54 protein-coding genes, 1 other RNA gene and 1 pseudogene (2 of these 56 only partly in view) are annotated in these 55,003 nt (G+C 62.9%); 32 read left to right on the top strand and 24 right to left on the bottom strand.

What is annotated here, in order from left to right; translation table 11 throughout:
• The 3 genes from BBX50_RS10570 to BBX50_RS10580 all read right to left on the bottom strand — a co-directional run.
• Positions 1-1,284 carry the 5' portion of a UvrD-helicase domain-containing protein gene (locus tag BBX50_RS10570; RefSeq protein WP_065775252.1) on the bottom strand. It extends 1,182 nt beyond the left edge of the window, so 1,284 of the gene's 2,466 nt are visible here — the first part of the coding sequence; the start codon lies at positions 1,282-1,284; the stop codon falls past the left edge of the window.
• 227 nt (positions 1,285-1,511) lie between these two features.
• Complete coding sequence (locus BBX50_RS10575) at positions 1,512-1,919, bottom strand: carboxymuconolactone decarboxylase family protein (RefSeq protein ID WP_065775253.1); 408 nt, start codon at positions 1,917-1,919, stop codon at positions 1,512-1,514.
• Positions 1,920-1,992: 73 nt separating this feature from the next.
• Entirely contained in the window at positions 1,993-2,814 is an 822-nt protein-coding gene (locus BBX50_RS10580) for a cyclase family protein (RefSeq protein WP_065775254.1), read from the bottom strand.
• Between the two features lie 270 nt (positions 2,815-3,084).
• Between BBX50_RS10580 and BBX50_RS10585 the strand changes: the two genes are divergently transcribed.
• From BBX50_RS10585 to BBX50_RS10595, 3 genes are all read left to right on the top strand, one after another.
• Positions 3,085-3,471: a hypothetical protein gene (locus BBX50_RS10585; protein ID WP_065775255.1), complete on the top strand. Its 387-nt coding sequence runs from the start codon at positions 3,085-3,087 to the stop codon at positions 3,469-3,471.
• A 245-nt stretch (positions 3,472-3,716) separates the two neighbouring features.
• The gene (locus BBX50_RS10590; protein ID WP_065775256.1) at positions 3,717-4,901 is read left to right on the top strand and encodes an efflux RND transporter periplasmic adaptor subunit; all 1,185 of its coding nucleotides are present in this window, start codon (positions 3,717-3,719) and stop codon (positions 4,899-4,901) included.
• A gap of 35 nt (positions 4,902-4,936) precedes the next feature.
• Positions 4,937-8,047: an efflux RND transporter permease subunit gene (locus BBX50_RS10595; protein ID WP_065775257.1), complete on the top strand. Its 3,111-nt coding sequence runs from the start codon at positions 4,937-4,939 to the stop codon at positions 8,045-8,047.
• 120 nt (positions 8,048-8,167) lie between these two features.
• On the opposite strand, the gene BBX50_RS10600 is transcribed toward BBX50_RS10595, so the two are convergent.
• Positions 8,168-8,602, bottom strand: a complete 435-nt coding sequence (locus BBX50_RS10600) for a DUF1772 domain-containing protein (RefSeq protein ID WP_065775258.1) — start codon at positions 8,600-8,602, stop codon at positions 8,168-8,170.
• Positions 8,603-9,299: 697 nt separating this feature from the next.
• Between BBX50_RS10600 and BBX50_RS10605 the strand changes: the two genes are divergently transcribed.
• The 3 genes from BBX50_RS10605 to BBX50_RS10615 all read left to right on the top strand — a co-directional run bounded on the left by BBX50_RS10605 (position 9,300) and on the right by BBX50_RS10615 (position 16,396).
• A complete protein-coding gene (locus BBX50_RS10605; protein ID WP_065775259.1) occupies positions 9,300-10,706 on the top strand; it encodes an FAD-linked oxidase C-terminal domain-containing protein in 1,407 nt (468 codons plus the stop codon).
• A 227-nt stretch (positions 10,707-10,933) separates the two neighbouring features.
• Positions 10,934-14,695, top strand: coding sequence for an AsmA-like C-terminal region-containing protein (locus tag BBX50_RS10610; RefSeq protein ID WP_065775260.1), 3,762 nt, complete (start codon positions 10,934-10,936; stop codon positions 14,693-14,695).
• A 366-nt stretch (positions 14,696-15,061) separates the two neighbouring features.
• Positions 15,062-16,396, top strand: a complete 1,335-nt coding sequence (locus BBX50_RS10615) for a pilus assembly protein TadG-related protein (protein WP_065775261.1) — start codon at positions 15,062-15,064, stop codon at positions 16,394-16,396.
• A 176-nt stretch (positions 16,397-16,572) separates the two neighbouring features.
• On the opposite strand, the gene BBX50_RS10620 is transcribed toward BBX50_RS10615, so the two are convergent.
• From BBX50_RS10620 to ssrA, 5 genes are all read right to left on the bottom strand, one after another.
• Positions 16,573-17,274, bottom strand: a complete 702-nt coding sequence (locus tag BBX50_RS10620; RefSeq protein ID WP_244513139.1) for a hypothetical protein — start codon at positions 17,272-17,274, stop codon at positions 16,573-16,575.
• A gap of 454 nt (positions 17,275-17,728) precedes the next feature.
• Positions 17,729-17,965 (bottom strand): ribbon-helix-helix domain-containing protein, encoded by a 237-nt coding sequence (locus BBX50_RS10625; protein WP_065775263.1) that lies wholly within the window; start codon positions 17,963-17,965, stop codon positions 17,729-17,731.
• Positions 17,966-18,142: 177 nt separating this feature from the next.
• Complete coding sequence (locus tag BBX50_RS10630; RefSeq protein WP_065775264.1) at positions 18,143-18,355, bottom strand: DUF4169 family protein; 213 nt, start codon at positions 18,353-18,355, stop codon at positions 18,143-18,145.
• Positions 18,356-18,379: 24 nt separating this feature from the next.
• Positions 18,380-18,892 carry an SspB family protein gene (locus tag BBX50_RS10635; protein ID WP_065775265.1) on the bottom strand — a complete coding sequence of 171 codons (513 nt, stop codon included), beginning with the start codon at positions 18,890-18,892 and terminating at the stop codon, positions 18,380-18,382.
• 139 nt (positions 18,893-19,031) lie between these two features.
• Positions 19,032-19,390: a transfer-messenger RNA gene (gene ssrA / locus BBX50_RS10640) on the bottom strand.
• A 146-nt stretch (positions 19,391-19,536) separates the two neighbouring features.
• On the opposite strand from ssrA, the gene BBX50_RS10645 reads away from it, so the two are divergent.
• The 9 genes from BBX50_RS10645 (at position 19,537) to BBX50_RS10685 (ending at position 25,457) form a co-directional block, all read left to right on the top strand.
• The gene (locus BBX50_RS10645) at positions 19,537-19,845 is read left to right on the top strand and encodes a DUF2853 family protein (RefSeq protein WP_065775266.1); all 309 of its coding nucleotides are present in this window, start codon (positions 19,537-19,539) and stop codon (positions 19,843-19,845) included.
• A gap of 159 nt (positions 19,846-20,004) precedes the next feature.
• Complete coding sequence (locus tag BBX50_RS10650) at positions 20,005-20,799, top strand: thymidylate synthase (protein ID WP_065775267.1); 795 nt, start codon at positions 20,005-20,007, stop codon at positions 20,797-20,799.
• 173 nt (positions 20,800-20,972) lie between these two features.
• Positions 20,973-21,578 (top strand): glutathione S-transferase, encoded by a 606-nt coding sequence (locus BBX50_RS10655; protein ID WP_065775268.1) that lies wholly within the window; start codon positions 20,973-20,975, stop codon positions 21,576-21,578.
• Positions 21,571-22,107: a dihydrofolate reductase gene (locus BBX50_RS10660; protein ID WP_065775269.1), complete on the top strand. Its 537-nt coding sequence runs from the start codon at positions 21,571-21,573 to the stop codon at positions 22,105-22,107. The genes BBX50_RS10655 and BBX50_RS10660 overlap by 8 nt, the downstream gene beginning before the upstream one ends.
• Before the next feature lie 41 nt (positions 22,108-22,148).
• On the top strand, positions 22,149-22,685 hold the full coding sequence (locus BBX50_RS10665; protein WP_065775270.1) for a dihydrofolate reductase: 537 nt from the start codon (positions 22,149-22,151) through the stop codon (positions 22,683-22,685).
• Between the two features lie 156 nt (positions 22,686-22,841).
• A complete protein-coding gene (gene hflK / locus BBX50_RS10670) occupies positions 22,842-23,954 on the top strand; it encodes an FtsH protease activity modulator HflK (protein WP_065775271.1) in 1,113 nt (370 codons plus the stop codon).
• Positions 23,951-24,871: a protease modulator HflC gene (locus tag BBX50_RS10675; RefSeq protein ID WP_065775272.1), complete on the top strand. Its 921-nt coding sequence runs from the start codon at positions 23,951-23,953 to the stop codon at positions 24,869-24,871. Before hflK ends, BBX50_RS10675 begins: the two co-directional genes overlap by 4 nt.
• 7 nt (positions 24,872-24,878) lie before the next feature.
• Positions 24,879-25,064 (top strand): DUF2065 domain-containing protein, encoded by a 186-nt coding sequence (locus tag BBX50_RS10680; RefSeq protein WP_034792618.1) that lies wholly within the window; start codon positions 24,879-24,881, stop codon positions 25,062-25,064.
• Between the two features lie 6 nt (positions 25,065-25,070).
• On the top strand, positions 25,071-25,457 hold the full coding sequence (locus BBX50_RS10685; protein WP_065775273.1) for an ACT domain-containing protein: 387 nt from the start codon (positions 25,071-25,073) through the stop codon (positions 25,455-25,457).
• Positions 25,458-25,523: 66 nt separating this feature from the next.
• On the opposite strand, the gene BBX50_RS10690 is transcribed toward BBX50_RS10685, so the two are convergent.
• Complete coding sequence (locus BBX50_RS10690; protein WP_065775274.1) at positions 25,524-26,798, bottom strand: MgtC/SapB family protein; 1,275 nt, start codon at positions 26,796-26,798, stop codon at positions 25,524-25,526.
• A 306-nt stretch (positions 26,799-27,104) separates the two neighbouring features.
• Here BBX50_RS10690 and BBX50_RS10695 point away from each other — a divergent pair, with 306 nt between their 5' ends.
• Both BBX50_RS10695 and BBX50_RS10700 read left to right on the top strand, forming a co-directional pair.
• Positions 27,105-28,679, top strand: coding sequence for a DegQ family serine endoprotease (locus BBX50_RS10695; protein ID WP_083213620.1), 1,575 nt, complete (start codon positions 27,105-27,107; stop codon positions 28,677-28,679).
• Positions 28,680-29,107: 428 nt separating this feature from the next.
• A complete protein-coding gene (locus BBX50_RS10700) occupies positions 29,108-29,887 on the top strand; it encodes an RDD family protein (RefSeq protein WP_065775276.1) in 780 nt (259 codons plus the stop codon).
• Positions 29,888-29,984: 97 nt separating this feature from the next.
• Here BBX50_RS10700 and BBX50_RS30930 read toward each other — a convergent pair whose 3' ends face one another.
• Positions 29,985-30,110, bottom strand: a complete 126-nt coding sequence (locus BBX50_RS30930) for a hypothetical protein (RefSeq protein ID WP_274533995.1) — start codon at positions 30,108-30,110, stop codon at positions 29,985-29,987.
• 92 nt (positions 30,111-30,202) lie between these two features.
• On the opposite strand from BBX50_RS30930, the gene BBX50_RS10705 reads away from it, so the two are divergent.
• A complete protein-coding gene (locus BBX50_RS10705) occupies positions 30,203-31,105 on the top strand; it encodes a LysR substrate-binding domain-containing protein (protein WP_065775277.1) in 903 nt (300 codons plus the stop codon).
• Between the two features lie 271 nt (positions 31,106-31,376).
• On the opposite strand, the gene BBX50_RS10710 is transcribed toward BBX50_RS10705, so the two are convergent.
• Together BBX50_RS10710 and serB are read right to left on the bottom strand one after the other, a co-directional pair.
• Positions 31,377-31,952, bottom strand: a complete 576-nt coding sequence (locus BBX50_RS10710; RefSeq protein ID WP_065775278.1) for a GNAT family N-acetyltransferase — start codon at positions 31,950-31,952, stop codon at positions 31,377-31,379.
• Positions 31,949-32,836: a phosphoserine phosphatase SerB gene (gene serB / locus BBX50_RS10715; RefSeq protein WP_065775279.1), complete on the bottom strand. Its 888-nt coding sequence runs from the start codon at positions 32,834-32,836 to the stop codon at positions 31,949-31,951. Before serB ends, BBX50_RS10710 begins: the two co-directional genes overlap by 4 nt.
• Here serB and miaA point away from each other — a divergent pair.
• Entirely contained in the window at positions 32,835-33,746 is a 912-nt protein-coding gene (gene miaA, locus BBX50_RS10720; protein WP_065775280.1) for a tRNA (adenosine(37)-N6)-dimethylallyltransferase MiaA, read from the top strand. The genes serB and miaA overlap by 2 nt on opposite strands.
• A gap of 92 nt (positions 33,747-33,838) precedes the next feature.
• Here the strand turns inward: miaA and BBX50_RS10725 are convergent, their stop codons facing one another.
• Entirely contained in the window at positions 33,839-34,240 is a 402-nt protein-coding gene (locus tag BBX50_RS10725; protein WP_065775281.1) for a VOC family protein, read from the bottom strand.
• Positions 34,241-34,405: 165 nt separating this feature from the next.
• Between BBX50_RS10725 and BBX50_RS10730 the strand changes: the two genes are divergently transcribed.
• Positions 34,406-34,804, top strand: coding sequence for a hypothetical protein (locus BBX50_RS10730; RefSeq protein WP_244513128.1), 399 nt, complete (start codon positions 34,406-34,408; stop codon positions 34,802-34,804).
• Between the two features lie 45 nt (positions 34,805-34,849).
• Here BBX50_RS10730 and BBX50_RS10735 read toward each other — a convergent pair whose 3' ends face one another.
• Positions 34,850-35,242 carry an MAPEG family protein gene (locus BBX50_RS10735; RefSeq protein WP_065775282.1) on the bottom strand — a complete coding sequence of 131 codons (393 nt, stop codon included), beginning with the start codon at positions 35,240-35,242 and terminating at the stop codon, positions 34,850-34,852.
• A gap of 158 nt (positions 35,243-35,400) precedes the next feature.
• Here BBX50_RS10735 and BBX50_RS10740 point away from each other — a divergent pair, with 158 nt between their 5' ends.
• Positions 35,401-35,814 carry a helix-turn-helix domain-containing protein gene (locus tag BBX50_RS10740; protein WP_244513129.1) on the top strand — a complete coding sequence of 138 codons (414 nt, stop codon included), beginning with the start codon at positions 35,401-35,403 and terminating at the stop codon, positions 35,812-35,814.
• Positions 35,815-35,878: 64 nt separating this feature from the next.
• Here the strand turns inward: BBX50_RS10740 and BBX50_RS31030 are convergent.
• From BBX50_RS31030 to BBX50_RS10755, 4 genes and pseudogenes are all read right to left on the bottom strand, one after another.
• Positions 35,879-35,962: pseudogene (locus BBX50_RS31030) on the bottom strand (SAM-dependent methyltransferase); the annotation flags it as partial.
• Between the two features lie 14 nt (positions 35,963-35,976).
• Complete coding sequence (locus BBX50_RS10745) at positions 35,977-38,016, bottom strand: ATP-binding protein (protein WP_065775283.1); 2,040 nt, start codon at positions 38,014-38,016, stop codon at positions 35,977-35,979.
• A 138-nt stretch (positions 38,017-38,154) separates the two neighbouring features.
• Positions 38,155-38,676, bottom strand: coding sequence for an ABZJ_00895 family protein (locus BBX50_RS10750; RefSeq protein WP_065775284.1), 522 nt, complete (start codon positions 38,674-38,676; stop codon positions 38,155-38,157).
• An 88-nt stretch (positions 38,677-38,764) separates the two neighbouring features.
• Positions 38,765-39,322: an alpha/beta fold hydrolase gene (locus BBX50_RS10755; RefSeq protein WP_065775285.1), complete on the bottom strand. Its 558-nt coding sequence runs from the start codon at positions 39,320-39,322 to the stop codon at positions 38,765-38,767.
• 108 nt (positions 39,323-39,430) lie between these two features.
• On the opposite strand from BBX50_RS10755, the gene BBX50_RS10760 reads away from it, so the two are divergent.
• From BBX50_RS10760 to BBX50_RS10770, 3 genes are all read left to right on the top strand, one after another.
• Positions 39,431-39,907: an Lrp/AsnC family transcriptional regulator gene (locus BBX50_RS10760; protein ID WP_065775286.1), complete on the top strand. Its 477-nt coding sequence runs from the start codon at positions 39,431-39,433 to the stop codon at positions 39,905-39,907.
• A gap of 163 nt (positions 39,908-40,070) precedes the next feature.
• Positions 40,071-41,171 carry a calcium/proton exchanger gene (gene cax / locus BBX50_RS10765; protein WP_065775287.1) on the top strand — a complete coding sequence of 367 codons (1,101 nt, stop codon included), beginning with the start codon at positions 40,071-40,073 and terminating at the stop codon, positions 41,169-41,171.
• A 476-nt stretch (positions 41,172-41,647) separates the two neighbouring features.
• Positions 41,648-42,016 (top strand): hypothetical protein, encoded by a 369-nt coding sequence (locus BBX50_RS10770; protein WP_065775288.1) that lies wholly within the window; start codon positions 41,648-41,650, stop codon positions 42,014-42,016.
• Between the two features lie 157 nt (positions 42,017-42,173).
• Here BBX50_RS10770 and BBX50_RS10775 read toward each other — a convergent pair whose 3' ends face one another.
• Positions 42,174-43,049 carry a LysR family transcriptional regulator gene (locus BBX50_RS10775; protein WP_139108443.1) on the bottom strand — a complete coding sequence of 292 codons (876 nt, stop codon included), beginning with the start codon at positions 43,047-43,049 and terminating at the stop codon, positions 42,174-42,176.
• 107 nt (positions 43,050-43,156) lie between these two features.
• Between BBX50_RS10775 and BBX50_RS10780 the strand changes: the two genes are divergently transcribed.
• On the top strand, positions 43,157-44,224 hold the full coding sequence (locus BBX50_RS10780) for an alkene reductase (RefSeq protein WP_065775290.1): 1,068 nt from the start codon (positions 43,157-43,159) through the stop codon (positions 44,222-44,224).
• A 9-nt stretch (positions 44,225-44,233) separates the two neighbouring features.
• On the opposite strand, the gene BBX50_RS10785 is transcribed toward BBX50_RS10780, so the two are convergent.
• Complete coding sequence (locus BBX50_RS10785) at positions 44,234-45,433, bottom strand: NAD-dependent formate dehydrogenase (RefSeq protein WP_065775291.1); 1,200 nt, start codon at positions 45,431-45,433, stop codon at positions 44,234-44,236.
• 547 nt (positions 45,434-45,980) lie between these two features.
• On the opposite strand from BBX50_RS10785, the gene BBX50_RS10790 reads away from it, so the two are divergent.
• The 6 genes from BBX50_RS10790 (at position 45,981) to BBX50_RS10815 (ending at position 51,687) form a co-directional block, all read left to right on the top strand.
• A complete protein-coding gene (locus BBX50_RS10790) occupies positions 45,981-47,759 on the top strand; it encodes an acetolactate synthase 3 large subunit (RefSeq protein ID WP_065775292.1) in 1,779 nt (592 codons plus the stop codon).
• A 22-nt stretch (positions 47,760-47,781) separates the two neighbouring features.
• Positions 47,782-48,354, top strand: a complete 573-nt coding sequence (ilvN, locus tag BBX50_RS10795) for an acetolactate synthase small subunit (RefSeq protein WP_065775293.1) — start codon at positions 47,782-47,784, stop codon at positions 48,352-48,354.
• 384 nt (positions 48,355-48,738) lie between these two features.
• On the top strand, positions 48,739-49,323 hold the full coding sequence (locus BBX50_RS10800; protein WP_201723467.1) for a GNAT family N-acetyltransferase: 585 nt from the start codon (positions 48,739-48,741) through the stop codon (positions 49,321-49,323).
• A gap of 231 nt (positions 49,324-49,554) precedes the next feature.
• Entirely contained in the window at positions 49,555-49,911 is a 357-nt protein-coding gene (locus BBX50_RS10805) for a metalloregulator ArsR/SmtB family transcription factor (RefSeq protein WP_065775295.1), read from the top strand.
• Complete coding sequence (locus BBX50_RS10810) at positions 49,895-50,398, top strand: SRPBCC family protein (RefSeq protein WP_065775296.1); 504 nt, start codon at positions 49,895-49,897, stop codon at positions 50,396-50,398. The genes BBX50_RS10805 and BBX50_RS10810 overlap by 17 nt, the downstream gene beginning before the upstream one ends.
• Positions 50,399-50,655: 257 nt before the next feature.
• Positions 50,656-51,687, top strand: a complete 1,032-nt coding sequence (locus BBX50_RS10815; RefSeq protein ID WP_244513130.1) for an NADP-dependent oxidoreductase — start codon at positions 50,656-50,658, stop codon at positions 51,685-51,687.
• Positions 51,688-51,738: 51 nt separating this feature from the next.
• Here BBX50_RS10815 and BBX50_RS10820 read toward each other — a convergent pair whose 3' ends face one another.
• The gene (locus BBX50_RS10820) at positions 51,739-52,080 is read right to left on the bottom strand and encodes a metalloregulator ArsR/SmtB family transcription factor (protein ID WP_065775298.1); all 342 of its coding nucleotides are present in this window, start codon (positions 52,078-52,080) and stop codon (positions 51,739-51,741) included.
• A gap of 188 nt (positions 52,081-52,268) precedes the next feature.
• Between BBX50_RS10820 and BBX50_RS10825 the strand changes: the two genes are divergently transcribed.
• Positions 52,269-53,231 (top strand): acyl-CoA desaturase, encoded by a 963-nt coding sequence (locus BBX50_RS10825; protein ID WP_065775299.1) that lies wholly within the window; start codon positions 52,269-52,271, stop codon positions 53,229-53,231.
• Positions 53,232-53,258: 27 nt separating this feature from the next.
• On the opposite strand, the gene BBX50_RS10830 is transcribed toward BBX50_RS10825, so the two are convergent.
• The gene (locus tag BBX50_RS10830) at positions 53,259-54,104 is read right to left on the bottom strand and encodes an aldo/keto reductase (RefSeq protein WP_065775300.1); all 846 of its coding nucleotides are present in this window, start codon (positions 54,102-54,104) and stop codon (positions 53,259-53,261) included.
• 176 nt (positions 54,105-54,280) lie between these two features.
• A protein-coding gene (locus BBX50_RS10835) for a LysR family transcriptional regulator (RefSeq protein ID WP_065775301.1) crosses the window boundary here: on the bottom strand, positions 54,281-55,003 show its 3' portion. Its footprint extends 183 nt past the window's final position; the window shows 723 of its 906 coding nt (coding positions 184-906); its start codon lies off the right edge, out of view; its stop codon occupies positions 54,281-54,283.

Consider the following 55,003-nt stretch of genomic DNA (forward strand, 5'->3'; position numbering starts at 1 on the left):
GCGGTAGTTGAGGCCGAGCGTGACGAAACGGTCTTCGAACTCGCGCATCTGGAACGAGGCGCGCACCAGGATCGCCATGTCGTTCAGATTGTGCTTCTGGCGCTGGAGCTGCTCGATTTCCTCGCCGACGGCACGGGCTTCCTCTTCCGAATCCCAGGCGGCGTGCACCTGCACCTTCTCATCGTCCGGATCGGTGCGGTCGGTGAAAAGCGTCTTGCCGAGGCGGCCTTCGTTATGGGCGATCAGGTGGCCGGCGGCACCGAGAATATGTTCGGTGGAACGATAGTTGCGCTCGAGCTTGATGACCTTGGCGCCTGGGAAATCCTTTTCGAAGCGCAAGATGTTGTCTACTTCCGCGCCGCGCCAGCCATAGATCGACTGGTCGTCGTCGCCGACGCAGCAGACGTTCTGTGGAACGCCCTTGGGTCGCTGGGCAAGCAACCGCAACCACATGTACTGCGCTGTGTTGGTGTCCTGGTACTCGTCGACCAGGATGTAGCGGAACTTGTCGTGGTAGTCCTTCAGCACGTCCGCATGGTTGCGGAAGATGCGGATCGGGTGCAGCAGAAGGTCACCAAAATCGCAGGCGTTGAGCGTCAACAGCCGGTTCTGGTAGGCGGTGTAGAGCTCGCGGCCCTTGCCGTTGGCAAAGGCGCGCGCGTCGCCTTCGGGGATCTGCGCCGGATCGAGGCCCTTGTTCTTCCAGCCGTCGATCATGCCGGCGAACTGCTTGGCCGGCCAGCGCTTGTCGTCGATGCCTTCGGCCTGGATAAGCTGCTTGATCAGCCTGACGACGTCGTCGGTGTCGAGAATGGTGAAATCGGAGCGCAGGCCCACGAGCTCGGCATGGCGGCGCAGCAGCTTGACGCCGATCGAGTGGAAGGTGCCGAGCCAGGGCATGCCTTCGACCGCATGGCCGACGAGCACGCCGATGCGCTCCTTCATCTCGCGCGCCGCCTTGTTGGTGAAGGTCACGGCGAGCATCTGCGAAGGGAAGGCGCGGCCGGTGGAAAGAATGTGGGCGATGCGGGTCGTCAGCACCCGGGTCTTGCCGGTGCCGGCGCCGGCAAGCACGAGCACGGGTCCATCCAACGTTTCGACCGCTTCGGCCTGTTCCGGGTTGAGGCCGGAGAGATAATCCGGGCGCGGCTGAGCACGATCACGCGCCGCCATGGCGCGCGCGGCGATACCGCTGGCAGCTGGGATACCTCCGGGGGCTGGCGGTTGCTTGCGCGGCGCCGGCTCCTCGTCGAAGAAGGGAATGTCGTCGAAACCACTCATCATGCGGCTCAATGTAGTGATTCGGTGGGGAAAGGCCAGAAAGGATGTTCTTCTTTTATTCCGTTTTCTGCGCCAGCCGCACCAAGCCTGTGGAAAGACAGGCGATTTCGAGACCGCTTATTCTTGGTCATGTCGCCTGGGCGCGTCGGGATCTTTCAGGTCGCGCTTTGAGTTTTTGATTTGCGCCTGTCGCCTTCGCAAAACCGCTGCGCATTTTTGCGCGACATGCTTTACCCGGACGCCTTGTCGAAGGCGGGGTCGACCGGCACCTGAAGGGCGGTCGCAAGCTGGTTGGTGCGGGCGGCAAGCGAGATCACCCGGATGAGGTCCGCGTGCTCGGCATCGCTCATGCCCTTGGCTTTCGCGGCCGCCGTATGGGAATGGGCGCAGTAGCCGCAGCCATTGGTCACGGAGACGGCGATATAGAGCATCTCCTTGACGAGCGGATCGAGTGCGGACGGCGTCGCCATCACCGCCTTGACGTCGCGCCAGGTCTGCTCCAGCAGCTCCGGATCGAAGGCGAGCCACAGCCACATATTGTTGATGAAATCGGATTTGCGCGTGGCGCGGATGTCGTCGAACACGGCTTTGACGCGTGGATCGGCTTCCGGGTTTTCGCGTGGGGTAACGGTACTCATAGGCGTTCCTGGCTCGGCTCTTCCTGGCTTGAAGGTTCCCGGCGGCCTTGCACCGCCGGGTCGACAGGTGGGTTCAGGCAAGCGCGAAGACGCGGGCCGGGCCGCCGGTGCCGCCGCGGTGTTTTGGCGCGCCGAGGATCAGCGTTGCGCCCTTGGCCGGCAGCTTGTCGAGATTGGCGGCGGCTTCCAGCCCCCAACGGCCCTCGGGCAGCCAGGCATAGTGCGTGGCAAAATCGGGCGAGGGGCCGTGGTCGAGCGACAGCGTATCGACGGCGATGCCTGCGGTCTTGCTTTCTTCAATGAGATACTTCGCCGCCTCCACATGGAAGCCAGGGAAATGCAGCTTACCGCCGCCATCGGCATTGCGGAACTTGTCCGTGCCCATATGCGCGCCCCAGCCCGAGAGCATGGCGACGCAGGCGTTTTGCGGGATCTCGCCATTGGCAGCGATCCAGGCCTTGAGATCGTCAGGCGTCACCTGCGCATCGGCATCAGCCGTCGCCTTCTCGCGGATATCGACGATCACGAGCGGCACGACGAGTTTTTCGACCGGCAGCTCGGCGACGGAGAGACCGTCGGCGGAAAAGTGCAAGGGCGCGTCGACATGGGTGCCGGTGTGTTCGTTCACCCGCAGCTCAAACATGTTGAACTTGTCCTTCGCGTAGTTGAACTTTTCCTCGCGGAAGAACTGTTGCTGGCCGAAGAAGGTCGGAAAATCCTCATGCAGCTCGTGCGTCAGATCGGTGACGCTGGCGTGGCCCTGGGCCAGTGCCGGCGGCGCCGCAACGACGCTTGCCGCGGCAAGACCGGCGGTTCCGACAGCGGCGGCCTTGAAGAAACTGCGGCGTGAGAGCATGCGCTCTTTCACCGCTTCCATTACGCAGGCATCGCACATCGTCTTCTCTCCTCTCCAAGAGACCTGAAGATCAGGCGCAAGACCGGCCGAAACTCGCTGCCGGCGGTTGCAAGATAGCGCAGTCCTCGTGGCTGTAAATGCTGATTATCTGGGGAGATTTTGCGCGAAGGTGAGGCGATCCTTCGGCGCACTGGCCTGAGATTGGGCGAACGTTCGTCATTGTATATTCGTGTTTCCTCAAACGAGGGCGCGTGCTATTTATGGTTGAAGTGGGGCGAAATCACCGCTCCCATGGATCGGAGACCGCCTATGGCCAAACGTTGCTGGTCGAACAGGGAAAGGGTTCTCCTCGTGTATGGTTTGGCTGTCGTATTGTTTCTTCTATGTCTGACTCTGGCCTGTACCGCGATTGTCATTTCGGTAGATAAGGACGTTGTCGATGAAATAAGCAAATATCATAATATGTTTAAAAACTATAACTTATACGTTTCGTGTACTATCAATATGTTCGTGTCATTTATGTACTATAGGGTCGTTGTTGAATTTGATTCAATCAAGCTTCAAATGAAGCCTCTTGCACTCCATTTTGATTTCTTTGCTTTTCTCGTGTTGTTTACGGCGATGGCGCTGTTGACGATGGCGTTTATGTTGGTGCCGGCGGCCCTGTCTGCGTATCTTGTTTTTGTTCAATCATGACGGCGTACCAGACCGGCTGCACCAGAGGGGGCCGCCGAAGAGCCTGCAAAATTCCGGGGCCGAACGGCCCCCGGATAGGCAGATACGTCATCATGCCGCCAACAATTTCGCTTTTATTACAATTGCGTAATGATGGCATTCGGTCATTGCCCCGGCGCGTGCGAACAGGGATACTCCGCCCAATCGGAACGAACCGCCGGCCGCGCCGCGCTGGGGCGTGTTTTATGCTTTATTCGGAGACTTGAATGCGGGTTTGGAAACAGCTTGCGGTAAGCGCCGCTGTGCTTCTGGTGGGCGCAGCCGTCTGGGTGCGGTTCGTGCCCGGTGCTGGCGAAACGCTGGCTGCGATCGGCGTCTCGCATCCGCTGATCGATGCCTTGTCCAAGCCGGGCGCCGGCGGCGGCGCGGGTGGCGAGCGCGGCAATGGCCGCGGCCAGGGCGGCAACAATGCCATCCTCGTCATGGTTCGTCCGTCGGCGACCGCTGTCGTCAACGACCGGCTGAACGCCATCGGCAACGGCGAGGCGATCCACTCCGTCACCGTAACGCCGACGGCAACCGGCAACCTCACCGAAATTCTCGTTCGCTCCGGCGAAAAGGTGGCGCAAGGGCAGGTGATCGCCAAGCTCGACAGCGACGACCAGAAGATTGCCGCCGACCAGGCGCGGCTCAACCGCGACAGCGCCCGCGAAAAGGTCGAGCGCTACCGCAACCTCGGCACGGCGCGGGCGGTGACGGCTGTCGAGGTCCGCGATGCGGAAATTGCCATGCAGACGGCGGAGCTGGCGCTGAAAACCGCCGAGCTCGACCTCAAGCGTCGCGATATCGTCGCCCCCTCCAAGGGTGTCGTTGGCATCATCACTGTCAATGTCGGCGACTACGTCACCACCACGACGCCGATTGCCGTCGTCGACGACCGCTCGGAGATCCTCGTCGATTTCTGGGTGCCGGAGCGCTTCGCCAACAAGATCACCGTCGGCCAGCCGGTCACCGCGTTTGCGATCGCCCAGCCGGGCAACCAGCTCGAGGGCGCGATCCACGCGATCGACAACCGGCTCGACCAGGCAAGCCGGACGCTGCGGGTGCGGGCGCGCCTCGAAAACCCTGACGATATGCTGAAGGCGGGCATGTCCTTCTCTGTCACCGTGGCGTTTGACGGCGACACCTACCCGACCGTCGATCCGCTGGCGATCCAGTGGAGTTCGGAAGGCTCCTACATCTGGCGCGTCTCGGGCGACAGAAGTGAGAAGGTGCCGGTGAGGATCATCCAGCGCAATCCGGACAAGGTGCTCGTCGACGCGGCCCTTAACGAAGGCGACGAGATCGTGACCGAGGGCGTGCAGCGCCTGCGCGATGGCGGCGAGGTGCGCATCGCCGGTCGCGAGCGCAGCCAAGAGGCGCCGCAGAAGGTCGCGGAGGAAACCAAGTGAGCGGCGGGGAGGGGCATGCAAGCGGAGGGGGCCACGTGTCCGCCCGCGAGCGCGGCAAGACCGGCTTTACCGCACTCTTCATCCGCCGGCCGATCTTTGCGCTCGTCGTCAACACGCTGATCGTCGTTGCGGGTCTCGCCGCCTGGAACGGTATCGAAATCCGCGAATTGCCGCAGGTCGACCAGCCGGTGATCTCGGTGACGACGACGCTCGATGGCGCAGCGCCTGAGACGATGGACCGCGAGGTGACCTCGGTGGTCGAGGGTGCCGTCTCGCGCGTCCAGGGCATCCGCGACATCTCCTCGACCTCGACCTTCGGCCGCAGCCGGGTGACGCTGCAGTTTTCCGACACCACCGATATCGGCCAGGCTTCCAACGACATTCGCGACGCGCTCGGCCGGGTGCGCAACCAACTCCCCGACAATGTCGACGAGCCGAGCATCGTCAAGGCCGATGCCGACAGCCAGCCGATCATGCGGCTGGCGCTCACCTCCGACACGATGTCGATGGAAGACATGACGCTGCTCGTCGAAAACGAGATCAGCGACCGGCTGGCGGCCGTCGAAGGGGTCGCCGACGTCGCGGTCTACGGCGATCAGGAAAAGATCTTCCGCATCGACCTCGACCAGGCGAAGCTCGCCGGGCGCGGGGTGACGGTGGCAAACCTCAGGACCGCGCTCGCCAACGCTTCCTACGATGTGCCGGCGGGCAAGCTGACCAGCGCCAGCCAGGACATTTCCGTGCGCGCCACCGCCGACCTGCAGACGCCGGAGCAATTCGAAAACCTGATCCTCGTCAACAATGTGCGGCTGCGTGACGTCGGCACGGTAACCCTTGGTCCGGACACGGGCACGACGGCGCTGCGCTCCAACGGTCGCCAGGGCATCGGGCTTGGCATTATCCGCCAGGCGCAGTCCAACACCGTTGATATCTCCGAGGGCGTGCGCAAGGTCGTCGACACGATCCAGACGCAGATCCTGCCCGAGGGCACGCAGCTTCGGATCACCAGCGACGACGCCGTCTTCATCAACGGCGCGATCCATGAGGTCGAGATTGCGCTGATCGTCGCCGTCTTCATCGTGACGCTGGTCATCTACATCTTCCTGCTCGACTGGCGGGCGACCTTGATCCCGACGATCACCATGCCGATCGCGCTGATTGGCACGGTGGCGGCCATCTATCTTGCGGGCTTTTCGATCAACATTCTGACGCTGCTCGCAATCGTGCTTGCGACCGGGCTTGTGGTTGACGACGCCATCGTGGTTCTCGAAAATATCGTGCGGCGGCGCGCCGAGGGGCTTGGCCCACGTGCGGCTGCGGTGCACGGCACGCTCGAAGTGTTCTTTGCGGTGCTGGCGACGACGGCGACACTTGCTGCCGTGTTCGTGCCGCTCTCCTTCCTGCCGGGGCAGACCGGCGGTCTTTTCCGCGAGTTCGGCTTCGTGCTCGCCTTCTCGATCCTGCTTTCCTCCTTCGTGTCGCTGACGCTCTGCCCGATGCTCGCCTCGCGCATGCTGACGAAGGAGGATCATTCGGTGCCGGGGCCCATGGCCCGGTTTGGCGCGCGCGCCGCCGGCTTCTACCGGGTGACGCTTCGCGCCTGCCTCAACTCGCCGCTGATCGTCTTTGCCGTCGCTGCCTTCTTTACGGTGATGGGGGCTGCCGGTTTCCTGACGCTGAAGTCGGAGCTGACACCGAGCGAGGACCGGTCGCAGGTGATGATGCGCATCAACGCGCCGCAGGGTGTGTCGCTCGAATATGCCCAGGCACAAATGCGCCGCATCGAGGATGGTTTGCAGGCGCTGGTCAAATCCGGCGAGATCGACAACATCTTCTCGATTTCAGGGCAGGGCGGTTCGGCCAACAGCGGCTTCATGGTGCTGACGCTCGCCCCCTGGGAAAAGCGCGACCGAAGCCAGCAGGAGATCGTTTCCGACATCAACAAGGTGACGGCGCGCATTCCCTCGGTCCGCGTCTTTGCCATGCAGCCGAACAGCCTCGGCATTCGCGGCGCCGGCAGCGGCCTGCAGGTGGCGCTTGTCGGCAACGACTACAACAGGCTCGGCGACGCGGCGGCAAAGCTGGTGCGCCAGATGGAAGACAGCGGCCGCTTCGAGAACGTCCGGCTCAACTACGAGGCCAACCAGGCGCAGCTTTCGATCACCATCGACCGTGAGCGTGCCTCCGACATGGGCGTCGATATCGGCGGCCTCGCCTGGGCGCTGCAGGCCATGCTCGATGGCAACAGCGTCGTCGATGTCTATGTCGACGGCGAATCCTATCCGGTGAAGCTGCTTTCCTCGACCAATCCGGTCAACGATCCGACCGACCTGCAGAACATCTTCCTGAAGGCCGGCGACGGCAAGATCGTGCCGATGTCGACGATCGCCAGCGTCGAGGAAAAGGCGGTGGCGCCGCAGCTCTCGCGCGAATCACAGCTTCGCGCCGTGTCGCTCTCAGCCGGCCTCAAGTCGGACCTCGCGCTCGGCGAAGCCTTGACCATGGTCGAGCAGATGGCCGAGCCGCTCTTGCCGCCGGGCTCGCGCATCATGCCGCTGGCGGAAGCGGCGACGCTCAACGAGAACGCCAATGGCCTCTTCGTCACTTTCGGCTTTGCCGTCGTCATCATCTTCCTGGTGCTCGCCGCCCAGTTCGAAAGCTTCGTCAGCGGGCTGATCATCATGTCGACGGTGCCGTTGGGGCTCGCCTGCGCGGTCTTTGCGATGATCATGACCGGCAACACGCTCAACATCTACAGCCAGATCGGGCTCGTCATGCTCGTCGGCATCATGGCGAAGAACGGCATCCTGATCGTCGAATTCGCCAACCAGCTGCGCGACCGCGGCCAGGACGTGCGCTCGGCGATCGAAAACGCCGCCAACATTCGCCTGCGCCCTGTCATGATGACGATGATCGCCACCATTGTCGGTGCAGTGCCGCTGGTGCTGGCAAGCGGTGCGGGTGCGGAAGCGCGCATCGCGCTCGGCTGGGTGCTGGTCGGCGGCCTCGGGCTGGCGGTGATCGTGACCCTCTACCTGACGCCGGTCGCCTATCTCGTCATTGCCCGCTTCACCAAACCGCACGCGGACGAAGAGCGCAAGCTGCACGACGAGATGGAAGCAGCGGCGGCGCTGGAAGCGCGGTAGAGCGCCGTGCGTTCATATGACCGCACCAAGGACGCTCTAGCACTTTGATTCTAGAGCATCTTTCCGCCTCACGCGGATCCACTTGAGAGCGGGATGCTCTAGCCGGCGATCTTTCCCGCTTTACAATTCGAGCCTGGCGGCGACGAGAAAGATCGTTGCCGCCAGCCCGCCGAGCGCACTTCGGCCGGCATGAAGCCTGCCCCAGAGCTTGAGCAGGCCGCGGCTCTCCTCGCCGGCGTCGTCCGGGCGGATTGCCTCCAGGGAGCGATTGACCGGCATGACGAAGAGCAGGGTGTAGGGCCAGTTCAGGATGATGATCGCGGCACCGAAACCCCACAGCACGTGGCCGGTCTGTCCCCAGGCGGCAGCGCCGAAGAGGCCCGAGACGAGCGCGAGCGTCGCTTGCATCTCGAAGGCGCGGCGATAGGAGGGGACCCACTGCACAAGCGCTGCGCGATCCTCGAGATGGAGCCTGGCGGGCTGTTCGACCAGATTGATGTAGATGGCGGCGCCGAAAAAGATCGACGCGGTGAGCAAAGCGAGCAGACCCGGCATGTGCCTCTCCTTCGTTTACGCCACCATGATAATCCAAGGCTGGCAAAACGGCAGGTGTTTTTTCGGACCTCGCTCTCATACGTAGCAGTGCTTCAGGTCGATCGGTCGGTCGGCGGGTCGGAGGCGATGCTGGGCCAATTCCTGATGTGAGAGCGAGATGACCGCCAGCGGCCGCGCACCAAGAGTTTTGCGAGGCATCGACGCACAAGGGCGGGTTTCCCGATCCGGTGAAACTGATTCCGATAGTTCCGCCAGTGTTTTGAAACTGAATCGCTTATCGGCCTTGGTGGTGCCTCATCCGGGCGTCGATGCGTCGGTCCCGCGACGATTGTGGTAAGCGCGTGTTTCGGCGCCGGCATGATCGCCGGACCCGTTGTCGGCGATTTGCCGGGCTCCCGGGCTGCATGCGCCTTTTGCGGCGGCCGCAGTCATGAACGGGCTGGGGTTTGGGCTCTATCCCGTCTGCCTGCCGGCGCAGAGGCACCAGCCGCGTTGAAAGCCCGCTGTTTTCCACGCTGTCATACAGTCCTGTGACACTCCGGTCTCACCGCGGGCGTTTTCCTGCGCTACTGTGCCAATGAAGAGCGCGAGCGTCTGGACAAAATGATTCCGATTTGCACAGTAGCGCCTTGAAATGACTGCGCTTCCCGACCATCGATGCGGGGGTGTGGCAGATGCAAGAGGAAGGGCGTTTTCCGTGGCATTGAAGGCAATCAAAGCTGGCGCGAGAAACGAGGCCGGCATTGCGGCGGCGAAGGAAGCTCTGGCTGCCCGTTTCGGCGACCGGTTCCAGATGGGCGAGGCGATCCGCGCCCAGCATGCCCATACGACCACCTATATTCCGGCGCAGCTTCCCGATGGGGTGGTGTTTGCCGAGAATGCCGAGGAGGTGCGCGAGATCGTCCGGATCGCTGCCCGCCACGGGGCGCCGCTGATCCCCTTTGGCACCGGTTCTTCTCTCGAAGGCCACGTCAACGCACCGCACGGGGGCATCTCGGTCGACCTTCAGCGCATGAACCGGGTGCTGGAGGTCAATGCCGAGGACCTCGACTGCCGCGTCGAGCCGGGTATCACCCGCGAAGAGCTCAACACCTATCTGCGCGACACCGGCCTGTTTTTCCCGATCGACCCCGGCGCCAATGCCTCGATCGGCGGCATGGCCTCGACGCGGGCGTCCGGCACCAATGCAGTGCGCTACGGCACGATGAAGGACAATGTGCTGGCGTTGACGGTGGTGACCGCCGATGGGCGCGAGATCCGCACCGCGCATCGGGCGCGCAAGTCATCGGCCGGCTACGATCTCACCCGGCTATTTGTCGGCGCCGAAGGCACGCTCGGCATCATCACCTCGATCACGCTCAGGCTCCAGGGCATTCCAGAGGTGATTTCCGGCGGCGTCTGCCCGTTCCCGACGATTGCGGATGCCTGCAACGCGGTGATCCTCACCATTCAGTCCGGCATTCCTGTCGCGCGCATCGAACTTCTCGACGCGCTGCAGATGAAGGCCTGCAACGCCTATTCCGGCCTTTCCTATGCGGAGACGCCGACGCTCTTCGTCGAGTTCCACGGCAGCGCCGAGAGCGTCGAGCTGCAATCGCGCCAGTTTGCCGAAATCGCGGCCGAATTCGGCTCGACCGGTTTCCTGTGGACGACCAATCCGGAAGAGCGGGCGCGGCTCTGGAAGGCGCGGCATAACGCCTATTGGGCGCAGAAGAGCCTGATCCCGGGGGCCGCGATCCTGTCGACCGATGTCTGCGTGCCGATCTCGCGGCTGGCGGACTGTGTCGCGGCGACCCAGGAAGATAGCGCTGCCCACGGCCTGACGGCGCCGATCGTCGGCCACGCGGGTGATGGCAACTTCCATGTGGGCCTGTTGTTTGACGACAAGGACGCAGCCGACGTGGTGCGCGCCGAGGCCTTCGTCGACCGGTTGAACGCGCGGGCGCTCGCAATGGACGGCACTTGCACCGGTGAACATGGCATCGGCCAGGGCAAGATGCCGTTCCTTGAGGCCGAGCTTGGCGATGCGCTGGACCTGATGCGCCAGATCAAGCGCTCGCTCGATCCGAAGAACATCTTCAACCCCGGCAAGATCTTCGCCTGAGGCGCCGGGCGAGGGCGTCGGCTGCCGCTCCTTTTTGGGGCAATGCGCTGGCGCCAAAGTGTGATACTGCATAGTTCTGAAGTCGGAATCGACCCCGAGCGAGTTATGCGGCAAATCAAATCTCTGCGGCGCCACGCGTGGCGCGGTAGACGAGCGCCCGGTTATGGCGATCAAATCGATTTGCGGCGCGCAAATGCGCCAATGAACGGAATGGGAATATAGGCACGGTGCTTTCGCGAATTCTGCTTGCCGTCGGTGGACTTGTGGTCGTTGCGCTCTTTGCGGCGCTGATCGCCCCGTGGTTCATTGACTGGACGGATTTCCGCAAGGAGTTCGAGCGTGAGGCGAGCCGCATCATGGGCAAGCCGGTCGTCGTTCACGGCAGCGTCGATGCGCGCTTGATTCCGTTCCCGACCGTGACGCTGAACGACGTGCGCGTTGGCGCCAGCGGCGACGGCGAACCGTTGATCCAGGTGGCGCAGTTTTCGATGAGCGCGGAGCTTGCGCCATTCCTCAGCGGCGAGGCGCTGATCTTCGACATGCGCCTCGACCGCCCCAAGGCGAAAGTCAGGCTCTTGCCCGACGGTACGCTCGACTGGGCGCGGGGGCGGCGCGCATCGATCCCGGCCAAGACCGTCGTTCTTGAAAATGTCGAGATCATCGACGGGCAGGTCGAGTTCATCGACGAGCAGACTGGCCGCACCCGGCGCGTGAGCGACCTTGCCGCCGACGTTTCTGCGCGCTCACTCGCCGGTCCCTGGAAGGTGGAGGGGCGCGCGGCGCTTGACGGCGAAGTCGGCAGTTTCTCCTTCATCAGCAATGAGGTGGATGCAGCCGGTGCACTCAGCCTCAAGGCACGGGTGACACCCGAGAAGCGGCCCTTTGGCGTCGAAACGGACGGCTCGCTCAGGATCGTTGATTTCAAGCCGGTCTACAGCGGCCGTTTCACGCTGACGGAAAACCGGCCGCAGAGCGAGGCAAAGGATGCGGAGCAGCGGGCGCCGCTGCGCATCAACGGTGATTTCCAGCTTACCAACGAGAGCATCCGCGTTCCGGACTACCGCTTCGAAATCGGCCCGTCCGATGATCCCTATGTGGTCACCGGCGAGGCAACGCTCGATACCGGCAAGGAGCAGAAGTTCCTGCTGATCGCCGACGGTCAGCAGATCGACGTCAGCCGCATCGGCCCGAGCCGCAACAACAAGACGGGCCGCGATCCGGCGATCTCCATGCGCCAGCGGCTTGAAGCCATGCTCGCGATCGCTGCCGACATTCCGATCCCGCAGGTTCCGGGTCGTGCCAGCCTGAAACTGCCGGCGATCGTTGTCGGCGATACGACCGTGCGCGACGTGCGTATCGACGTGCAGCCCGACGGCGCCGGCTGGGTGATCGACAATGTCGTGGCGCTTCTGCCGGGACGCACGCAGCTGGAGGCCAAAGGCCGGCTGAACCTTAAGGGGCAACGGACGTTCCGCGGCGACCTGCTGCTCGCCTCCAACCAGCCTTCGGGGCTTGCAAACTGGCTGGCCGGGTCGGTTGACCCGGCGATCCGGAAGCTGAAAACGGCGGGCTTTTCGGCGACGGTGAACCTGACCGATACGTTGCAGCAGTTCGAAAACCTCGAAGTGGCCGCCGGCGAGGCGAGCTTGAAGGGGCGCATCGAGCGGCAATCCTTCGCCGATCAGCAACCGAACCTGTCGCTTCAGCTCAAGGGCAATCGCATCGATTTCGAGGCGCTGCAGGCGCTGGCCGGCCTGGTGGCGGGCGATGCCTCCACCGAGACACTGCTGCAGCATGCCATTGCCGCCGACTTCTCGGCCGACGCGTTCTCGGCCTTCGGCGAGGAAGCCAATGATGTGCAGGCGGTGCTGACGCTGAAGAACGGCCAGCTTCAGGCCGAGCGCGTGGCGATCGGTTCGCTTGCCGGCGCCCAACTCGCCTTTTCCGGCCGGGCAAGTGGAGACCTCGAAAAGCCCGTCGTCTCGGCCAAGATGAAGCTTGCCGCCAAGAACCTGACGCCGTTCCTCACGATGATCGGCCGGCACGCGGTGAACCACCCGGCGCTCCGGCAATTGATCAAGGCCGGCCCCTACTACAGCGACACCGCCTTTGACGTGACGCTGACCGCGGGCAACAAGGAGGGCAATGCGCCGGCGACCTTCGGCATTTTCGGAACCGCCAACGGCACCAAGATCGCCGCCAGCTATCAAGCGCCCGACATGGCGCAGGCGCTGACCGGCAAGGCGATGCTGCTCGAAGCGACGCTCGAAAACCCTGAAACCCGCCTGCTGCTCGGCCAGACGGGTTTCGACCCATTGCCCTTCGATGCAGATGCCAACGGCATTCTGTCGATCAAGCTGCAAAGCACCGATGGCGCGAAGGCGAACGGCACGGTGACCTTTACCACCGAGAAGACGTCACTCGCCGCCAAGGGAACCGTCGACCTATCCCGCGATCATTTCCTCGAGGGCCAGGCGAAGGTGACGCTGCAGACGCAGGACCTGGAACCCTATCTGCTCTTGCAGGGCGTGGCGCTGCCGCAAATGGGCAGTGGTCTGCCTTTGACGATCTCGACCGATATTGCCGCAACGCCCGAGGCGATCGCGCTGACGGCCGTTGAAGGCAAGGCGGATCGCAACAATTTTACCGGCGCCCTGACGATCGATCGCAAGGCTCCCGGGAGCGCGACCGGCCAGATTACGCTCGATACGCTCGACCTTGCCTGGCTGGGCGAGGGCATCCTCGGCCCGGTCGAGGATGCGAATGGCGCGTTTTCGAAGGGGGCTCTGGCGCAACCGGCCTGGACCGGCCTCAACGTGGCGCTCGACGTTCAGGCCGGAAAGTTCTGGCCGGGGGTCTATGGCGCCGTCACAAGCTTTGCCGGCAAGATGGAGTGGAAGGGCGACGAACTTTCCCTGACCGATGCCGCGGGCGACTGGCTGGGCGGCAAGCTTGGCGGGCGGGTGCAGATCGGCAACGCCAATGGTTCCGGCTTTCTGCGCTCGCGCCTGGACGTGAAGGGCGGCGATCTCGCACAGGCCGGCTGGATGCATGCGGGCGCACCCGTGGCGACCGGCACCTTCGATCTCTCGGTTGCGCTCGAGGCCTCCGGCGCGACGCCCGAGGCGATGGCGCACTCGGCCAGCGGGTCCGGCACCGCCACCTTCAACGGCACGACGCTTGCCGGCATCAACAGCGCGGCCCTGCCGCAGCTGATCGCAGCCGCCGACGCGCTGAAGACGCAGATCTCGCCGGATACGATCAGAGGTGCGGCGGAGACGACGGTTTTCTCGGGCCAATCGGTGGTCGGCGTCGTCAAGGTTCCATTCAGCATCGCCGGTGGCGTGTTAAGGGCGCAGAACGTGACGGCCGGAGACGGCAATGCCGCCCTGACGGGCGACGCCGCCTTCGATCTTGCAGCCGGCCGGATCGACGGCGGTATCGACCTGACCTTCCGGCCCGGCGAGGAGGCGCTTGCGGGCGCCGAACCGCGTGTTCGGATCGGCTATGCCGGGCTGCTTGAGGCGCCCGGTGTCAGCCTCGACGTGGCCGATCTGGCGAACTTCCTGTCGCTGCGCGCCTTCGAGCGCGAGCGCCGGCGCGTCGAGATCCTGCAGGCAAACGTGCTGGAGAAGCAGCGCTTGCGCCGGGAGCTTGCGCTTTACAAGGCGAAGGCAGAGGCGCGGGAACTGGACCGGCGGCGTGCGATCGCCGAAGAGCGTCGGCGTGCGGCGGGCGCTGCCGAGGCTGCCCGCGTGAAGGCCGAGGCCGAGGCGCAACGAAAGGCCGAAGCGGAACGCAAGGCTGAAGAGGAGCGTCGTGCGGAGGCCGAGCGCCGGGCAATGGAAGCGGTGGAACCGCCGCGCGGCGCCGGCCAGGGACCATCGATCCCTCCGACCGGGGCAGATGGTTCGCAGGGAACCGGTACGGGAGCTACTCCCGGCCAGAAGCTGAACTTCGACGTTCTGCCCGACATCACGGTGCAGTAGCCAAGGATCAATCGAACGCCGCTGGCGCCCTCCTGGCGCCGGGGAGGGTACGTGTTTTCGCCGGGCCGGTTACGACACATTTTTGATCGCCGCGATCAGCTGCCTCAAAGGGCGTGGCCTTGTCGACACGCCTTGCTTGCCCCTTGCCTTCGGGCTGCCGAACGGGATCGGCAAAGTTTTAACGAATTCTGAAGCACATAATCCATAGTTGCTCTCTAAATTAGCGATTTGCGTTGGATGGCAGGGGAGGACGCGCGGTTTCCGCTCCGCGTCCCTATCCGACTCATTGGAAACGAGGACGCTTGCGCTGCAGGGCGACCCTGGAGCGATGACGTTCGTCGTCTGCTGAGGGGGCAATGAACAGAGATGCGCGAAAATCTAAAGAAGAGAGCCGCTCGCATTCTTGAGGACGAGAGCGGTAACTTTGCCATTCTGACAGCGCTGCTAGCCGTACCGCTGTTTGGCGCTGCTTCCGTTGCCATCAACCTGGCCCGGATCAACCTCGAAACCGCCAAGATGCAGGCAGCGCTCGATGCTGCGGCCTACTCAGCGGTCAAGTCTTACGGTGAGGGCGAGACGGCGGCTGATGCGACGGATGCGGCAAACAGCGTCTTCTTCGCAAATTTCGGCCAGCCGGAGACTGTCGATCAAATCGCACCGGAGAGCGGCATAGCTGTGGCGACGCAGCCTATCCAGGTCGCCTTCGGTGCTGTTGGCGTGGAGACCACGGCGACGACGACCTATGCGCTGAAATACGATCCGCTTTTCTGGGGCTTGCAGCCCTACACGATAGACCGGGAAAGCGTTGCTGCGAGCATGCCGGGAAGGGAAGCATGCATCCTTGCCCTGCATCGGACGGCGAGCCGCGCGTTCGAGGTCAGCGGTGGTGCGAGCGTCGATACGTCGGGTTGCACCATTACTTCGAACTCGAACGATGCCCAGTCGATCTATCTCAGCGGATCGGCCACGTTGCGGGCCGAATGTCTTTACACGGCCGGCAAGGTGTCGGCGTCGCTTGCCGATCTCGAGCTGGCCTGCGGCAAGGCGGTAGAGGAGGTGGCGCCGATTGCGGACCCGTTCCGCTTCAAGAAGATGCCGACCGCTGCAAGTTGGGTCAGTCTCGGCGGATGCGGGCAGAATTTCGTGGGCGGTGGTGGCGGCAATGGTGACTGCAACGGCACCGGCAAGACCCCGAACAACGCGCCCGACACCTATCGCGTCGAGCTGAAACCCGGAACCTATGGCGAGCTGGAAATCAAGGGCAACGTTTTTCTGCGACCCGGGGAATACATCATTGATGGCGGCAACCTGAAGTTCACCAGCCAGTCGGTGGTTGGCGCAGACGGTGTCACCTTCTTCCTGCTGAACGGCGCCCAGCTCGACATCCACGGCGGGGCGACCTTCCAGATAAGCGCGCCAGCGACCGGTGACTGGGCGGGGTTCTCGATCGTCGCCGGCAGGAACAATACGGCCGCCGCCACCATCAACGGCAACAGCGCCTCGTCGCTTACCGGCATCATCTACATGCCGGCGTCGCGCGAGATCCAATATGCCGGCAATGGGGCCACCGGGGGCGAGTGCGTGCGCATCATTGCCCAGGAGATCACCATGATCGGCAACAGCAGCTTCAAGCTGGATTGCAAGGCGGTGGTCGCCAACAACGCCATCAACAATCCCGGTGCGATCCGGCTGGTCAGGTAGAAACGTCATAGTGCCAACCGTGCGGCCACGCTGTTTGCAGAGTGCGGCGAGCATGAAAAAACCGGCCCTTTCGGGGCCGGTTCTTCATGGCTTTCGGCATATAGTCCGGGTTGTTCCTTTGCGCCGAGGCGATCAAGGGACAAAGATGCAAAGTGCTACAGAGACCTTCGCGTGGATCAGAAGCGGATGGCTACGCCGATGATCGGGCCCTGCTGGACCGTGTCGAAAATGAAGCCGTCATTGTCGTAGTCGACACCGAGCGCGCGATAGCCGACGATGGCCGAGATCGTATCGCTGAACCGGTAGCCGAGGCCGAGTGCGGCATCCCAATCTATATCGGCGCCGCCACCGCCGACGAGGCCCCAGCCGGTCAGGTAGATTTCCGGCGTCAGATAATAGGCGCCGCGCAGACCCACCATACCGTCGACCCAGGTCTTGCCGTCGTCGCGGCTGACACCGTCGAGCGGGCCGCCATGGAAGGAAATGGTGGTATCGACCGACCAGACCTTCACGCCACCGACGATGTCGAGATGCGATTGCTGATCCTCGAACACGGTGTAGCCGGCGGCGAAAAGGCCGGCGAATGTTTCTGAGTCGACCTCCACATTGTCGGTGAAGATGCCGCGCGCCTTGCCGTCGCCGGAAACCTTGGAATAGGCCAGGTCGGTGAAGACGCTGAAGCGGTCCTTACGGGCTTCGGCGATCGCCATGGCACCGAAATCGAGATTGTTCCAGATGTCGCCGAAGTCGGAGTCGATGTGCACAGGCGGGAGCCCGAACTGCGCGGTGTCGCCGGAAAGACCGGCGATCCAGAAATAGGGGGCGATGGTAAACTGCCAGCCGCTCTCGGTTTCTTCGACCGGCGCCGCTGGCGCCATCAGCGGCGTGATGTCTGCCGCATGGGCCGATAGAACGGACGCCAGGCTCAGGCAGGCCGCAAGGCCCAGTCGCGCAGAGATACTCATGATACGCCTCCCGCTGGGGCAGCTCCCGGTAAGGCGTGGAGCGCCTTTCCCCCCGGACCTGCATACTTTCAACATGCGATGCGCAACAGCAGACGCCGTCGCGTCCAACAGGGTCATCATTATATAAGATTGTTCGAATGCAACTTGTTTCGCCCCGCTGCGCCAGCCGAAGCGGGCAGAACGGACCCCCTCTGTTGCATCGGCCACACAGTCGCGCTGTCTCGGCCACTGCATGTGTCCTTTCATCGCAGTCGATCAAGGGACAAATACATGCAGCAACTCAAAGTGCTAGGGCGACCGTTGCGCGTCTCACGAGACGTGCGGCGCCGCAGGTGATTTCTGGCCGTGGTCGCCTGGACAGGCGGTGTCAGCTCTCTTCGGGCGTGGAGAACGGAAGCTTCGATTTCAGCCATTCGAGCACGTAGACGCGCAGGGCCGAGGAGAGGTTGCTGTCGGGCGCGCGCTGGTCATCGATCTCGGCGATGAGCTGGGCAAGCGGCATCGCTCTTACCGCGGCAATCGCCTTCAGCTCCTGCCAGAAGGCGTCCTCGAGCGAGAAGCTGGTGCGGTGGCCGTGGAGCGTCGCGGAGTGCTTACGGATCATCGCGCTGCCTCTGGATCACGATGACGTGCATGGATGCGATCGGGACGCGGGCGGAAGACCACACATAGTGTTGCTCGTCCCGCTCCGGGAGTTCTTTAAGGGCCTGGCACATCGATTCGGGAAGCTGCCGCAAGTCCTTGCTCCGGAATCGCTTTTTCGATGAAAGAGGAGGGCGGCTCAGCTCTCGCTGCCGTCGCCGTCATCCTTTGTCGGGCGCTGCAGCCGACCTTGGTCGAGGCGCTTGTCCGCCTTGTCGTTCAGTGCCTTCGTCAAGGATTTTTCGGCCTTGTTGCGGCCAAAGGAGATGCGGTTCTGTTCGGCCTGCTTTTCCTTTTCCGTGCGCTCACGGCGCTTGCGGAACTGGCGCAGATTGACGACGTCGCCGGTCATGAGCCGCCGCTCCCCGAAACTTGATCAGTTCTTCTTGCGGAAGGAATCGAGCGAGACGACGGAACCGCCGCCGTTCTTCGGCTCGGTCGGCTTGTCTTCCTTGGCGGAGGCCTCGCCATTTTCCTCAGGAACGGGATAGGCGGTGATTTCAGCCGATTCCGGTTCCTCTTCCTCGCCGGCCGCCACATCGAACTCCAGCTCGAAATTGACCGAGGGATCATAGAAGCCACGGATGGCGTTAAACGGGATGACCAGCCGTTCCGGCGTGTCAGAGAAGGAAAGGCCGATTTCGAAGCCGCCTTCGGTCACCTTGAGCTCCCAGAACTGGTGCTGGACCACGATGGTCATCTGTTCCGGATACTTTGCCTTGAGGTGCTGCGAGATGCGCACGCCAGGCGCGCCGGTGAGAAAGGTGATGAAGAAATGGTGCTCGCCAGGCAGGTGGCCGGTCGTTGCGACTTCCGTCAGAACCTTGCGGATGACGCTGCGGAGCGCGTCCTGTGCCAGAATGTCGTAGCGGATATGGTCCTGGCCCATGAGCGTCCCGTCTTTCTCGAACTCAATCTTACTTGTCTGCAGCCGGCTATGACATGCTGCCGTCGGCTTTTCATTGCCCGTCTCGATGAGACGAGTCAATTATTCAAGCATCTATAGACCATTTCGAAGCGGGGGAGAAGGTGAAGGCTTCTGTTGCCAGGTGCCTTCGGACCCCGCCTTACGGTGCTACCCGGAAGGACTTGATTTGAAGTGTCGCACCGCGATTAAGCAGCGAGACGTGCTTCAGCATAGTTGTCGTTTGCAACTATAAGTTTAGCCCGATAACGGTGGTACAATGCCGAGCAAAAAGTCGATCTTTACGCCCTTGTCGATCCTATTTCGCCCCCATCAAAAGCCGATCGCCAAGGATCGGTTTTTGGTGGAGGCGCCGGGTACCGCCCCCGGGTCCAATGGGTTTATTTCATCGCCCGTTTATTGCCATAGCCGCCCGAAGACGGCACCGTTCATATAGGTCTTTCCGGCGCTCAAGAAAAGGGGGATGTGTCGGATATATGACTTTGTCCCGGCCTGCCCGGCGCCGAACTGCCTTGACTTGCCCGGCATCCATGAAAAACTCCCGCTGCTCAACGCGGCCGGCGAAACCTGGCTGCCGTTTCGAAAAGCAAAAGCAACCTGGAGGCCTCATGACGGACTACCTCGCAGATGTGCAGAAATATGACAATGGCGCCGACGAAGCCGTTGTGAACAAGATCGTGCGCCACCTCGGCATTGCGCTGCGCAACAAGGATTCCTCACTCGTTTCGGCAACCGATCCGAAGGAGCTTGAGCGCGTCAAGGAGAAATGGTGCGAAAAGAAGCTCGGCATCAGTGGCGCGGATGCGGACAAGGCGATCGAGGCTACCGTGAAGGCGATGTCGGCCGACCGCTCCAAATCGCGCGTCACCTTCTACTATCTGGTGGCCAAGAACCTCGGAAAACTGCAGACGCTGTAGTTTAGTAAAACAACGCGGTATGCGGGCGAAAAAGCCACAGGCGTCCTGCCGTATTCCGCTCTTTGGCCGAAATCTCAGGGATAATTCTCCCTTGGTCATTGGTTCGCCGCCGGCTTCGTCCTAAATTTGGGGACGTTTACGAATCGGCGGCGCCAGACCATGCAGCAATATCTCGACCTTCTCGACCACGTGATGAAGAACGGAAGCGACCGGGGCGACCGGACGGGCACGGGCACGCGCTCGGTCTTCGGCCATCAGATGCGCTTCGATCTCTCCGAAGGCTTCCCGGTGCTGACGACCAAGAAGCTGCACCTGCGCTCGATTATCCATGAGTTGCTCTGGTTCCTGAAGGGCGACACCAATATCGCCTATCTCAAGGACAATGGCGTCACCATCTGGGACGAATGGGCCGACGAAAACGGTGACCTCGGCCCGGTCTACGGTTACCAGTGGCGCTCCTGGCCAGCGCCGGACGGGCGCCACATCGACCAGATCGCCGGCCTCGTCGAAAGCCTGAAAACCAATCCGAACTCGCGCCGCCACATCGTCTCGGCCTGGAACCCGGCGCTGGTCGACGAGATGGCGCTGCCGCCCTGCCATTGCCTGTTCCAGTTCTACGTCTCCGACGGCAAGCTTTCCTGCCAGCTCTATCAGCGCTCGGCCGACATCTTCCTGGGCGTGCCCTTCAACATCGCATCCTATGCGCTATTGACGATGATGGTGGCGCAGGTGACGGGCCTCAGGCCAGGTGATTTCGTGCACACGCTCGGCGACGCGCATATCTACCACAACCATTTCGAGCAGGCGCGGCTGCAGCTGACCCGCACGCCGAAGGCGCTGCCGCAGATGCAGATCAATCCTGAGGTGAAGGACCTGTTTTCTTTCCGCTTCGAAGACTTTAGGCTCGTCGGCTACGAAGCCGATTCAAGCATCAAGGCGCCGATCGCCGTCTGACGTATGCGGGCATTGCGGGCACGCAAGCCTGCATTCCTGAACTTCGTTTCTTGCGCTTGTGCCGCGCTGTTCTTTGGCGCGGCGCGGCAGGCGCCTTCGTCGCTTCAAGCCGAGGGGCCGGCGATCCAATGCTCGGGCACGGCGGGGAGGGCTGCCGTCCAAGGGAGGTATCGATGCTCACACTGATCCATGCGCCGCTGTCGCGTTCGTCGCGCATCGTCTGGCTGCTCGAGGAGCTCGGCGCCGAGTACGAGATCCGCTACGTGTCGATCCGTCGTTGGGATGGCTCGGGCGAGCCCGACGACAACAATCCGCATCCGCACAAGCAGGTGCCCGCACTCATTCACAACGGGACGGTGATCTGGGAGTCGGCTGCCGTCGTGCAGTATCTCACCGACCTTTATCCCGATTGCAGCCTCGGCCGGCCGCCCGGCCACAAGGAGCGCGGCGCCTATCTCTCCTGGCTTGCCTATTATGCAGGCGTGATCGAGCCGACAGCGCTCGCCCATATCTCCGGCGCCACCATCAACAATCCGGCGCAGGCCCGGCTCTACGGCGAAATGTGCGCCCATGTGATCGACGTGCTCACCCGGCGAACCTATCTGCTTGGCGAAACGATGAGTGCCGCCGACCTGCTTCTGGCAAGCGCGCTGCAATGGATGCGCAAGATCCTGCCGGAGAGCACGGTGGTTGATCGCTACATCCGGGTGGTGACAGACCGCGCGGCCTACGACCGGGCAAGGGAAATCGACAGCAAACCGCAGGGGTTCCATGACTGAAAAGAAGAACACCGATCCGAAGATCTCGATCGTCGTGGCGGTTGCCGCCAACGGCGTCATCGGCCGCGACGGCGATCTGCCCTGGCGGCTTTCGACCGACCTCAAGCGCTTCAAGGCGCTGACGATCGGCAAGCCTGTCATCATGGGGCGCAAGACCTGGGCCTCGCTCGGCCGGCCGCTGCCCGGCCGCGCCAATATCGTGGTTACCCGCAACGCCGATTTCGTCGCCGAAGGGGCCAGCGTCGTGCCTTCGCTCGATGCGGCGATCGCCCTTGCGCGCCGTGAAGCACAAGCGGCGGGCGCCGACGAGATCTGTGTCATCGGCGGTGGCGAGATCTATCGCCAGTCGATCGCGCTTGCCGATATCCTGCATGTAACCGAGGTCCAGGCGGAGGTGGACGGTGATACTCGCTTTCCGGATATCGACGCGCAAGTCTTCGAGAAGGTGTTCGAGGAAGACCTGCCGCAGGGCGAAAGGGACAGCCACGCCATGCATTTCGTCACCTTCAAGCGGCGTGCGACAGCCTGACGCGACGGATCGTCAACTATTTTGCTGACCGTAAGGGCTTCATGACTGAGACGAAGAGCCTCTATCCGAAGGTCTCGATCGTCGTGGCGGTTGCCGCCAACGGCGTCATCGGCCGCGACGGCGATCTGCCCTGGCGGCTCTCGACCGACCTCAAGCGCGTCAAGGCGCTGACGATCGGCAAGCCTGTCATCATGGGGCGCAAGACCTGGGCCTCGCTCGGCCGGCCGCTGCCCGGCCGCGCCAATATCGTCGTGACCCGCAACACCGATTTTGTCGCCGAAGGGGCCAGCGTCGTGCCTTCCCTCGATGCGGCAATCGCGCTCGCCAACCGCGAAGCGGCGGCGGCAGGCGTGAGCGAAATCTGCGTCATCGGCGGCGGCGAGATCTATCGCCAGGCGATCGGGGTGACCGATATCCTGCACGTGACCGAGGTGCAGGCGGAGGTGGATGGCGACACGCGCTTTCCTGATATCGATCCTGATATCTTCGAGAAGGTGTTCGAGGAAGACCTGCCGCAGGGCGAAAAGGATAGCCACGCCATGCATTTCGTCACCTTTAAGCGGCGTGCGACAGCCTGACGCGGCGGATCGTCAACTATTTTGAACCATTTACGGTGAACTCGGGCGTATCGCGTTGAAAGCGGTGCGGGGGATACCTATAACGGTTTCACATCATGAACGACCGTGCGGTGGCGCGGCCGTTCTGCGTGCGAAGTATTCAACAGAGAGGTTTTGATGCCCTGGAGCAATCAGAATGGCGGCGGCGGCCCATGGGGCGGCGGCGGCGGCAATCAGGGGGGGCCATGGGGCCAGGGGCCGAACCGGCCGCGTGGCGGCGGTAAGGGTGGCCCGCCGGATCTGGAAGAGATCATTCGTCGTGGCCAGGACCAGCTTAAGAACGTCGTTCCCGGCGGGTTTAACGGCGGCGTCTTTGCCATTGTCGGTCTGTTGATCGTCGGCTTCGTCCTGATCAACTCGATCTATACGGTGCAGCCGGACGAGCGCGGCGTCGAAATGCGCTTCGGCAAGCCGAAGGACGAGATTTCGATGCCTGGCCTGCACTATCATTTCTGGCCGTTCGAAACCGTCGAATTCGTCAAGATCACCGAGCAGCAGCAGAATATCGGCGGCCGCTCCAGCGGCCAGTCGAATTCCGGCCTGATGCTCACCGGCGACCAGAACATCGTCAACGTCCAGTTCTCGGTCCTCTATTCGGTCACCGACCCGAAGGCTTACCTCTTCAACGTCGAGAACCCGTCCGACACGCTGCAGCAGGTGGCTGAAAGCGCGATGCGCGAAGTCGTCGGTCGCCGTCCGGCACAGGACATCTTCCGTGACAATCGTCAGGCGATCGCCGCCGACGTGAAGAGCACGATCCAGGCGACGATGGACACCTACGGTACCGGCGTCTCCGTCAACACGGTCGCGATCGAGGACGCCGCACCGCCGCGCGAAGTGGCCGATGCGTTCGACGAAGTGCAGCGCGCCGAACAGGACGAAGACCGTTTCGTCGAGGAAGCCAACCAGTACGCCAACCAGGTGCTCGGTAAGGCCCGTGGTCAGGGTGCGCAGATCCGCGAAGAGGCGGCCGCCTACAAGGACCGCGTCGTCAAGGAAGCACAGGGTGAAGCGCAGCGCTTCGTCTCCGTCTATGACGAATACTCGAAGGCCCCTGACGTGACCCGCAAGCGTCTCTACCTCGAAACGATGCAGGGCGTTCTTGGCAAGTCGAAGAAGGTGATCATCGACGAGAAGAACGGCCAGGGCGTTCTGCCCTACCTGCCGCTGAATGAAATCGGCCGTCCGACCACGTCGGGTGCCGCCGCAGTGTCGGGAGCAGCACAGTGATCAACAACCGTACCTCCGTCATCCTGATCCTGCTCGCGGTTGTCTTCGTCGGCATCTATTCCTCGGTCTTCGTCGTCAACGAGCGCCAGCAGGCAATCGTCGTGCGCTTCGGTCAGATCAAGGACGTCAAGAGCCAGCCGGGCCTCTACTTCAAGCTGCCCTTCGCCTTCATGGACGCCGATCGTGTCCAGTACGTCGAAGACCAGGCACTGCGCTTCGATCTCGACAACATCCGTGTCCAGGTCTCGGGCGGCAAGTTCTACGAAGTCGACGCCTTCGTCGTCTACAAGATCGCCGATCCCCGTCGCTTCCGCGAAACGGTATCGGGCGACCGCGATTCTGCGGAATCGCGCCTGCGCACCCGTCTCGACGCATCGCTGCGTCGTGTCTACGGTCTTCGTGGCTTCGAGGCAGCGCTCTCCGACGAGCGTGCGTCGATGATGCGTGAAGTGCGCGCTGACCTGAAGACCGATGCCGAGTCGCTCGGTCTCAACATCGAGGACGTCCGCATTCGTCGCACCGACCTGACGCAGGAAGTGTCGCAGCAGACCTACGACCGCATGAAGGCCGAGCGTCTGGCGGAAGCCGAACTGATCCGCGCCCGTGGTAACGAAGAAGGCCAGCGTCGCCGCGCCATCGCCGACCGTCAGGTCGTCGAGATCGTCGCCGACGCGCAGCGCGATTCGGAAATCCTGCGCGGTGAGGGCGAAGCCGAACGGACGAAGACCTTTGCCGACGCCTTTGCGCGCGATCCGAAGTTCTTCGAGTTCTATCGGTCGATGACCGCTTACACGCAGTCAATCGGCAGCCCGGACACGACGCTCGTGCTGTCGCCGCATTCGGAATTCTTCCGTTACTTCAACAACTCGGAAGGCACTGCGCCGGCCGCAGCACCTCAAGCAGCGACCGGAAACTAGGCGGGCGATGTCAGACTTTCTGACAGGATTCGCTTTCTTCCTGATCATCGAGGGGCTGGTGTACGCACTGGCCCCTTTGGTTTTGGTGGAAATGGCAAAGCGTTTGCCGTATGTCCCCGAACATCAGCTTCGACTGGCGGGGCTCGTTTGCGTTGCTGCCGGGGTCGGACTTGTATGGTTGCTTCGAGGATAATGCGAAATGCCACATAAACTGCTGATCCGGCTGGTCGATGCCGAATACGCCATCACCCGCCTCAATATCGGTTCCAGCATACCGGAATGGTTGCCGGGACCGGGCTTCTGGACCGTGTCGAGCTCGCGCGAGGAGATGACGCTGGTCTGCCGCGCCGCCCGCGTGCCGTCCAGCGTCCAAAGCTCGCTCGGCTGGCGCTGCTTCCGCGTCGAGCAACACTTTGCCTTCGACGTGCCTGGTGTGCTTGCCTCCGTCCTCCAGCCGCTTTCGGATGCCGGCGTTGGCATCTTCGCCAATTCGACCTTCAGCACCGACTACATCTTCGTTGCCGGCTCCGATCTCGACAAGGCGGTACGGGCCCTGAAAGAGCACGGGCACGAACTGACCACCTGACCTGCCGCGCTAGGTCTCATCAGGCGCGCAAAGGTCGCTGCTGCGCTCTGACTTGAGGAAGCGCGTTCAGGTTGCCGGAACGACGAAACCCAGGGTGAAATGGGCGAGCGCCCCCGCCGCGATTGCAGCGAGCGTCGCCAAAGCGAGCGTGATCGCGTAGGGTCCTTTCCCGGCGGCGGTGAAGGCCAGCACCACTTTCGTCAATAGATTGACGACCACCGCGATCAGGATCGCGGTGACTGCAGTGGTGAGATCGACGGTCGTCCCGGAAAGCCGCGCTGTTGAAAGCGTGATAGCATCGACATCCATCAGACCCGATACCGCGGCGACGACGAAGAGCATGGTCTGGCCGACCCTGTCGACCAGTACCTTCGACACCAGAATCACGCCACCGAGCAGGCCGCCAAAGCGCAGAACTTCGCTGAGTTCGAACGGATTTTCGAGTTGAAGATCCGGCGCGCCCTGCTTCTCGCTACGAAAGGCGAGCATGGCACTGGCTGCCAGCATGACCAATATGGCCGGCGTCAATGCAATCCCCAACGGCATGAGGAGGACGGGTGCGAGGGCGGCCCCGATGACGACGACGCGGATAAGCGACAGGGCTCCGGCGATCGCAGCGCCGGACGCGAGCTGCCGGCCGCTCTTCGGCGCCTCTGCTGCGAAGCGGCCAAAGGAGAGTGTCAGGGCCGTGGAGGAGGCCAGTCCGCCGGCGGCGCCGGCAAACAGGATGCCGCGGGTCGGTCCGGCAACCCGTATGGCGACATAACCGACAAAGGAGATGGCGGCGATCGTGATCGTCAGCAGCCACAACTCGAAGGGGTTCAGCACATCCCAGGGATCGACGGTCTCATTCGGCAGCAGCGGTAGGGCGACCAGGGTCATGGCGAGGAGAACGAGGGCTGCCCGGATCTCCAGCCAGGTCAATTGCCGCAAGAACCGGTGGAGTCTACGCTTGGCCGCAAGCACCACCGTTGTCGCTACCCCGCCGGCGGCCGCGATGCGCAAGTCGCCGAGAACCGCCAGCGCACCAAGTGCGAAGACGACGAAACTCGCGACGACGGTCGTTACACCATAATCATCCTCTTCCTCTGACTCTCGCTGCCTGAAAATGATGAAGGCGGTGCCATAGAGCAATAGCAGCGCCGCCGGCACGATGGGGCCGGAGAGCGTCTGGAGGTAGCCGGCGAGGCCGCCGAGGAAGCCGGCAAGACCAAACGTGCGAATGCCCGCGGTTCGGCCACCGGATGGCTGTTCACGCTCTTGCCATCCTCGCTCGCAGCCCACAAGCAGCCCGATGGCGAGGGACACGCCGAGGCGTTGGAAGATTTCGACAAAGTCCATATGGAAAGGATAGGCTTCCGGATCGCCTGGACAAGAGTCTGCGCGACACGGTCGCTTGTCTGCCGCCAGCGACGTGCTGCAACGCTTCGGTGCGGATCAGGAAATCGTGTTTGGACGCTTCCGAATTCCGCCTTATCTTCAGGGGAAAATCGGATGTCGCGCGGTCTCCGGATTGCGGCGACGACGCCCACCGCATAATCGACTGGACTGAATGGGCCAAAGGTCGAACTATGCGAGGAATCAAAGTGCTATGGCGACAGTCACACGTCCGGACGGACTGCTGGTCGCCGTGCAGGAGTGGCAGCGATGGCCGCAAGCGGTCGTCCGCCGAAACAGCGAAGGAGCTTAAGCGAATTGTCCACGCGATCGAAATCCCGAGCTCATTCGCTTGGCGCTGCCTTGGGCGTTCTGGCGCTTTCAGGCACGCTCGCCTTCAGCAGTACGGCGCTTGCCCAGACCGCTGCCGTGCGTCCGCCGACGAACGGTCCGGCCTCCGTCGCCGATCTCGCCGCCGGGTTGCTTGACGCGGTCGTCAACATCTCGACCTCGCAGAAGGTCAAGAACGACGACGACGCGCCGACCCCGCAGGTACCGGAGGGCTCTCCCTATCAGCCCTATTTCGACGAGTTCTTCAAAGGGCAGGGCGGTCAGGGCGGCAACCGACAGCGTACGGTCGATTCGCTCGGTTCCGGCTTCGTCATCGATCCCACAGGCTTCATCGTCACCAACAATCACGTGATCGAGGGCGCTGACGATATCGAGATCAATTTCGCCAATGGCAGCAAGCTGAAGGCCAAGCTCATCGGCAAGGATACCAAGACCGATCTCGCGGTGCTGAAGGTTGAGCCGAAAACGCCGCTGAAGGCCGTTTCCTTCGGCGATTCCCGCACGATGCGCATTGGCGACTGGGTGATGGCGATCGGCAACCCGTTCGGCCTCGGCGGCTCGGTTTCGGTCGGCATCATTTCGGCGCGTGGCCGCAACATCAATGCCGGCCCCTATGACAACTTCATTCAGACGGACGCGGCGATCAACCGCGGCAATTCCGGCGGACCGCTCTTCAACATGGCCGGCGAGGTGATCGGCATCAACACCGCGATCATCTCTCCATCCGGCGGCTCGATCGGCATCGGCTTTTCGGTGCCGACGGAGCTTGCCGCCAATGTCGTGCTGCAGCTCAAGGACTTCGGCGAGACGCGGCGCGGCTGGCTCGGCGTGCGTATCCAGCCGGTGACCGACGATATCGCCGAGAGCCTGAAGATGGCGTCGCCCCGCGGTGCGCTCGTTTCCGGCATCATCGAGGGCGGGCCGATCGCCCATGGCGAGATCAGGGCCGGTGACGTCATCGTCAGGTTCGATGGACGCGAAGTGAGCGAGATGCGCGACCTGCCGCGGGCCGTTGCCGAAAGTCCCGTTGGCAAGGCGGTCGACGTGGTGGTGATCCGCGACGGCAAGGAGCAGACAGTCAAGGTGACGCTCGGCCGTCTTGAGGACGGCGAAGAGCTGGCAAGCGCGCCGGCGGTAGCGACCGGCGAGGAGGGGCCGAAAGTGGACAAGCCCGAGGCGGCGCCGCTTCCCGCGACCGATGTCGTGCTCGGCATGAAGCTTGCGACGCTGAACGAGGAGATCCGCAAGAAATACGGCATTGCCGAGGATGTGGACGGTGTGGTGATCACTGAGGTCGCGCCGAACTCCGGCGCTGCGGAGCGGCGGGTCGAGCCGGGAGACGTCATCGTCGAGGTGGGACAGGAAGCGATGGGCACGCCCGGCGACGTTGCCGACCGGGTGGAGGAATTGAAATCCAGCGGCCGGCGCAATGCGCTTCTGATGCTCTCCAACAAGACCGGTGAACTGCGCTTCGTCACGGTGCGGGTGGAATAGGCTTTCCCAGTGGTACGGCTGTGGCAAGTTTTCGGGTGCCGCAGCGAAGGTGATTGCCGAATCTTTTCAAATCCATCGTCCGTTCGGCTGACAGGCTGAATCCGTTCCTTCAGGTTTTGATTCAAGACTGAAATCGGTGGCGGTTGGTGTTCTCCATCCGCCCCTCATCCCGCTGCCGCGACCTTCTCCCCGCGCGCGGGGAGAAGGGGCACCGCCGCACCCGCTTGCGTGCGCCAACAGTTCCGGGTTTTCCCCTCGACACAGCGCGGTTGCAAGGGGCGTGCGCTGTGCGCGTATCTTTGGAGTTGGATGCGATAAGTGGGACGAAGCGGCTGGTGTAGGTAGCGCAGGTATTGATTTCCCTGCAAGGTTGTCCTTACACCTAGCGAACTGGGGTCGGACAGATCCTATTGCGCCGGGGGAATTTGATGACGGACAGCCTTGAGAAGGTCGTATTGCGCGCAGGCTTCTGGCGACGAGCCATAGCGTTCCTCATAGACTTTACGCTTGTCGCCCTGCCGATGCAGGCCGCGGTCATCGTGCTGTTCATGCTAACCGGCGGAGCCGTGCAGGGCAGCTTTGGTTTCCACTACATGGTTTGCCAAGATCTCGGTGATCTTCCGATAGTGCCCACGCCACGACCACCAGCCGATTACAATAGCGTCGTTGAATGCCGGGTTACGTTGGCTGGGTTCGACCTGAAAAGAACGTTGACGGTCAGCAAGGTTACCGTTGAAGCTGGGACCACGACCCGGATTTCGCAGACTTATTATCTGGGAGCAGACGGGAAGCAGCGCGATGTGTGGCCCGTCGACTTCTTCGGCTTTCTTGTCTTTCTGGCGTATCTCGTGACGCTGGAAAGCCGCCGCGGCGCGACGCTCGGCAAGCAATTGCTTTCGATCCGAACGGCGAGCCATCTGGATGCCCTCGCCGTTGGCGTCCCTGTTCGTTCGGCTTTGCTGCGTTACGTCGTGATGTTTTCCGCTGTCGTTCCAGGCATGCTGGTGACGTTGGGATTTGAACTCGCTGTGGCACGTTGGGCCTGGGACCCGTTTGTTCTGCTCACCCACCCGGTCTTCGTCGGCGCCAATATTCTCGCAGGGCTCATATTCGTCGGATGGTTTGCCTGGATTACAGTGAGTGTCGTTCGAAAGCGGGACCCTGTTTACGATCGTGCCGCCGGAACATCGGTCTGGGTGCGGAATTGAGGCCGCAGACTAACAGTCGTCACTCTCTGCCGCTCTACTACATGTTTCCTTTAATCGTAGCCGTTTGAAGGACAAAAACATGCAGGAACTCAAAATTCTACAGCGACCTTTGCGCGTCTGATAAGACGCGCGGCGCTGTAGGGTGCATGCAGGACTTCCTGCGTGCCGGCTGGAAGGTGATCAGCCGCAGGGCTTCGAACAGGATTTCGATGATCGCAAGCATGGCCGCACCTCCTCTCTTTCAAGCATTTCACCGCACTTGCCCGTATTCCTCAAACGAGTTTACAGTCGGCTTCGGATAACTTGAGGTTATGCATGAAGCGCGGCCGTCTGCCCCTGACAGCGTTGCGGAGTTTCGAGGTGGCCGGGCGGCTGGAGAGTTTCACGCTGGCGGCGGCCGAGCTTTTCGTCTCTCAAGCGGCGATCAGCCGGCAGGTGCGCGAGCTTGAGGATCTGATCGGCCGGCCGCTGTTCGAGCGGCATCACAGGAGCGTCCGATTGACCGCCGATGGCCGCGCATTGCTCGGCACGCTGACGGCGGCCTTCGACACGGTGGGCGAAAGCCTCGATGCGCTCTCGGGGCGGCAGCTGTCGCAGACGCTGAAGGTCAGCGCCGAGCCCTCCTTTGCCGGTTGCTGGCTGGTGCCGCATCTGCAGCAATTTCAGCAGGAGAACCCGGACATTGATTTGGTCATCGACGCCGATACCCGGCTGGTCGAGTTTCGCTCCGGTGACGCCGATATCGCCATCCGCCACAGCGTCACCGCCCGTTCCTGGCCACGGGTCGAGGCGCGGCCTCTGGCGAAGGTGGAGATGGTCCCGATGATCGCGCCGGCGCTGGCGGCTGCCGGAAAGCCGCTCGACCGACCCGAAGACCTGCTGCAGCATGGGCTCTTGCACGAGGAGAACAGACAGCTCTGGGAACAGTGGTTCGCAGGCGCCGGTGAGGCTCCGGTCAAGCTGGAGCGCGGCGCGATTTTCGCCGATGGCTCGATGGTGTTGCAGGCGACGCTCAGGGGAAATGGCGTCGGGCTGATCGACCGCGACCACGCGCGCGACGACATTGCCGCTGGCCGGCTGATCCAGCCCTTCGATATCTCGGTGCCCTATGGCGCCTTGTTTATCGTGACGCGGCGCTTCGATGCGCTCTCGGAGGCGGCGCTGGCTTTTGTCGCCTGGGTTGAGCGGAGCTATCCTGGGGCGGGGCGCGAGAGGTGACGGATTTCGCACGCGGCCCCTCACTGTCCTGCCGGACATCTCTCCCGCAAGCGGGGAGAGAGCCGCGAGGAGAAGCGGCGCTGCCCGAAACGAAAGCCGGGTATGCCGCGCGGCTGCGACGACCTATGCAGGATCAGGAAAAATAGGCCGGCAAGATTCCATCAAAGGGCGCCTGTGTGACCGGCAAGCTTGCCTCGTGCGTCCTTCGCCCCGCTGGCGGGGAGAAGGTGCCGACAGGCGGATGAGGGGCAGCCAACGACTGGAAGGTGCGCTAGATCCCGGCCGTCGAATGCCGCTGCCGCCATTCGCCGGCACTGATGGCGTAGAGCACGTGGCGCACCAGCGCCGGCTGGTCGGCGGGGACGCGGGGGTGGTCGAAGTCGCGGCTGGCGTCGCGGTGCATGCCGAGCCGCTGCATGACGGCCGTGGAGCGGGAATTGGCGGCGACGGCGAAGGAGACGACCTCGTCGAGGCCTTTTTCCTCGAATCCGTAACGCAGAAGTTCCGACGCTGCCTCAGTGACGTAACCCTGGCCCCAATAGCGGGCGGCGAGCCGCCAGCCGATCTCGACCGTGCCTTTGGGAAAGTGCGGTTCCAGATCCGTGAGCGCGAGGCCGCAGAAGCCGATCGGCCGGTCATCGGCTCTCAGAGCGATTGCGAAGAAGCCGAGGCCCGTCTCCGCAATGCCGCGTCCAACGCGATCGAAGAGCGCGTCGGACTCCGCGCGGCTGCGGCGGAAGGGGAAGAACTCCATCACCTTGGGATCGCTGTTGATCTCGAAGAAGAGATCGCGGTCTGGTTGCTTCCAGGCCCGAATGCGCAGCCGCTCGGTTTCGGAAATGATCATCCGATGAAATCCGTCTTGCGGTAGCCCTGCAGATAGAGGAGGGCCGTCAGGTCGCCATGGTCGATGCGGACTTTGGCCTGTTCGGCGACAACAGGCTTGGCGTGCAGCGCCACACCCGTTCCGGCAAGCTGGATCATGCCGAGGTCGTTGGCGCCATCGCCGACGGCAAGGGCTTCATCCGTCGAGATGCCGAGGCGGCCGGCGATGTCCAGCAGCGCGTCGACCTTGGCCTGCTTGCCGAGAATGGGAGAGGCGACCTCGCCGGTGAGGATGCCATCTTCCGCGATCAGCGTATTGGCGCGGTTCTCGTCAAAGCCGAGCATCTCGGCGATCGGTCCGGTGAAGACGGTGAAGCCGCCGGAGACGAGGGCGGTATAGTGGCCCTTGCTCTTCATCGTGGCGATCAGCTGGCGCCCGCCCGGCGTCAGCGTGATGCGCTTGGCGATCACTTCGTCGACGACGCCAAGCGGCAGGCCCTTCAGCAGTGCTACGCGCTCGATCAACGCCGGCTCGAAGGCGATCTCGCCGTTCATGGCGCGGGCGGTGATTGCCGCCACCTTGTCCTTGAGGCCGACTTCGGCGGCGAGTTCGTCGATGCATTCCTGGCCGATCATGGTCGAATCCATGTCGGCGATCAGAAGCTTCTTGCGACGGCTTTCGGCGTCCTGCACGGCGATGTCGATCGGCGCGTTGCCAATCTGGCCACGCAGCAACGCTTCGGCCGCATCCGGGTCGGTGCCGTCGATGAGTGCGATGTCGCAGGCGACACCGTCTGCCAGCCAATAGAGGCCTGATGCCTTGACGGCTTCTACGGCCGCTTCCGCAAGCGCGGGCGTCAGAACAGGATTTGACGGATTGGCGATAAGCGTGGCAACGAGAGCCATGGACAACAACCTTGATACCGAGAGCGACGCGATCCTGATAACCGGGCCGACCGCCAGCGGCAAGTCTGCGCTTGCCGTCGAACTGGCGCGACGTCACGGCGGCGTGGTGATCAACGCCGATAGCATGCAGGTCTACGACACGTTGCGGCTCTTGACCGCACGGCCGGATGAAGCCGACATGGGCGGCATCGAGCACTGTCTTTACGGCCATGTGCCGGCGGCTTCGGCCTATTCCACCGGCGCCTGGGCGCGCGAAGCGCAGGCGCTGGTCGCGCGGCTTAGGGGTGAAGGACGCCTGCCTGTCTTCGTCGGGGGGACCGGGCTCTATTTCAAGGCGCTGACCGGTGGTCTCTCGGATATGCCCGAAATTCCGGCCGCGATCCGCGAACGGCTGCGTGAACGGTTGAAGGCGGAGGGGCCGGAAATCCTGCATCGCGAGCTTGCGGCGAAGGATCCGGAGACGGCGGCGACGCTGAAGGCGGGTGACGGCCAGCGGATCGTCCGGGCGCTCGAAGTGGTGGAGGCGACGGACAAGCCGATCCGCTTCTTTCAGCAACAGAGCGGACCCGTCATCGTCGACCCAGACCGGGCGCAGAAATTTGTCGTGCAGCCGGAGCGCAAGGTGCTGCACGAGCGGATCAACCGCCGCTTCGAAGCCATGCTTTCAGGCGGTGCGATCGATGAGGTGCGGGCGCTTTTGGCACTCGACCTGCCGCCGGAAATGCCTGTCATGAAGGCGATCGGCGTCAGCCAGATTGCGGCACTTCTGAAGGGCGAGATCGACGAGGCCGACGTGATCGAAACGTCGTCTGCGGCCACGCGGCAATATGCCAAGCGGCAGATGACCTGGTTCCGCAACCAGCTCGACGACAGCTGGCTGCGCATCGAGAGCGCCGCGGCGGTGCTCTGAGGCAAAATCAGGAAAGGACGTCGCCAATGGCTCTCAACCGGAAGCGCGTCGCTTTGAATCCGGCGCGGTGGAGGGGGCATGCGTACCTCGGCTCAAGCCGCCAAATTCAGTTGCCAGGAAACGCCGAAGCGATCGTTCACCCAGGTAAAGCGGCGGCTGAAGCCGTAATCGTCGAGCGGCATCAGCACGCCCCCGCCTTCGGCCAGCGCCGCCGACAGGACGAGGATCTCGTCTTCGCTCTGGCACTCGACAAAAAAGGAGAAGGACGGCGTGAAGTCGAAGGCATGCTTGACCGGGCTGTCGATGCACTTGACCCTCTGGGTGCCGAGCTGGAACAGCGCGACCTTGACGCTGCCTGCAGGACCCTGCTCGTCCGGACCGTAGCGCTCGACCTCCAGCACCTCGGCATTCGGGAACAGCGAGACGTAGTAGGCCATGGCGGCCTCGGCGACGCCGTCCTGGAACATCAGGAAAGGGGTGATGCTTGTGACCATGGCGCGCTCCCATCTTCGTCGGTGGTTCAACAAACCGGCTGACGGATACTACCCCGGGATGTCGCCGTGACAACGGCTGGGTCCCGGCAAAGTTCCCTTGCGGGATACGCACCTGGCCGGCTCAGTCGGGCCAGAAGCGGCCACAGCACCAGTCTGATCCCGATGATGCTGGCCGCAACCAGCTCGGCGACAGCTGGCAGCGAACCGGGAATGCTGATGCCGTGCTGTAAAGCGGGGCGACTTGCAGGTTCGGGCGGCGCATGCCATGTCCCAATGATGACAGACGAGCAGAAAACTTCTCCTGACAGTGCGGAAATCCGCCTTTCTCCCGATGAAGCCGTGGTGCTTTTTGAACTTCTGTCGCGCTGGAGCGAAGAGAACGTGGCTCCAACGCCGGACGCTGCCTGTTTCGAAAGCACGGCGGAATGCGCGGTGCTGCTCGGACTGCTGGCAGGTCTTCAAAAACAGCTGGTCGCACCCTTTCGCGAAGACTACGCCGCGATCGTAAAAGCGGCACGCCGCCGCCTGGTGCCATCGTGGGACTATGCTGATCTCAGGGGGTGATTGGCACGCTGGTGCCGGTGCCCGTGCTTCATCGGTCGGGCTCAGTCAGGCCAGCAGCGACCACAGCACCAGTCCAATCCCGATGATGCTGGCTGAAAAGAGCACCGAGCGAAGCACCGGAATGCCAATCGCATAGGCGAGCCAGAAGGCGATCCGCGCCGAAAGCCAGAGGATCGCGCCGGCTTCCGTCATCCCGTTGCCCCTACCTGTGATTTCGACCGCAAGCAGCGCGGACGAAGCGAAAGGGAATGTCTCGAGGAAATTTGTCTGCGCGCGTTTCAGTCGGCCGACCAGGGGTGTTGGCCGCGGCATTGCCGCCTCGCGCGAGGAGAGCGACCAGGCCAGCCCATGTTGGCGGGTCTGGAATTGGGCTGCGACGAAAACCTGGACGATGCCGAAGATGCAGCCGAGCGCCAGAACGGTCATCTCCACACTCATCGCTGCGCTCCGAAAGCCGTCTCCAACCTCGCTTTTCTGGGCGCTTGCGCCGTTGCAGCCATCGTGCCGTCCTCCCGCATTGATTGCTGAAAGCAGGCTAACTCTCTGGTACGATATCGTAAATACGGACAAAAAGGGTAGCATGGAGGATGGGCGGCATGTCGGAAAGAACCGCGGAACCCGAGCAAAGTGTGGGCCCGAAAGTGTCCAGCCTCACCGGTCTCGACATGAGCCATATCCGGCTCTGCCCGGCCATCGCCTTCAACCGGATCGTCGGCGGGCGCTACAAGCTCCACATTCTCTGCGTGCTGGAAGGCGGCACCCACCGCTATGGCGAGATTGGACGGTCGCTGCTTCGCGGCGGGCTTGGAAAAGCGATCACCCCGCGCATTCTCAGCCGCGAATTGCGCGAACTGGAGGAACGCGGCCTTATCAGCCGCCGAGACTATCCAGTGGTGCCGCGCAAGGTGGAATACAGCCTGACCGATCACGGGCGGGCGCTGATGCCGATTCTCGCCGAGATCGTCCGTTGGGGCGCGACCGGCGCCCATGAGGAAATCCTCGGCATCTGAATTCCTCATCTTCAGCCGGCTCCAGGCCGGTGCTTCTCGCGGATGCTGCCGCCGCGCGCCGCGTTCACAGCTTCACGGACGAGAAGAAGAGGAAGCGCGGTTTGGTCGTCAGGCTTTTGTACGCCTCGGGAAAGAGCGTGCGGGCCCGCGTGATGTGGCGGGCTATGGTTTGCGGATGATGCTGCCAAGCGGCCGCTTCAGCAGGCTTTCACGCAGCGATCCTTCGCGCGGGCGGTCGCCGGGGGCTGCTAACGGTGCTTGTGGCGGCGATCCGTAGCGGGGCGCGGGTGCTTCGTCCGCCGGCTTTTCGCTCAGAAGCTGCTGGCGGATCTGGTTGAAGCGTTCGAGTTCCGGATTGGCCGGAGGTGCCGCGCGCGGGAGCATGTCCGGGCGATAGGGCTCGATCTGGGGCACCGGTTCGCTGAGGCCCTGTTGCGGCGCCGCCTCTGCTGAAGCGCCAAGTTCGGCTTCCCAGCGCTGCTCTTCGTTGGCGGTCTGCGCTGCTATGTAGCTCTGCTGGAAGCTGGAAATATCCGGCCCGCTGATGGCGCGCATACGGCTGACGATCGATCTGAGGTCGATGGTCGGCGGGTGGTCCTCGTCGATCCGGTCGATGATCCCGTGGGCGCGCGGCAGGCGCTCTTCGGCGATGCGGGAAAAACGCATGCGCATCGGCACGGCCACGGCTTCGCCAAACGCGATCGCCTCGCCGTTGCCGATCGACGAAATGAAGCTGGTGGTCGAGGTGGACGAGTTCGGAATGGCCGAGCGGATGATGTCCTGGTCGCGGTCGTTGGCAAGCCGCATGGCAAAGACCGTCGAGCACTGCGACAGGATCGTCGGGTCGAGTTCGCCGGGGCGCTGGGTGATGATGCCGAGCGAGACGCCGTATTTGCGGCCTTCCTTGGCGATGCGGGCGATGGCCTGGCGGGTCGGCAGGAAGCCGAGCGACGGATCGGCCGGCACGTAGCGGTGCGCTTCTTCGCAGACAACGAGCATATGGATGCCGCCATTGCTCCAGAGCCCGATTTCAAAGGCCATGCGGCAGAGCACCGAAGCGACCGAATTGACGACTTCCGAGGGGATGCCGGCCAGCTGGAAGGTGGCGATCGGCCGGCCGTCGCCGGGAATGCGAAACACCCGGGCGATCGTGTCCTGGATGGTGTCGGTGATCGTGTTGGAGGAGAACATGAAATGATAGCGCGGGTCGTTGATCGCCGAGACGATCTTGATCTTCAGCGAGCGCAGATGCGGCTTGTCATTGCGGCCCTCGAGCCTGCCGATGCGCTCGTCGATCAGCGCCAGGAGGTCGGCGATGCGATAGGGAACCGGCGTATCGGCGGTGATCGAGCTTTTTTCCGTCTGGCGCCGGACGACGCCGGCTTCGCCGCCGCCGCGAAAGGCCTTCTTCGCCTCGGGGATGATGTCGCGCAGCATGTCGAGCTCGTCCGGCGGGGCCGGGCGGCCACGGAAGATCACCTCGGCGAATTCTTCCAACCGGAAGAACCAGAAGGGCAGATCCAGCGTGTCGGTGTCGATGACGACGGCAAGATCGGGAAAGGCGGCGGCGAACTCGTTGTGCGGATCGAGGATCAGCACGCGCAGCTTCGGGTCGGCTGATATCGCCTTGTTGAGCAGCAGCGTGACCGCCGTCGACTTGCCGACGCCGGTCGTGCCGACGATCGCGAAGTGCTTGGCAAGCATCGAGGGAACGTGGATCGTCGCGTCGAGGCTCTCGTCCTGGGTAAGCTTGCCGATGATGCAACTGTCGTTGCGGCCGGAATCGTAGATGCGGGCAAGGTCGGCGGCACGGATCCGATGGGCGATGGCGCCGAGATAGGGGTACTGGCTGATGCCGGCGGAAAATTCTTCACGCCCGTCTGGCCCCTTGTGGACCTCGCCCATCAGCTCGACTTCGATGCGAAAGATGTTGTTGGCTTCCTCGCCCCATTCGCTGGAGGCGGTCTGCATGGAATAGACCAGCGCCACCACGCGGTTCCTGCCGACGGAAATGGAGATCAACCGGCCGACGGACCAGAGTTCGGTCAGCGAGGTTTCGCCGTTTTCGGCGATGGCGGCAATGGTGGCGCGCGAGCCGTTGCAGGCAACCACCCGTCCGAGGAACCGGTTGCCGGGCTTCAAGCCGTCACGGCGATCCTGCTCTCCGGCGCGGATCGAGGAATGAAGTTCATTGTTCAGCAACGCGCAAACCCCGGCAATACGGCCCTTCATGTTAGCCGAGGGGATTTAACAAGTGGTTTCGCGCGCTTGCTGAGGTAGCAGCGTGGGGTGCTGGCAAGGTGCCTTGTGCATTCGCTGCCCGCCAGCCCTGGACGCTCGTCAGGGTGACGGCAGCCGTGCAGCCATCTTCTGAGCCATACCCCCATACTGCCAGCGGATCATGAGATAGGAGACTGTGAGGCTGAACGCCAGCAAGCCAGCAAGCAGGAGCCAGAGACCCGGACCCAGGGATATGAACAGGGAAACAGCCTTTTGCCAGTAGGCGTAGTAGTAGAGTTGATACGCTGGGTCCGCGACAAGAAACGCCATTGCATAATACCAGGCAACGACCGCAATGAACGGCAGGGTACCGATTATCACGTTCAAGCCGAAGGAGACGCGGGAAAGCTGTCTCTTCTCTTCGTCGGTCGGGATTCTGCGATGATTTTGCACGAACCGGATGGCCGTGAAGGACGAAGGGAGCATAATCGACGCTGGCCAAAGGCCGTATTCAATCCCCTCGGGGAGTGGGCCCACGTAGATTTCGTAGGCGATCACCCCGGCCAAGATGGCCGCCAATTTAGCGACGGTGGTGAGGGCGCAGTAACGGTAATAGGGCGTCAGCGGCACAGTCGGGGTCACGGGCGATTCCTGGTGCGGTGGTTGTGGCACCACTTCGCACGGCTAGCGCATAACTTGCAAGGCGGCGCATTCCGTGCGTTCGCTCACCTCAGTCAGTGGCGAAGGATACGCATTCGGCGGCCGCGGCAAAGATCTGAAAAAGCGCTCGCCCTTCCGGCCAGTCGTCAACCCTGCTCTTGCTGTTGATATGGCCGAGAGCTCCGGCCTCGACGAAGTCGCTGCCCCACTGCGCCGCCCGTTCCTGCGCGTACTCAACGCTGCCAAAGGGATCGTTGGAGCTTGCGACGATCAGCGAAGGAAAACGGAGGCGGCCATCCGGCACCTCGGCGAAGCCCTTGGCCTCTGGCGGAAATGCGCCGGACGCCGGATCCGGAACGGCGACGAGAAAGGCGCCGGCGACCGCGCGGGTGGACGCCTTCTGCCAGTGCGCGACGAGCAGGCAGGCAAGGCTGTGGGCGACCAGCAGCGGCGGCGCCTCGGCTTCGGCAACGGCGCGGTCGAGCGCTGCGATCCAGTCTTCCAGGTCCGGTCGATCCCAGTCGCTCGGCTTGAAGCGGCGGACGCGGGCTTCGCTGCGCTCCCAGTGGGTTTGCCAATGCGTTTCTCCGGATCCGCCGATGCCGGGCAAAATGATGATATCGCTCATTGCCTTCCTCTCATTCTCGTGCTCGGAGAGACTGACAGCTTCCACTCCAGGCATGAATGCGCAATCATCGGAAAGCGCAGCTCATTGCCGATGAATTAAAGGTGAGACATGTCATTTGCCCGTATCGGCCGGTCGTCCCTCGACCCGACCGACATCGCCATCATCGAGGTGCTGCAGGAGGACGGGCGCATCGCGATCTCGGAACTCGGTCGCCGCATCGGCCTGTCGCAGCCGGCGACCTCGGAGCGGGTCAAGCGGCTGGAGGAGCGTGGCATCATCTCAGGCTATGGCGCCCGCATCGATGCGGCGCGCCTTGGCCTTGGCATGATGGCGGTGATCCGTCTGAAAACGACGCATGAGCATATCCGCGCCTGCCTCAAGCAGTTCGCCGAGATGCCGCAGGTGATCGAGGTGCTAAGGCTGACGGGCGAGGATTGCTTCCTCCTCAAGGTGCTGGTGCCGACACCGGGCGAACTGGAGACCATCGTCGACACGATTGCCCGTTTTGGCGCGGTCACAACCTCGCTCGTGCTCAGCGCCGAGGCGCCAAAGCCGATCGGGCGGGCGCTGATCCAGCGGATTTAGGGCCCCAGCGCCGGGACTGGGACACTTTTCGACTTGATTAAAGTCAATGCAGATTTGCGCGCGACGCGGGATAATTCATAGCTTGGCCAAGCGCCCGTCGTCGAGCCCCTGGTGCTGCGAGACGTGTTCCTGGCTGCACGTGCTCAACGGGCGGGGGGAAACCATGAGCAATGCAATTGCCACTATCGCCCGGACGCCCATTCTGTGGCTGCTCGTCTTTGTGCCCGTCGCGATCGCTGGTGAGCACATCTGGCCGCAGGCGCACACCTTGCTTTTCCTGCTTTCGGTGGCGGCGATCGTGCCGCTGGCCGCACTGCTCAGCCAGGCGACGGAGGCGGTTGCGGCACGCACCGGCGATACGGTCGGGGCGCTTCTCAATGCCACGCTTGGCAACCTGACGGAGCTTGTCATCGCGCTGATGGCGCTCGCCGCCGGCCAGTACCTGCTGGTCAAGGCCTCGCTCGCCGGCGCCATCGTCACCAATACGCTCTTCATGCTCGGAGGCTCGTTCCTCTTCGGCGGCCTGCGCTATCATCTCCAGGAGTTCAACCGGGTGAATGCGCGCTTCCAGGCGAGCCTTTTGTTCATGGCGACGATCGCGGTGCTCGTGCCATCGCTCATTGGCGCGGCCGACGGCCAGCCGCAGACGCCTTTTACCCAGCAATTGAGCGCCGGCCTGTCCGTTGTCCTCATCATCGCCTACGGGCTCTGGATGCTGTTTTCGCTCCGCACCCATCGCGAACTCTTCGTCTCCGCCGGTTCGGAGCATGGCGGAGAGGAGGCGCATTGGCCGCTTTCGACCGGCATCGGCGTGCTTCTGGTGGTGACGGTTCTGGTGGCGCTCGTCAGCGAAGTCTTCGTCGGCTCGGTCCAGGTGGCGGCCGAAGAGCTTGGCATGACGCCGGCCTTCGTCGGCTTCGTCGTCGTCGCGCTCGTGGGTGCTGCGGCCGAGATGGCAACGGCCTTTTCCGCCGCGCGCAAGGACCGGCTGGACCTGAGCGTCGGCATCGCGCTCGGCAGTGCCGTGCAGATCGCGCTCTTCGTTGCGCCGCTGCTGGTGCTCTTGAGCTATGTGCTTGGGCCGCAGCCGATGGACCTGCAGTTCTGGCCCGGCGCCATCGTCATGATGCTGGTCGCGACCATGGCCGCGACGCTGCTTTCCAACAGTGGCCGTTCCGCCTGGTACATGGGCGTGCTGGCGCTGACGGTCTACATGATCTTCGCCATGACGCTGTTTCTGCTGCCGCCGCAGGTGCAGCCCTGAGGCAAGCCGGTAAGGAGCGAACTGCGGATCGTCGGGAACGCGTAAAGCGGGCAAGGAATAAGGGGGGCGAGGAATAGGGGGACGCCTGCGTGCGCTCTGGATCGCAGGTCAGCACCCAGGCAGCCTTGGGCGCGCGGGTCTATTTCGGGGCGTTCATATCGAACACGACCCAGCGGAAGAACAGGTAGATCGCGCCGAAACTGAGGAGGAGGGGTGTGAGCACGGAAAGGTCAAGCATATCATTGCCCTTGTTCTTGGAGCTGCTTCATGCAGCCGCGCTAATCTTCCACGGCAAGCGTTAATGCGAGGTGCACGAGAGGGTGTCGATCTCTAAAATCCTTGTGGCTTCGATGTGTCTTGACCTCAACTTTACTTGAGGTCCTACAAGCTTCTCCATGACGGCTCATCCGCATGTCCTTTCCGGTCCGAATCCGGCCCGGAGAGCCACGCGACATGACAAGCACCATGGAGGACGCATGACCGAGCAATTGCTTTTCCGAAACCTGATGCGCATCACACCCGGCCATCTCGACGAATTCCGCGAGGCGGTAAAAAGCGCGATCAACTTCGTCGAAAGCCACGCGCCGCAGCTGATGGTGCAGACCTTCATCGACGAGAAGGCGATGCAGGCGGTGAGCATTCAGCTTTACCGCAACTCCGAGGACGTGCTCAGCCACTGGCAGATGTCGGATGCGCACATCAACAACGTCTCCGCCCACTGTGCGGTGGAGCGGCTCGAGGTCTATGGCGCTCCGAACGAGGAAGTGGCGAAGGGGCTTGCGCCTTTCATCGGCGACGGTCGCGGCTTCATCATGCCGCCGCTCACCGGTTTTTCGCGGTTCTAGCGAAGAACGAACGAGGTGCCGGATCTTTCCGGCGCGTCGGAAATCGAGCTATTGCATGTTGCCTTAAATCCTCGCCGGTTTAAGGACAAAAACATGCAGTAATTCAAGGTGCTACAGGCGACCTTTGCGCGTTCGATAGGGCGCGCGGCGCTGTGGGTTATATCCGGCCCAGATGCTCCTGCAGAAATTCGATGAAGCGCTGGGTCTTGGCCGGCAGCAGCCGGGTTTCGGTGATGGCGTGGACCGAGACGGACGATCCTTGCCACTCGGGCAGCACGCGTCTTAACCGGCCCTCGGTAAGGTCGTCGGCAACGATACGCTCGGCAAGCAGGGCAATGCCCTGACCGTTCACCGCCAGCGCGCGCATCATTCCGACGTTATTGAGTGTGAAGCGACCGCCGACGGAGACCTCGACCGTTTCGCGACCGTCGTCCAGCGTCCAGCTGTTTACCCTTGGCATGCAGATGCAGTGGTGTTGTGTCAGGGCCGCCGGCGCTCCCGGTTCACCGGATATCTCCAGATAGCTCGGCGAGGCATAGAGATAGCGCGGATGGCGGCCCAGCAGCCGCGCGATCAGGCGGGAGTCCTTCAGCTCGCCCATGCGGATCACGACGTCGATAGGCTCTGCCACGAGGTCGACGCGTCGCGACGTCAGGTCGAACTCGAAGGTGATGCCTGGATAGAGCCGGGCGAATTCGGCGATCAGCGGCGTCAGGTAGACGGTGGCGAAATCGACCGGCATCGACACGCGCAAGAGGCCGCTCGGCTGCTCCAGCATGGCGCCAAGCTGCTCGTGCGCCAGGCGCGCCTCGTCGACGATGCGTTTGCTGCGCTCAAAGTAAATTTGGCCGGCCTCGGTGAGTTCGATCTTGCGTGTCGTGCGGTTGAGGAGCCTCAATCCGATCGCCTTCTCCAGCTCGCTGATCCGCCGCGACAGGGTGGAGTTGGGCATGCCGACGACCTCGGCGGCCTTTCGAAAGCTTTTCACCTTCGCCACTTCGACGAAAAGCGCCATGTCGTTCAGATGGGTCATCATATTGCTCCATCAATGGAACAGTAATTTCAGTTTATCCGTATTTATCTCAATGGTGGAATGATGGACAAGGGGTCCCGACAAAGGAAGTCTCAAAGGAGAGCCTGATGAGCCTGCTATTCACCCCCGTCCGCATCGGCCGCTACACACTCGCCAACCGTCTCGTCATGGCGCCGATGACGCGCAGCCGCGCCGAATTTGACGGCACGCCCGGGGCGCATGCTGCCGAATACTATGCCCAGCGCGCCAGCGTCGGCCTGATCGTAACCGAAGGCACTCAGCCTTCGGACGATGGTCAGGGCTATATGACCACGCCGGGCATCTACACCGACGCGCATGTCGCCGGCTGGCAGAAGATCACTTCGGCCGTGCACGACAGAGGCGGTCGTATCTTCATCCAGCTCATGCACGCCGGGCGCATGTCGCATCCGGACAACACGCCGCATCACCGGCAGGGCGTCGCGCCCTCGGCGATCGCGCCGGGCAGCCCGATGTTCACGGCGAAGGGCATGCAGGATATTCCGACGCCGCATGCGCTGACGACCGAGGAGGTCCGCCGGACCGTCGCCGACTTCCGCCACGCGGCCCGCCGCGCGGTCGAGGCCGGTGCCGATGGCGTCGAGATCCACGGCGCAAACGCCTATCTGGTCCATCAGTTCCTTGCCCCGAGCGCCAACAACCGAAGTGATGAATACGGTGGCTCGATCGAGAACCGCGCGCGCTTCGCGATCGAGGTGGCCACAGCGATCGCCGAGGAGATCGGCGCGGACCGGACGGCGATGCGCCTGTCCCCGGGCCTTTCGATGTGGGGCATCGACGAGGGCGCGGAAGGACCGGATCTCTATCGCCACCTGGTTGCCGAGCTCAACAAGTTGGGGCTCGCCTATCTGCATATCATGCAACAGGGCGACGAGCCGCTTCTCGCCTCGATCCGCCAACTCTGGAGACAGCCGCTGATCCTGAACAGGCCCGGCCGTCCGCGCATCGAGATTGGTTCTGACCTGGCATCGGGGCTCGCTGATCTGGAAGCCTACGGCCAGATGCTGCTTGCCAATCCGGATTTCGTCCATCGGCTGAAGGCCGATGCGCCGATGAACGAGGCGGACCGCATGACCTATTTCGGCGGCACGGAGAAGGGTTACATCGACTACCCGGCACTGGCCGCGTCCGCCTGAGAGCTGCCTTCAGCCCTTGAAACGTGCCGCCTCTTCAGACCCTCGCGTCGCATCGCCGGCGCTATAGGAGTGCGCGCCGGCGCCGGCGAGCTTGCCGCCGGCGACGATCAGATAGTCCTCGCGGATCGGCCTGCCTTCGAACCAGCATTCCAGAATCTCCCGCGTGCCGGCGGCATAACGGGCCTGGGCCGACAGCGACGATCCCGAAATATGCGGCGTCATGCCGTGATGCGGCATCGAACGCCAGGGGTGGTCCTTGGGCGGCGGCTGCGGGAACCACACGTCGCCGGCATAGCCGGCGATCTGGCCGCTATCGAGCGCGCGGGCTACCGCGTCGCGGTTGCAGATCTTGCCGCGCGCCGTGTTCACCAGATAGGCGCCGCGCTTCATCCTGGCGATCATCGCCTCGTCGAAGAGGTTCTCCGTCTCCGGGTGGAGCGGCGCGTTGATGGTGACGACATCGCAAACGGGCACCATATCTGTCGCCGTCTCGTGGAAGGTGACGCCGAGTTCCTTCTCGACGGCGTCGGGGAGCCGATGGCGGTCGGTATAATGCAGCTTGACGTCGAACGGCTTCAGCCGGCGAAGCACGGCGCTGCCGATCCGCCCGGCACCGACCGTACCGATTTCCATCCCCTCGATGTCATAGGAGCGCGCGACGCAGTCGGCGATGTTCCAGCCGCCTTTGACGACCCATTGGTAGGAGGGGATATAGTTGCGCGCCAGGCTGAGGATCATCATGACCACGTGTTCGGAGACGCTGATCGAGTTGCAGTAGGTCACTTCGGCCACGGTGATGCCGCGATCGATCGCGGCCTGGAGATCGACGTGATCCGAGCCGATGCCGGCGGTGATTGCGAGTTTCAGCTTGCTCGCCTTGGCGATCCTGTCGGCCGTCAGGTAGGCCGGCCAGAAGGGTTGCGAGATCACGATTTCGGCGTCGACGAGCTCGCGTTCGAAGACGCTGTCGGGACCGTCCTTGTCGGAGGTGACGACCAGGCTGTGTCCCAGGCGTTCGAGAAACGGCCTCAGGCCCAGTTCACCGGAGACGCTGCCCAGCAGCGTTCCCGGCTGAAAATCGATGGCCTTGGGCGTGGGAAGCGCCTGGCCGCCGGGGTAGCGCTCGAGTTTCGGCAGCCCGTCCCGCGCGTAACTTGTGGGATATCCGTCGACCGGATCGTCGTAGAGGACGCAAACGACCTTTGCCATTTCCATCTCCCTTCATCGAGAAAACGAAGAGGGAGGCCCTCGACACTCTCAACGCTGCCGGTCACCGCGGACGAACAGCAGGGCGATGTGCTCTGTTGAATGAACTGTGGCCAGCACGTCGCTGTAACGTTGGCTTCTGCATGGCCTTCGATCGACCTCGATTTGGGGACCGATGCAGCAGGGCTCCCGCGTTCGTAGCGTTGGCACTACTTAGAGGAAAAGTGGAGGAGAGAAGCAAGGTTTCAAGTGCAGCGGCCCGAATGTCGCTTGCGATCAGACGCCGCCGGCGCGGGCATTGCCTTCAGCGCATCGCGTCTCCGTTGTTCAGCATTTCCGAAAAGCCGTTGACGCCTAGGGCTTTTGTGGTTATCAACTCGGCCCATGAAAAATTTCGCGGTTATTCTTGTGGTGGGACGGCGCATGGGCAGGATGGTGTAACCATCCGGCGGTAGCCACCCATGCGCTGAACGAGGCTCCTGACGGGGCCTTTTTTTATGCCTTCAAACAAGCTAAGCACCCAACTGGGAAAAGGGACGGAAGCAAGTCAATGAGCGGTACAGAAAACCAGATGACAGGCGCGGAGATCGTTCTCCAGGCTCTGAGAGACAACGGCGTCGAGCATATCTTCGGCTATCCCGGCGGCGCCGTGCTTCCGATCTACGACGAAATCCACCAGCAGGACGATATCCAGCACATTCTCGTTCGCCACGAGCAGGGCGCCGGCCACATGGCCGAAGGTTATGCCCGCTCCACCGGCAAGGTCGGCGTCATGCTGGTCACGTCGGGCCCCGGCGCCACCAATGCCGTCACGCCGCTGCAGGACGCGCTGATGGATTCGATCCCGCTCGTCTGCATCTCCGGCCAGGTTCCGACCCCTCTGATCGGCTCGGACGCCTTCCAGGAATGCGACACCGTCGGTATCACCCGGCCGTGCACCAAGCACAACTGGCTGGTCAAGGACGTCAACGATCTCGCCCGCATCATCCATGAGGCCTTCCGCATCGCCCAGTCCGGCCGTCCGGGCCCGGTTGTCGTCGACATCCCGAAGGATGTGCAGTTTGCGACCGGCACCTACACGCCGCCGTCCGCCGTTCCGACCCAGAAGAGCTACCAGCCGAAGAAGCAGGGCGATCTGAAGAAGATCGAGGAAGCGGTCGAGCTGATGCGCAACGCGCGCCAGCCGATCATCTATTCCGGCGGCGGCGTCATCAATTCCGGTCCGGAAGCCTCGCACCTGCTGCGCGAACTGGTCGAACTGACCGGCTTCCCGATCACCTCGACGCTGATGGGGCTGGGCGCCTATCCGGCTTCCGGCAAGGCCTGGCTCGGCATGCTCGGCATGCACGGCACCTATGAGGCCAACATGGCGATGCATGACTGCGACGTCATGGTCTGCATCGGCGCCCGCTTCGACGACCGCATCACCGGCCGCCTCAACGCGTTTTCGCCGAATTCGAAGAAAATCCACATCGACATCGACCCGTCGTCGATCAATAAGAACGTGCGCGTCGACGTGCCGATCCTCGGCGATGTCGGCACGGTTCTGGAAGACATGGTCCGCCTGTGGCGCGCCGCTTCCAAGTCGGCCGACAAGACGCGGCTTTCCGACTGGTGGGAGACGATCACCAAGTGGCGCGCCCGCAATTCGCTGGCCTATGCGCCGAACGACGACGTCATCATGCCGCAATACGCGATCCAGCGGCTCTATGAGCTCAGCAAGGGCCGCGACACCTACATCACCACCGAAGTCGGCCAGCACCAGATGTGGGCGGCCCAGTTCTTCGGCTTCGAACAGCCGAACCGCTGGATGACCTCGGGTGGTCTCGGTACCATGGGTTATGGCTTCCCGGCCGCCATCGGCGTTCAGGTCGCGCACCCGAACAGCCTCGTCGTCGACATTGCCGGCGATGCGTCGATCCAGATGTGCATCCAGGAAATGTCCTGCGCGGTTCAGTATGGCCTGCCGGTCAAGATCTTCATCCTGAACAACCAGTACATGGGCATGGTGCGTCAATGGCAGCAGCTGCTGCACGGCAACCGCCTGTCGCACTCCTACACCGAGGCGATGCCTGACTTCGTCAAGCTGGCGGAAGCCTATGGCGGCGTCGGTATCCGCTGCGAAAAGCCGAGCGAGCTCGACGCTGCGATCCGCCAGATGATCGACACGCCGGCACCGGTCATTTTCGATTGCCGTGTCGCCAATCTCGCCAACTGCTTCCCGATGATCCCCTCGGGCAAGGCCCATAACGAGATGCTGTTGCCCGACGAAGCCACGGACGAAGCGGTCGCCAACGCGATCGACGCCAAGGGCCGTCAGCTGGTCTGAGATAGGTAGAGGAACCACTCACATGAACGCACACCTTCAACCGACCGGCTCCGCCTACTTCATCGCCAAGGAGACCGAGCTCGCCGAAACCCACACGCTTTCGGTTCTCGTCGACAACGAGCCGGGCGTCCTTGCCCGCGTCATCGGCCTGTTCTCCGGCCGCGGCTACAACATCGAAAGCCTTACGGTTTCGGAAACGGAACACGAGGCGCACCTGTCGCGCATCACCATCGTGACGCGCGGCACGCCGCACGTGCTCGACCAGATCAAGAACCAGCTCGAACGGCTGGTTCCGGTCCACCGCGTCGTCGACCTGACGGTGCGGGCCGCCGGCCTTGGCCATGACCGGCCGATCGAGCGCGAACTGGCGCTCGTCAAGGTCCACGGCTCGGGCGACCACCGTGTCGAGGCTCTGCGGCTTGCCGACGCCTTCCGTGCCTCTGTTATCGACGCCAACATCGATCACTTCGTCTTCGAGATCACCGGCAAGCCGTCGAAGATCGAGCAGTTCATCGCCATCATGAAGCCGCTCGGCCTCATCGAAGTCTGCCGCACCGGCATTGCGGCGATGAACCGCGGCCCGCAGGGCATGTGATTTTCGGGCAGGTGAGGGGCCTTGCGCTCTCTGCGCGAGGCTCTAGGCAGGATTGCCTTCTACGCTTGGTGTGCCCCTCTCTTCCCGCCTGCAGAGAGGGGAATGCCGTCAGCCGGGCCGTGCTCGGCGATGCCCAAAACGGGACCGAGAGCGGACGGGCAGCTTGCGGGATGACATCGAGAGACGCGGCCGGTCCGCATTGACTTTGAACAGGCATCCAACGACTTCTCCTCTTGGCTCCTGTCGAAAGCCCGAATGGACCGAAGCGAACCCGGAACCGCTGAGACAACAGCCACTGGTATCACTCCCACGCCATCCAGGTTACGATGCTTAGCTGAGAACGGGCGCGGCGGCTCGTCGGACCACCTACGTCAGGAGGGCATTGTGAAGTCGCCAACAGTGAGAGTCATGGCAGAGGCCGAGGAAGATCTGGCGGTCGAAACGGTCATGCTGGCATTTGCAGCGGATCCTATGGCGCGATGGACCTGGCCGCAGGCACACCAGTACCTTGCGGCCATGCCGCGCATGATCCGGGCGTTCGGGAGCAGCGCATTCTCAAACGGAAGCGCCTTTTGCACTGACGGTTACGCCGGGACGGCACTGTGGCTACCGCCCGGGGTGCATTCCGACGAGGAAGCACTTGTTGCGGTGATCGAGAGCACGGTCGCGCCCTCTCTTACCCCCGAAACCACGGCCATATTCGAACAGATGGCCACGTACCACCCGACCGAACCACATTGGTACCTGCCCCTGATCGGCGTCGACCCGGCGCATCAAGGCAAAGGTCTCGGCGACGCCCTGATGGCGTACGCACTCGCTCGGTGCGATCGCGATCACGCGCCAGCCTATTTGGAATCCTCGAACCCGCGCAACATTCCGTTCTACCGGCGCCACGGCTTCGAACCGCTCGGCGCGATCCAGGCCGGTTCGTCGCCGACGCTCGTCCCGATGCTGCGGGGGCCCCGTTGAGCTTCAGTTCGATCGGGTAGTTTGTGGCATATGGGGCCCTTAGCCGGCGGGCAGCGGTCGGGGAGCAGGCGCTGAAAGCTGACGTTCGTTCACCAGCGGCTCGAAGGTCCGCTTTTGACCCGCAGCAGACGATTTTTGCTGCCGCCGCCGCGGTGCATGACCTCGGACGACCGGTGGGGAAAGTTCGGGACGCTTGCGCTTCCTGCGCTAGCAGGTTAGAAACTGAACTACATGGTTCAGTATGTAAGTCCTCCCCTCGATCTCTCGTTTGCGGCGCTGTCCGATGCGACCCGCCGCGGGATCATCGATCAGCTTGGGCGAGGGGACGCGTCGGTCACCAGTCTCGCGGATAAGTTCCAGATGACGCTGACCGGCATGAAGAAGCACGTCCAGGTTCTCGAGCGGGCCGGGCTCGTCGTCACGCAGAAGGTCGGACGGGTGAGAACGTGCAAGCTTGGGAAACGCGGCCTCAAGGCGGAGGCCGAGTGGATTGAGGCGCATCGCAAGCTCTTCGAGGCCCGTTTCGAAGCATTGGACGAAATCATCAGCGAAATGAAACAGGAGGGAAGCGATGACTCGGCAAGTTGACAGTGCAGATGGTGCGCAGAACCGCACGTCAGTCGAGCGCAGAGGAGATCGCGAGCTCGTCGTAACGCGGACATTCAATGCGCCGCCGAGCACGGTTTACAGGGCGTGGAGCCAACCCGATCTGTTCCAGCGCTGGTGGGTGCCAAAATCGGTATCCGGCGTTTCGCTCGTGTCGTGCGAGATGGACGTCCGTACCGGCGGCAAATATCGGCTGGAATTCGGCGCCGGCGGTTCGGACACCATGGCCTTCTATGGCAAGTATCTCGAAGTGGTGCCGAACGAGCGCATCGTCTGGACCAACGACGAGGGCGAAGAGGGCGCGATCACGACCGTGACCTTCGAGGACCAAGGCGGGAAGACACTCCTGAAGTTTCGCGAAGTCTATCCGTCCAAGGAGGCGCTTGAGGAGGCACTACAGGGCTCGGCGGCCGCATTGCCGGAGCAGTTGGAGCAGCTCGACGAATTGCTTTCCAGCATAGGCGAGTAGCGCGGGTCGGGAAACTCGCCTCGAGGGAACGGAACGTCTGCTCCCAAAACCAGGCCACAGCCGTTGCGACGCATTTGTGCCGAGCGTTCGCCACGGGGTTCCTTCTCCCTGCTTGCGGGGAGAAGGTGGCCGGCAGGCCGGATGAGGGGCAGGCGAAGCCGTTGCTGAAATTGCCCGATGCCGCGTGCGTTGTTGACTTCGCCGGCATTTCTCGCCGACTAATCCCGCAGAGAACTTCAAAAGATATCAGGTGCCGGATGAGCTCCACGACGATGCAGGCATTGGTCCTGACCCGATACGGCGGTCCCGACGCTGCTGAGTTGCGCGACGTGCCGCGTCCGCGACCGGCGCGCGGCGACGTGCTCGTCCGGGTGCAGGCCGCCGGTCTCAATCCGGTTGACTACAAGACACGGGAGGGAATGCTCAAGGTCGTCCAGCGCTATCCGTTGCCGATTGTGATGGGCAACGAGCTTGCGGGCGTCGTCGAGACGCTGGGTGAGGGCGTGACGTCCTTCGCACCGGGAGACCGGGTCTTTGCGCGCATGCCCAAGGAAGCCATGGGCGGTTTGGCCGAGTATGCGGTCGTGCCCGAAAAGTTTCTGGCGAAGATGCCCGCCTCCATCGACTTCAACGCGGCAGCCGGCGTGCCGCTTGCCGGCCTCACTGCGCTGCAGGCCCTGCGCGACGAACTTCATGTGGGCCAGGGCAGCCGGGTCTTCATACCCGGTGGCGCCGGCGGCGTCGGCACCTTTGCCATCCAGCTGGCGAAATGGCTGGGCGCGGAGGTGACAACCACGGCATCGCCCCGTGGCCGCGCGCTTGTCGAGGGCCTCGGCGCTGACGTGGTGATCGATTACACGACAGAACGGTTCGAGGAGCAGCTGCGCAACATGGATGGCGCCTTCGATCTGCTCGGCGGCGAAACGCTTCTAAAGTCGTTCAGTGTGGTCAAGCGCGGTGGAAAAGTGGTGTCCATTGCCGGCATGCCTGAGCCCGAAACGGCGCGGAAGGATCTCGGCCGTGGCGTGGCCCTGAGGGCGCTGTTCTGGCTGGCATCCTACCGGATACGGGCAGTCGCCCGGAAGCATGGCGTCTCCTACCGCTATCTCTTCATGCATCCTGATGGTGCCGAGCTCGCCGAACTCGCAGATCTCATCGAGACCGGGGCGATCCGGCCCGTCGTCGATCGGGTGTTTCCGTTCAAGGATGTTGCAGATGCCTTTGCCTATCTGGAATCCGGTCGCGCCAAAGGCAAGGTGGTGGTGGAGTTCACAAGCCCGCCTGCGTGACGGAGGCTGCGATTGCGGCTCGCCGCGCACCCGCGCGGATGCGAGGTGCCTCTAAGACTTCGCCTTGGCTTCGCTTTCCCGCTTGAGCGGGCGGCTGACCGGGCAGACCTCCTGGGCAAAACCATTCAGCGTGTTGATCAGATTGTTCGTGACGAGTGTGTAGTGGACGAACTGGCCGCGTTTTTCCTTCGTGATCAGGCCGGCGTTTTCCAGCACCGTCAGATGCTGCGACACCGAGGGTTTGCTCATGTTGAACCGCTCGGCGATTTCGCCTGCCGTCAGGCTCGAAGCGGAGAGATAGGCCAGAATCTTGCGCCGGTGCAGCGAGGATAACGCGTTGAACACGCGTTGCGCCGATCCGCCTGCTTCATGGTTGAGCGTGTCGTCGTCCACAACGTCTCCTTTGCCGCCGGCAGCCGACCATCGGTCGGTCAACAGGTAGTTAGGATATTGCCTAAATACCTATTCGCGGGTAAGTATGTAGTTAGTTTATTTCCTAAATAACTTCTGCGCCGGTTGTTTTCAACCGGGTCCTTCAGTGTTGCCTGAAAACTGGTCAAGGTTTTGAAGCGGAGGGTGCCATGGATGTCGTGTCGACCGGGCGAATGATTGCAGAGCTTGAAAGCGACCCGGTGAGCGGTAAGGTCGTCTGGGTTCCAGGCAAATCGCTCTGGATTGCCGCAATGACGCTGGTGGCCCTGATCGGTGCGCCAATGACGTTTTCGGTGGATGCCCTTGCGGTCTTCGTCGTTCTCACGGCGCTGACGATCTGCCTCGGTCATTCGGTCGGCATGCACCGCCTGCTGATCCACCGCTCGTTCCAGGCGCCACTCTGGCTTGAACGTGTACTGGTCTACTTCGGGGTGCTCGTCGGCATGGCCGGGCCGTTCGGCATGATCCATGCTCACGACATTCGCGACTGGGCACAGCGCCAGCAGGCCTGTCACGATCTCTTCGCCCACCGCCGCCCGTTTTTTGAGGACGCGTTCTGGCAGATGCATTGCGCCTTGGCGCTTGATCATCCGCCGCGGTTCATGATTGAGGAACGGGTTCGCCGAGACGGGTTCTATCGCTTCCTCGAGGCGACATGGATGCTGCAGCAAGTGCCGCTGGCGCTATTGCTTTTCGCCTTTGGCGGGATTTCCTGGGTCGTCTGGGGTGTGGCGGTGCGTGTTTCCGTTTCCCTGACCGGGCACTGGCTGATCGGCCACTTTGCCCATCGCGGCGGCGAGCAGGGGTGGCGGGTCGATGGCGTCGCCGTGCAAGGCTACAACCTGCCGCGGTTCGGTCTGGTGACCTTCGGCGAAGCCTATCATGGCAACCACCACGCCTTTCCGGAGTCCGCCCGGCTCGGGATCGAGGCTGGGCAGGTCGATCTGGGCTGGTGGTTCATCCGTCTGCTTTCGCATCTCGGATTGGCTTCGGCGATCAAGCTGCCGTCCAATATGCAACGGCGCGCCGGTCTCAGGCGTGTCGCGGCGGCGGTTGGAGGACCGGATACCCAGCGAAAAAGCTGTCCGGTCCTGCGCACGCTTCTGCGTTAGCATCAGCTCTGCGTTAGCATCTGCCCGTCAGATCATCTCCAGCGAGCGCTTGCGTTTCGGCGGCGGGAAGGCGCGGTCGAGGTCGGCGAGGTTTTCCGCCGTCAGATGGATGTCCATCGCGTCGCGGTTTTCGCGGGCGCGTGTCGCTGAACCCGTTTTCGGGATGGCGATGACGCCGGGACGGCTCTTCAGGAAGGCGAGCGCGATCTGCGCCGGCGTTGCCTGATGCGCCTTGGCGATGTGGATGAGATCCGGGTTGCGCAGGAGGCGGCCCTCGTCGAGCGGCGAGTAGGCCATGATGGCGATGCGATGCTTTTGACACCAGGGCAGAAGATCGAATTCGATGCCGCGGCGCGAGAGATTGTAGAGCACCTGGTTGACAGCGACGTTGCCGCCATCCGGTACCGAGAGCAGTTCCTCCGTGTCGTCGACGTCGAAATTGGAGACGCCCCAGGCGCCGATCTTGCCCGCCTTTTTCAATGCCTCGAAGGCGGCGACGGTTTCGGCCAGCGGATAACCGCCGCGCCAGTGCAGCAGGTAGAGGTCGATATGGTCGACGCCGAGGTGGCGCAGGCTGCGCTCGCAGGCGGCTTCGGTGCCGATCCGGCTCGCATTCGAGGGCAGCACCTTGCTGACGATGAAGGCGTCGTCGCGTCGGCCCCGCACCGCTTCGCCGACCACCTGTTCCGAGGCGCCGTTGCCATACATTTCCGCCGTGTCGATCAGCGTCAGGCCGAGATCGAGGCCGAGCTGCAGGCTCTTCACCTCGTCGGCCCTGCGGGCCGGCGTGTCGCCCATGCGCCAGGTGCCTTGGCCCAAAACCGGAACGTTGCGGCCATCCGGAAGCGTGGTTGTCGGGATCGGATCGTGCATGCTGTTCTCCTTGCGGCCGGAATTGCCGATGGCGCCGCGCGCCTCTCAAGATACGCCTGGGATGCTGTAGCACTTTGAAGTGTCGTATGTTTCTACCCCTAAATCGGAAACGCTTTCAGGAAACATGCAGTAGCGGGCAATCTAGCGCATGCCGTCGGTCTTTCGAGAATGGTCCTTCAGCCGGCAAGTCGCCCGCGCTCCTTCTCCATGCGCTGCAGGATCTCGACGAAGGCACGCACGCGGGCAGGGCGGAAATGCGAGGGCGGATAGACGACATGGATGCCGCCTGAGGGCAGCGCCCAGTCTGAGAAGAGACGCAAGAGGCGGCCCTCGGCGATATCGCTGCGCACCTGATAGTCGGGCAACACCGCGACACCGATGCCGGCGACGGCGCAGCAATGGGCGGAATCGGTGCTGTCGGCCGTCACCAGTGCCTTGCCGAGGACCGATGTCTCTTCGCCGGCGCGCATAAATCTCCATTCGAGCGGCGTCTTCAGCGCGCCATTGGCGATCCAGCCTGCCTCGGCCAGATGCTCGGGATGCGAAAGCTGGCCGAGCCTGGTGACATAGGCGGGCGAGGCGACGAGATATTGTTCGAAAGTGCCGATGCGCTTTGCCCGTTCGCTGGAGTCGATGAGCCAGCCGGCACGGATGGCGAGGTCGAGCCGGTTTTCGATCATGTCGAGCACGGTGTCGTTGAAGTTTAGGTCCACCCGCATCGCCGGATAGGCGTCGAGATAGGCGGCGACCGCGTTGGTCACGACCTTGGCGCCATAGTCGAGCGGCGCCGTCAGCGTCAGCGTGCCGCTCGGGATTTCGGTTTCGGCCGAGACCGCGCCGACCGCCTCTTCGGCATCGCGCAGGATCAGCGCTGCGCGTTCATAGAAGCGCTGGCCGGT

It is taken from the genome of Ensifer sp. LC11, from assembly GCF_001695835.1.
Taxonomy (GTDB): Bacteria; Pseudomonadota; Alphaproteobacteria; order Rhizobiales; family Rhizobiaceae; genus Ensifer.

What these genes read in the sequence shown, in the direction of transcription:
- serB (WP_065775279.1), bottom strand. Translation starts at nt 32,836, where the DNA reads ATGGCTCTCGTTGCCACGCTTATCGCCAATCCGTCAAATCCTGTTCTG.
- BBX50_RS10740 (WP_244513129.1), top strand. Translation starts at nt 35,401, where the DNA reads ATGTCGGAAAGAACCGCGGAACCCGAGCAAAGTGTGGGCCCGAAAGTG.
- BBX50_RS10775 (WP_139108443.1), bottom strand. Translation starts at nt 43,049, where the DNA reads ATGACCCATCTGAACGACATGGCGCTTTTCGTCGAAGTGGCGAAGGTG.
- BBX50_RS10600 (WP_065775258.1), bottom strand. Translation starts at nt 8,602, where the DNA reads ATGCCGGGTCTGCTCGCTTTGCTCACCGCGTCGATCTTTTTCGGCGCC.
- ilvN (WP_065775293.1), top strand. Translation starts at nt 47,782, where the DNA reads ATGAACGCACACCTTCAACCGACCGGCTCCGCCTACTTCATCGCCAAG.
- BBX50_RS10665 (WP_065775270.1), top strand. Translation starts at nt 22,149, where the DNA reads ATGACTGAGACGAAGAGCCTCTATCCGAAGGTCTCGATCGTCGTGGCG.
- BBX50_RS10805 (WP_065775295.1), top strand. Translation starts at nt 49,555, where the DNA reads ATGGTTCAGTATGTAAGTCCTCCCCTCGATCTCTCGTTTGCGGCGCTG.
- BBX50_RS10725 (WP_065775281.1), bottom strand. Translation starts at nt 34,240, where the DNA reads ATGGTCACAAGCATCACCCCTTTCCTGATGTTCCAGGACGGCGTCGCC.
- BBX50_RS10645 (WP_065775266.1), top strand. Translation starts at nt 19,537, where the DNA reads ATGACGGACTACCTCGCAGATGTGCAGAAATATGACAATGGCGCCGAC.
- BBX50_RS10650 (WP_065775267.1), top strand. Translation starts at nt 20,005, where the DNA reads ATGCAGCAATATCTCGACCTTCTCGACCACGTGATGAAGAACGGAAGC.
- miaA (WP_065775280.1), top strand. Translation starts at nt 32,835, where the DNA reads ATGGACAACAACCTTGATACCGAGAGCGACGCGATCCTGATAACCGGG.
- BBX50_RS10730 (WP_244513128.1), top strand. Translation starts at nt 34,406, where the DNA reads ATGCTGGCCGCAACCAGCTCGGCGACAGCTGGCAGCGAACCGGGAATG.
- BBX50_RS10590 (WP_065775256.1), top strand. Translation starts at nt 3,717, where the DNA reads ATGCGGGTTTGGAAACAGCTTGCGGTAAGCGCCGCTGTGCTTCTGGTG.
- BBX50_RS10825 (WP_065775299.1), top strand. Translation starts at nt 52,269, where the DNA reads ATGGATGTCGTGTCGACCGGGCGAATGATTGCAGAGCTTGAAAGCGAC.
- BBX50_RS10635 (WP_065775265.1), bottom strand. Translation starts at nt 18,892, where the DNA reads ATGGGCCAGGACCATATCCGCTACGACATTCTGGCACAGGACGCGCTC.
- BBX50_RS10585 (WP_065775255.1), top strand. Translation starts at nt 3,085, where the DNA reads ATGGCCAAACGTTGCTGGTCGAACAGGGAAAGGGTTCTCCTCGTGTAT.
- cax (WP_065775287.1), top strand. Translation starts at nt 40,071, where the DNA reads ATGAGCAATGCAATTGCCACTATCGCCCGGACGCCCATTCTGTGGCTG.
- BBX50_RS10655 (WP_065775268.1), top strand. Translation starts at nt 20,973, where the DNA reads ATGCTCACACTGATCCATGCGCCGCTGTCGCGTTCGTCGCGCATCGTC.
- BBX50_RS10680 (WP_034792618.1), top strand. Translation starts at nt 24,879, where the DNA reads ATGTCAGACTTTCTGACAGGATTCGCTTTCTTCCTGATCATCGAGGGG.
- BBX50_RS10695 (WP_083213620.1), top strand. Translation starts at nt 27,105, where the DNA reads ATGGCCGCAAGCGGTCGTCCGCCGAAACAGCGAAGGAGCTTAAGCGAA.
- BBX50_RS10580 (WP_065775254.1), bottom strand. Translation starts at nt 2,814, where the DNA reads ATGTGCGATGCCTGCGTAATGGAAGCGGTGAAAGAGCGCATGCTCTCA.
- BBX50_RS10660 (WP_065775269.1), top strand. Translation starts at nt 21,571, where the DNA reads ATGACTGAAAAGAAGAACACCGATCCGAAGATCTCGATCGTCGTGGCG.
- BBX50_RS10780 (WP_065775290.1), top strand. Translation starts at nt 43,157, where the DNA reads ATGAGCCTGCTATTCACCCCCGTCCGCATCGGCCGCTACACACTCGCC.
- BBX50_RS10815 (WP_244513130.1), top strand. Translation starts at nt 50,656, where the DNA reads ATGAGCTCCACGACGATGCAGGCATTGGTCCTGACCCGATACGGCGGT.
- BBX50_RS10705 (WP_065775277.1), top strand. Translation starts at nt 30,203, where the DNA reads ATGAAGCGCGGCCGTCTGCCCCTGACAGCGTTGCGGAGTTTCGAGGTG.
- BBX50_RS10710 (WP_065775278.1), bottom strand. Translation starts at nt 31,952, where the DNA reads ATGATCATTTCCGAAACCGAGCGGCTGCGCATTCGGGCCTGGAAGCAA.
- BBX50_RS10685 (WP_065775273.1), top strand. Translation starts at nt 25,071, where the DNA reads ATGCCACATAAACTGCTGATCCGGCTGGTCGATGCCGAATACGCCATC.
- BBX50_RS10760 (WP_065775286.1), top strand. Translation starts at nt 39,431, where the DNA reads ATGTCATTTGCCCGTATCGGCCGGTCGTCCCTCGACCCGACCGACATC.
- BBX50_RS10770 (WP_065775288.1), top strand. Translation starts at nt 41,648, where the DNA reads ATGACCGAGCAATTGCTTTTCCGAAACCTGATGCGCATCACACCCGGC.
- hflK (WP_065775271.1), top strand. Translation starts at nt 22,842, where the DNA reads ATGCCCTGGAGCAATCAGAATGGCGGCGGCGGCCCATGGGGCGGCGGC.
- BBX50_RS30930 (WP_274533995.1), bottom strand. Translation starts at nt 30,110, where the DNA reads ATGCTTGCGATCATCGAAATCCTGTTCGAAGCCCTGCGGCTGATCACC.
- BBX50_RS10810 (WP_065775296.1), top strand. Translation starts at nt 49,895, where the DNA reads ATGACTCGGCAAGTTGACAGTGCAGATGGTGCGCAGAACCGCACGTCA.
- BBX50_RS10830 (WP_065775300.1), bottom strand. Translation starts at nt 54,104, where the DNA reads ATGCACGATCCGATCCCGACAACCACGCTTCCGGATGGCCGCAACGTT.
- BBX50_RS10735 (WP_065775282.1), bottom strand. Translation starts at nt 35,242, where the DNA reads ATGAGTGTGGAGATGACCGTTCTGGCGCTCGGCTGCATCTTCGGCATC.
- BBX50_RS10755 (WP_065775285.1), bottom strand. Translation starts at nt 39,322, where the DNA reads ATGAGCGATATCATCATTTTGCCCGGCATCGGCGGATCCGGAGAAACG.
- BBX50_RS10620 (WP_244513139.1), bottom strand. Translation starts at nt 17,274, where the DNA reads ATGGCGCCAGCGGCGCCGGTCGAAGAAACCGAGAGCGGCTGGCAGTTT.
- BBX50_RS10630 (WP_065775264.1), bottom strand. Translation starts at nt 18,355, where the DNA reads ATGACCGGCGACGTCGTCAATCTGCGCCAGTTCCGCAAGCGCCGTGAG.
- BBX50_RS10785 (WP_065775291.1), bottom strand. Translation starts at nt 45,433, where the DNA reads ATGGCAAAGGTCGTTTGCGTCCTCTACGACGATCCGGTCGACGGATAT.
- BBX50_RS10575 (WP_065775253.1), bottom strand. Translation starts at nt 1,919, where the DNA reads ATGAGTACCGTTACCCCACGCGAAAACCCGGAAGCCGATCCACGCGTC.
- BBX50_RS10700 (WP_065775276.1), top strand. Translation starts at nt 29,108, where the DNA reads ATGACGGACAGCCTTGAGAAGGTCGTATTGCGCGCAGGCTTCTGGCGA.
- BBX50_RS10790 (WP_065775292.1), top strand. Translation starts at nt 45,981, where the DNA reads ATGAGCGGTACAGAAAACCAGATGACAGGCGCGGAGATCGTTCTCCAG.
- BBX50_RS10625 (WP_065775263.1), bottom strand. Translation starts at nt 17,965, where the DNA reads ATGATCCGTAAGCACTCCGCGACGCTCCACGGCCACCGCACCAGCTTC.
- BBX50_RS10615 (WP_065775261.1), top strand. Translation starts at nt 15,062, where the DNA reads ATGCGCGAAAATCTAAAGAAGAGAGCCGCTCGCATTCTTGAGGACGAG.
- BBX50_RS10690 (WP_065775274.1), bottom strand. Translation starts at nt 26,798, where the DNA reads ATGGACTTTGTCGAAATCTTCCAACGCCTCGGCGTGTCCCTCGCCATC.